54 protein-coding genes (1 of these 54 only partly in view) are annotated in these 56,043 nt (G+C 74.8%); 30 read left to right on the top strand and 24 right to left on the bottom strand.

The window, feature by feature from the left end; all coding sequences use genetic code 11:
* Window positions 1–257: 257 nt before the first annotated feature.
* The 16 genes from AB0O09_RS21565 to AB0O09_RS21640 all read left to right on the top strand — a co-directional run bounded on the left by AB0O09_RS21565 (window position 258) and on the right by AB0O09_RS21640 (window position 13,998).
* The gene (locus AB0O09_RS21565) at window positions 258–1,232 is read left to right on the top strand and encodes a WYL domain-containing protein (RefSeq protein WP_363543528.1); all 975 of its coding nucleotides are present in this window, start codon (window positions 258–260) and stop codon (window positions 1,230–1,232) included.
* A gap of 81 nt (window positions 1,233–1,313) precedes the next feature.
* On the top strand, window positions 1,314–2,270 hold the full coding sequence (locus tag AB0O09_RS21570; RefSeq protein ID WP_363543530.1) for a WYL domain-containing protein: 957 nt from the start codon (window positions 1,314–1,316) through the stop codon (window positions 2,268–2,270).
* Between the two features lie 3 nt (window positions 2,271–2,273).
* Window positions 2,274–2,504 carry a hypothetical protein gene (locus AB0O09_RS21575; RefSeq protein ID WP_344621603.1) on the top strand — a complete coding sequence of 77 codons (231 nt, stop codon included), beginning with the start codon at window positions 2,274–2,276 and terminating at the stop codon, window positions 2,502–2,504.
* Window positions 2,505–2,524: 20 nt separating this feature from the next.
* Entirely contained in the window at window positions 2,525–2,689 is a 165-nt protein-coding gene (locus AB0O09_RS21580; RefSeq protein ID WP_363543532.1) for a hypothetical protein, read from the top strand.
* Between the two features lie 219 nt (window positions 2,690–2,908).
* Complete coding sequence (gene tatA, locus AB0O09_RS21585) at window positions 2,909–3,181, top strand: Sec-independent protein translocase subunit TatA (RefSeq protein ID WP_344621605.1); 273 nt, start codon at window positions 2,909–2,911, stop codon at window positions 3,179–3,181.
* Between the two features lie 66 nt (window positions 3,182–3,247).
* Window positions 3,248–4,189 carry a twin-arginine translocase subunit TatC gene (tatC, locus tag AB0O09_RS21590; RefSeq protein ID WP_363543534.1) on the top strand — a complete coding sequence of 314 codons (942 nt, stop codon included), beginning with the start codon at window positions 3,248–3,250 and terminating at the stop codon, window positions 4,187–4,189.
* A gap of 152 nt (window positions 4,190–4,341) precedes the next feature.
* Window positions 4,342–4,707, top strand: a complete 366-nt coding sequence (locus tag AB0O09_RS21595; RefSeq protein ID WP_363543535.1) for an AraC family ligand binding domain-containing protein — start codon at window positions 4,342–4,344, stop codon at window positions 4,705–4,707.
* Window positions 4,708–4,745: 38 nt separating this feature from the next.
* Complete coding sequence (locus tag AB0O09_RS21600) at window positions 4,746–6,002, top strand: FAD-binding oxidoreductase (protein ID WP_363543537.1); 1,257 nt, start codon at window positions 4,746–4,748, stop codon at window positions 6,000–6,002.
* Complete coding sequence (locus AB0O09_RS21605; RefSeq protein WP_344621609.1) at window positions 5,999–6,319, top strand: (2Fe-2S)-binding protein; 321 nt, start codon at window positions 5,999–6,001, stop codon at window positions 6,317–6,319. Before AB0O09_RS21600 ends, AB0O09_RS21605 begins: the two co-directional genes overlap by 4 nt.
* Window positions 6,300–7,745 carry an NAD(P)/FAD-dependent oxidoreductase gene (locus AB0O09_RS21610; protein WP_363543539.1) on the top strand — a complete coding sequence of 482 codons (1,446 nt, stop codon included), beginning with the start codon at window positions 6,300–6,302 and terminating at the stop codon, window positions 7,743–7,745. Before AB0O09_RS21605 ends, AB0O09_RS21610 begins: the two co-directional genes overlap by 20 nt.
* A gap of 115 nt (window positions 7,746–7,860) precedes the next feature.
* Window positions 7,861–8,769 (top strand): dihydrodipicolinate synthase family protein, encoded by a 909-nt coding sequence (locus AB0O09_RS21615; protein WP_363543541.1) that lies wholly within the window; start codon window positions 7,861–7,863, stop codon window positions 8,767–8,769.
* A gap of 119 nt (window positions 8,770–8,888) precedes the next feature.
* Window positions 8,889–9,890 (top strand): proline racemase family protein, encoded by a 1,002-nt coding sequence (locus tag AB0O09_RS21620; RefSeq protein ID WP_363543543.1) that lies wholly within the window; start codon window positions 8,889–8,891, stop codon window positions 9,888–9,890.
* 74 nt (window positions 9,891–9,964) lie between these two features.
* On the top strand, window positions 9,965–11,305 hold the full coding sequence (locus AB0O09_RS21625; protein WP_363543544.1) for an aldehyde dehydrogenase family protein: 1,341 nt from the start codon (window positions 9,965–9,967) through the stop codon (window positions 11,303–11,305).
* Window positions 11,302–12,342, top strand: a complete 1,041-nt coding sequence (locus AB0O09_RS21630) for a proline racemase family protein (protein WP_363543546.1) — start codon at window positions 11,302–11,304, stop codon at window positions 12,340–12,342. The genes AB0O09_RS21625 and AB0O09_RS21630 overlap by 4 nt, the downstream gene beginning before the upstream one ends.
* On the top strand, window positions 12,339–13,250 hold the full coding sequence (locus AB0O09_RS21635) for an ornithine cyclodeaminase family protein (protein WP_363543547.1): 912 nt from the start codon (window positions 12,339–12,341) through the stop codon (window positions 13,248–13,250). The genes AB0O09_RS21630 and AB0O09_RS21635 overlap by 4 nt, the downstream gene beginning before the upstream one ends.
* A gap of 40 nt (window positions 13,251–13,290) precedes the next feature.
* The gene (locus tag AB0O09_RS21640) at window positions 13,291–13,998 is read left to right on the top strand and encodes a GntR family transcriptional regulator (protein ID WP_363543549.1); all 708 of its coding nucleotides are present in this window, start codon (window positions 13,291–13,293) and stop codon (window positions 13,996–13,998) included.
* Window positions 13,999–14,013: 15 nt separating this feature from the next.
* Here the strand turns inward: AB0O09_RS21640 and AB0O09_RS21645 are convergent, their stop codons facing one another.
* The 5 genes from AB0O09_RS21645 to AB0O09_RS21665 form a co-directional block, all read right to left on the bottom strand.
* Window positions 14,014–14,286 (bottom strand): hypothetical protein, encoded by a 273-nt coding sequence (locus AB0O09_RS21645; RefSeq protein WP_363543551.1) that lies wholly within the window; start codon window positions 14,284–14,286, stop codon window positions 14,014–14,016.
* 102 nt (window positions 14,287–14,388) lie between these two features.
* Window positions 14,389–16,089, bottom strand: coding sequence for an allophanate hydrolase (locus tag AB0O09_RS21650; RefSeq protein ID WP_363543552.1), 1,701 nt, complete (start codon window positions 16,087–16,089; stop codon window positions 14,389–14,391).
* Window positions 16,086–19,658: an urea carboxylase gene (gene uca / locus AB0O09_RS21655; RefSeq protein ID WP_363543554.1), complete on the bottom strand. Its 3,573-nt coding sequence runs from the start codon at window positions 19,656–19,658 to the stop codon at window positions 16,086–16,088. The genes AB0O09_RS21650 and uca overlap by 4 nt, the downstream gene beginning before the upstream one ends.
* Before the next feature lie 9 nt (window positions 19,659–19,667).
* Entirely contained in the window at window positions 19,668–20,273 is a 606-nt protein-coding gene (locus AB0O09_RS21660) for an urea amidolyase associated protein UAAP2 (RefSeq protein WP_363543555.1), read from the bottom strand.
* Complete coding sequence (locus AB0O09_RS21665; protein WP_363543557.1) at window positions 20,270–21,079, bottom strand: urea amidolyase associated protein UAAP1; 810 nt, start codon at window positions 21,077–21,079, stop codon at window positions 20,270–20,272. Before AB0O09_RS21665 ends, AB0O09_RS21660 begins: the two co-directional genes overlap by 4 nt.
* Window positions 21,080–21,199: 120 nt before the next feature.
* Between AB0O09_RS21665 and AB0O09_RS21670 the strand changes: the two genes are divergently transcribed.
* On the top strand, window positions 21,200–21,892 hold the full coding sequence (locus AB0O09_RS21670; protein WP_363543558.1) for a TetR/AcrR family transcriptional regulator: 693 nt from the start codon (window positions 21,200–21,202) through the stop codon (window positions 21,890–21,892).
* A gap of 22 nt (window positions 21,893–21,914) precedes the next feature.
* Here the strand turns inward: AB0O09_RS21670 and AB0O09_RS21675 are convergent, their stop codons facing one another.
* From AB0O09_RS21675 to AB0O09_RS21715, 9 genes are all read right to left on the bottom strand, one after another.
* Entirely contained in the window at window positions 21,915–23,402 is a 1,488-nt protein-coding gene (locus tag AB0O09_RS21675) for an amino acid permease (RefSeq protein ID WP_363543559.1), read from the bottom strand.
* Between the two features lie 233 nt (window positions 23,403–23,635).
* On the bottom strand, window positions 23,636–25,096 hold the full coding sequence (locus AB0O09_RS21680) for an aminopeptidase P family protein (RefSeq protein WP_344621706.1): 1,461 nt from the start codon (window positions 25,094–25,096) through the stop codon (window positions 23,636–23,638).
* 207 nt (window positions 25,097–25,303) lie between these two features.
* Window positions 25,304–25,678, bottom strand: a complete 375-nt coding sequence (locus AB0O09_RS21685; RefSeq protein WP_344621624.1) for a hypothetical protein — start codon at window positions 25,676–25,678, stop codon at window positions 25,304–25,306.
* A gap of 58 nt (window positions 25,679–25,736) precedes the next feature.
* Entirely contained in the window at window positions 25,737–26,171 is a 435-nt protein-coding gene (locus AB0O09_RS21690; RefSeq protein ID WP_344621625.1) for a roadblock/LC7 domain-containing protein, read from the bottom strand.
* Between the two features lie 37 nt (window positions 26,172–26,208).
* Window positions 26,209–27,222, bottom strand: coding sequence for a transcriptional regulator (locus AB0O09_RS21695; protein WP_363543561.1), 1,014 nt, complete (start codon window positions 27,220–27,222; stop codon window positions 26,209–26,211).
* The gene (locus tag AB0O09_RS21700) at window positions 27,222–27,605 is read right to left on the bottom strand and encodes a hypothetical protein (protein ID WP_030268693.1); all 384 of its coding nucleotides are present in this window, start codon (window positions 27,603–27,605) and stop codon (window positions 27,222–27,224) included. The genes AB0O09_RS21695 and AB0O09_RS21700 overlap by 1 nt, the downstream gene beginning before the upstream one ends.
* Window positions 27,606–27,772: 167 nt before the next feature.
* Entirely contained in the window at window positions 27,773–29,107 is a 1,335-nt protein-coding gene (locus AB0O09_RS21705) for an MFS transporter (protein WP_363543563.1), read from the bottom strand.
* On the bottom strand, window positions 29,104–29,778 hold the full coding sequence (locus tag AB0O09_RS21710; RefSeq protein ID WP_363543565.1) for a helix-turn-helix domain-containing protein: 675 nt from the start codon (window positions 29,776–29,778) through the stop codon (window positions 29,104–29,106). Before AB0O09_RS21710 ends, AB0O09_RS21705 begins: the two co-directional genes overlap by 4 nt.
* 64 nt (window positions 29,779–29,842) lie before the next feature.
* Window positions 29,843–31,441, bottom strand: a complete 1,599-nt coding sequence (locus AB0O09_RS21715) for an FAD-dependent monooxygenase (RefSeq protein ID WP_363543567.1) — start codon at window positions 31,439–31,441, stop codon at window positions 29,843–29,845.
* A 134-nt stretch (window positions 31,442–31,575) separates the two neighbouring features.
* Between AB0O09_RS21715 and AB0O09_RS21720 the strand changes: the two genes are divergently transcribed.
* A complete protein-coding gene (locus AB0O09_RS21720; RefSeq protein WP_363543569.1) occupies window positions 31,576–32,202 on the top strand; it encodes a TetR family transcriptional regulator in 627 nt (208 codons plus the stop codon).
* 279 nt (window positions 32,203–32,481) lie between these two features.
* Here the strand turns inward: AB0O09_RS21720 and AB0O09_RS21725 are convergent, their stop codons facing one another.
* The 3 genes from AB0O09_RS21725 to AB0O09_RS21735 form a co-directional block, all read right to left on the bottom strand.
* Complete coding sequence (locus tag AB0O09_RS21725; RefSeq protein ID WP_363543571.1) at window positions 32,482–34,845, bottom strand: immune inhibitor A domain-containing protein; 2,364 nt, start codon at window positions 34,843–34,845, stop codon at window positions 32,482–32,484.
* Window positions 34,846–35,012: 167 nt separating this feature from the next.
* Window positions 35,013–35,342: a metalloregulator ArsR/SmtB family transcription factor gene (locus tag AB0O09_RS21730; RefSeq protein WP_344621633.1), complete on the bottom strand. Its 330-nt coding sequence runs from the start codon at window positions 35,340–35,342 to the stop codon at window positions 35,013–35,015.
* Window positions 35,343–35,386: 44 nt separating this feature from the next.
* Complete coding sequence (locus AB0O09_RS21735) at window positions 35,387–35,761, bottom strand: hypothetical protein (protein ID WP_363543572.1); 375 nt, start codon at window positions 35,759–35,761, stop codon at window positions 35,387–35,389.
* 467 nt (window positions 35,762–36,228) lie between these two features.
* On the opposite strand from AB0O09_RS21735, the gene AB0O09_RS21740 reads away from it, so the two are divergent.
* The gene (locus AB0O09_RS21740) at window positions 36,229–39,072 is read left to right on the top strand and encodes a DEAD/DEAH box helicase (protein ID WP_363543574.1); all 2,844 of its coding nucleotides are present in this window, start codon (window positions 36,229–36,231) and stop codon (window positions 39,070–39,072) included.
* Window positions 39,073–39,145: 73 nt separating this feature from the next.
* On the opposite strand, the gene AB0O09_RS21745 is transcribed toward AB0O09_RS21740, so the two are convergent.
* The 3 genes from AB0O09_RS21745 to AB0O09_RS21755 all read right to left on the bottom strand — a co-directional run bounded on the left by AB0O09_RS21745 (window position 39,146) and on the right by AB0O09_RS21755 (window position 42,136).
* Entirely contained in the window at window positions 39,146–40,057 is a 912-nt protein-coding gene (locus AB0O09_RS21745) for a 5'-3' exonuclease (protein ID WP_363543650.1), read from the bottom strand.
* 58 nt (window positions 40,058–40,115) lie between these two features.
* Complete coding sequence (locus tag AB0O09_RS21750; protein WP_363543576.1) at window positions 40,116–41,234, bottom strand: cation diffusion facilitator family transporter; 1,119 nt, start codon at window positions 41,232–41,234, stop codon at window positions 40,116–40,118.
* A 173-nt stretch (window positions 41,235–41,407) separates the two neighbouring features.
* Entirely contained in the window at window positions 41,408–42,136 is a 729-nt protein-coding gene (locus AB0O09_RS21755; RefSeq protein ID WP_344621637.1) for a gamma-glutamyl-gamma-aminobutyrate hydrolase family protein, read from the bottom strand.
* 138 nt (window positions 42,137–42,274) lie between these two features.
* Here AB0O09_RS21755 and AB0O09_RS21760 point away from each other — a divergent pair, with 138 nt between their 5' ends.
* Complete coding sequence (locus AB0O09_RS21760; protein WP_363543578.1) at window positions 42,275–42,934, top strand: SDR family oxidoreductase; 660 nt, start codon at window positions 42,275–42,277, stop codon at window positions 42,932–42,934.
* Window positions 42,935–43,007: 73 nt separating this feature from the next.
* Window positions 43,008–44,066 (top strand): DUF2510 domain-containing protein, encoded by a 1,059-nt coding sequence (locus tag AB0O09_RS21765; RefSeq protein ID WP_363543580.1) that lies wholly within the window; start codon window positions 43,008–43,010, stop codon window positions 44,064–44,066.
* A gap of 30 nt (window positions 44,067–44,096) precedes the next feature.
* On the opposite strand, the gene AB0O09_RS21770 is transcribed toward AB0O09_RS21765, so the two are convergent.
* The 3 genes from AB0O09_RS21770 to AB0O09_RS21780 are packed head-to-tail and all read right to left on the bottom strand — an operon-like array spanning window position 44,097 to window position 45,888.
* Window positions 44,097–45,293 carry an amino acid deaminase/aldolase gene (locus AB0O09_RS21770; RefSeq protein ID WP_363543652.1) on the bottom strand — a complete coding sequence of 399 codons (1,197 nt, stop codon included), beginning with the start codon at window positions 45,291–45,293 and terminating at the stop codon, window positions 44,097–44,099.
* 47 nt (window positions 45,294–45,340) lie between these two features.
* Window positions 45,341–45,619, bottom strand: coding sequence for a hypothetical protein (locus AB0O09_RS21775; protein ID WP_363543582.1), 279 nt, complete (start codon window positions 45,617–45,619; stop codon window positions 45,341–45,343).
* A 59-nt stretch (window positions 45,620–45,678) separates the two neighbouring features.
* Complete coding sequence (locus tag AB0O09_RS21780) at window positions 45,679–45,888, bottom strand: hypothetical protein (RefSeq protein WP_363543583.1); 210 nt, start codon at window positions 45,886–45,888, stop codon at window positions 45,679–45,681.
* 94 nt (window positions 45,889–45,982) lie between these two features.
* Here AB0O09_RS21780 and AB0O09_RS21785 point away from each other — a divergent pair, with 94 nt between their 5' ends.
* Entirely contained in the window at window positions 45,983–46,726 is a 744-nt protein-coding gene (locus tag AB0O09_RS21785; protein WP_363543585.1) for an SseB family protein, read from the top strand.
* A gap of 198 nt (window positions 46,727–46,924) precedes the next feature.
* On the opposite strand, the gene AB0O09_RS21790 is transcribed toward AB0O09_RS21785, so the two are convergent.
* Complete coding sequence (locus AB0O09_RS21790; RefSeq protein WP_344621642.1) at window positions 46,925–47,296, bottom strand: DUF1844 domain-containing protein; 372 nt, start codon at window positions 47,294–47,296, stop codon at window positions 46,925–46,927.
* A 421-nt stretch (window positions 47,297–47,717) separates the two neighbouring features.
* Here AB0O09_RS21790 and infC point away from each other — a divergent pair, with 421 nt between their 5' ends.
* From infC to AB0O09_RS21830, 8 genes are all read left to right on the top strand, one after another.
* Window positions 47,718–48,443 (top strand): translation initiation factor IF-3, encoded by a 726-nt coding sequence (gene infC / locus AB0O09_RS21795; RefSeq protein ID WP_363543654.1) that lies wholly within the window; start codon window positions 47,718–47,720, stop codon window positions 48,441–48,443.
* A gap of 130 nt (window positions 48,444–48,573) precedes the next feature.
* Window positions 48,574–48,768, top strand: a complete 195-nt coding sequence (rpmI, locus tag AB0O09_RS21800) for a 50S ribosomal protein L35 (protein WP_263102510.1) — start codon at window positions 48,574–48,576, stop codon at window positions 48,766–48,768.
* A 103-nt stretch (window positions 48,769–48,871) separates the two neighbouring features.
* Window positions 48,872–49,255, top strand: a complete 384-nt coding sequence (gene rplT / locus AB0O09_RS21805) for a 50S ribosomal protein L20 (RefSeq protein ID WP_030268651.1) — start codon at window positions 48,872–48,874, stop codon at window positions 49,253–49,255.
* A gap of 95 nt (window positions 49,256–49,350) precedes the next feature.
* Window positions 49,351–50,226, top strand: coding sequence for an RNA methyltransferase (locus tag AB0O09_RS21810; RefSeq protein WP_363543587.1), 876 nt, complete (start codon window positions 49,351–49,353; stop codon window positions 50,224–50,226).
* A 47-nt stretch (window positions 50,227–50,273) separates the two neighbouring features.
* Window positions 50,274–51,377 (top strand): ATP-binding protein, encoded by a 1,104-nt coding sequence (locus AB0O09_RS21815; protein WP_359983234.1) that lies wholly within the window; start codon window positions 50,274–50,276, stop codon window positions 51,375–51,377.
* A 234-nt stretch (window positions 51,378–51,611) separates the two neighbouring features.
* On the top strand, window positions 51,612–52,733 hold the full coding sequence (gene pheS / locus AB0O09_RS21820; RefSeq protein WP_363543589.1) for a phenylalanine--tRNA ligase subunit alpha: 1,122 nt from the start codon (window positions 51,612–51,614) through the stop codon (window positions 52,731–52,733).
* Complete coding sequence (gene pheT / locus AB0O09_RS21825; protein WP_363543591.1) at window positions 52,733–55,246, top strand: phenylalanine--tRNA ligase subunit beta; 2,514 nt, start codon at window positions 52,733–52,735, stop codon at window positions 55,244–55,246. The genes pheS and pheT overlap by 1 nt, the downstream gene beginning before the upstream one ends.
* A 261-nt stretch (window positions 55,247–55,507) precedes the next feature.
* Window positions 55,508–56,043, top strand: the 5' portion of a protein-coding gene (locus tag AB0O09_RS21830) for a chitosanase (RefSeq protein WP_363543593.1). It continues 343 nt past the right edge of the window; the window shows 536 of its 879 coding nt (coding positions 1–536); its start codon is at window positions 55,508–55,510; its stop codon lies off the right edge, out of view.

A 56,043-nucleotide genomic window follows, 5' to 3' on the forward strand; every position in this document is an offset into this window, starting at 1 on the left:
AGATCGAACCACACGGCCCCATCGAGACCGAAGCAGCCCGCCGCCTCGCCGACGACCTCAAGAACCAGTAACCACTCGATTACCCAACACTTTCTGAGACACCCCCGCAGCGCCGGGCCGCACCCCCCTCGGGGAGCGGCCCGGCGCTGTCGTCGTCCGGTCCGGACGGGCTCGGCTTTTGCTCAGCGTGCCCGGACCGGTACGGTCGGGTCCGCCGGATCACGAAGGTGCCGGTCGGACGGACAGGAAGGTCAGCGATGGCGATCGCGAAGGCGGAGCGGTTGATGAACCTCGCCCTCTGTCTGATGAACACCAGACGGCCGCTCTCCAAGAAGGAGCTGCGGGAGTCCGTCGAGGCCTACCGGGAGGCCTGGCAGCAGGGCAGCGAGGACGCGTTCAACCGGATGTTCGAGCGCGACAAGGACGACCTGCGCGAGCTCGGCCTGGTCATCGACGTCGACGAGAACGCGCTCGACGGCGAGATCGGCTACCTCGCCCGCCGGGACCGCAACCGCCTCCCCGAGATCGTCCTCGACGCCGAGGAGGCCGCCGCCCTCACCCTGGTCGCCCGGGTCTGGCAGCAGGCCAAGATGTCCGGTGCGGCCAGCGGCGCCCTGCAGAAGCTCAGGGCGGCCGGCGTGCCCTTCGCCGAGGACACCGAGCACACCGCGCTCGAGCCGCGGATCCCCGCCCGCGAGGCCGCCTTCGAGCCGCTGCTGGTCGCCGCCCGCGACCGGCGCCCGGTCACCTTCGACTACCGCAAGGCCGGCGCCTCCGCCGCCGAGCAGCGCGCCGTCGAACCCTGGGCCCTCGAGTGCTGGCGCGGCCACTGGTACCTGGCCGGCTACGACCGCGACCGGCAGAGCGCCCGGGTCTTCCGGCTCAGCCGGATCACCGGCAAGGTCCGCTCCCGGGCCGGCAGCTTCACCGGCGAGGTCCCCGAGCACGTGGACGTCCGCGCCCACGTCGCCCGGTTCGCGGGCGAGGGCGCCGTCACCGAGGGCGCCACCGCCACCGTCCGGCTCCGCCGCGGCGCCGCCTTCCCGCTCCGCGGCCGGGCGATCGCCACCACCCGCGTCGACGAGCACTGGGACGAGCTGGAGATCCCGTACGGCTACGGCCTCGGCGCCGACCTCGCCGAGTTCGGGCCCGACGTCGTCGTCCTCGGACCGGACGACCTGCGGGCGGACGTCATCGACCGGCTGCGCGCCGTCGCCGGAGTGGGGGAGTAAGGGCATGAGCGAGCGAAGCGAGCGAATCATGAACGGGCGCGCATGTTGCGGAGCGACTGCCGAGCGCAGCGAGGTGGGCGCATGAGCAACGCGATCGACCAGACCCGGCGGATGCTCTCGCTGGTCACCTACCTGCGGGAGCGCCCCGGCGCCGAGGTGGCCGAGGTCGCCCGCGCCTTCGGCATCACCGAGCGCGAGCTGATCGGCGACCTCCACGTGCTGCCGATGTGCGGCACCAGCTTCCGCGGCGGCGACCTGCTCGACATCGACACCGACGGCGACCGGATCTGGTGGCACAACGTCGACGACGTCGCCCAGCCGCTGCGCCTGGCCGCCGACGAGGCCACCGCCCTGCTGGTCGCCGCCCGCGCGGTGGCCGGCCTGCCGGGCCTGCGCCGCCGCGACCGGGAGGCGCTCACCCGCGCCGTCACCAAGATCGAGGACGCGGCCGGCGAGAGCGCCGAGTCCAGCGCCCGGGTCGGCGTGACCTTCGAGGCCGAGGGCCAGGTCTTCGCCGACATCGACCGCGCGCTCACCGAGGGCCGCCGGCTCTGGCTGCGCTACTGGTCGCACGGCCGCGGCGGCATGACCGAGCGCGAGGTCGACCCGATCCGCCTGGTCACCGAGGGCCACACCTACCTCGAGGCCTGGTGCCGCACCTCCGAGGACCGCCGGATCTTCCGGCTGGACCGGGTCGCCGAGATCAAGGTGCTCGACGAGCCCGCCGACCCGCCGCGGATCGAGCCGCGCGACCTGTCCGCGGGCCTGGTCAACCCGGCCGCCGACGACCCCGAGGTGATCGTCGAGGTCGGCCCCGGCGGCCGCTGGGTCGCCGAGTACTACACCCACGACAAGGCCGAGGAACTGCCCGACGGCGGACTGCGGATCACCCTGCGCAGCGCCGACCCGTCCGGGCTGCGCCCGCTCGCCCTGCGGCTCGGCCGGGACGGCCGGATCGTCTCCCCGCCGGCCCTCGCCGAGCAGGCCCGCGAGGCGGCCCTCGCCGCCCTCGCCGGCTACCCGGAGGGGCAGGCCTGACGGGTGGGGTACGGCACCAGATTCCAGGTCTACTGCTCGCAGTGCCGGGAGAAGGTCGAGCTCCCGGCGGAGGACTTCCGGCTGGTGCTCGGCCCGACCCGGGAGCGCACCTTCTACGGCTTCGTCTGCCCGGAGTGCGGGGTGTCCGTCCGCAAGCCGGCCGGGGAGAAGATCGTGCAGGCGATGACGGCGGCCGGGGTCAGCACCATGCGCCTGCTGCCGGTGGAGGGCTGACCGACCGGTAGGGTCGTGCCATGCCGTGGACCCTCACCGCCGCCGTCCTGCTGGCCACCGCCGGCCTGCTCGTCCTGGGCGTGCTCGCCGTCCGGCTCTGGGCTGACGTCCGCTCGCTGGCCCGCGCGGTCGACTCCGCCTCGCGGGCCCTGGCCGCAGCGGCGGCCGACCTGCCGGGCCGCTGACCTCCCGGACGGCCGACCTCCCGGACGGCCGACCTTCCGGGCCTCCGATCTGCGAGGCCGATCACCGGACCGGTGCTCCCGCGGGCCGGGTACCCTCGTGACAGGCCCCGCGGTGCGGCCGGGGCCGCAGTGGGACGGCGGTTGCCGGGCGGCAGCCGGCAACGACTACCATCGCCCGCAACGGGGAGGACGCGCCCCGCTGAGGGAATGGTGGTGCACATGCGCATCTCGCCGACGGCGATCCTGGTGGTCGCGGTCCTCGCGGTGCTGCTCTTCGGGGCGAAACGCCTGCCGGACGCCGCGCGGGCCCTCGGCCGGACGCTGCGCATCCTGCGCAGCGAGGCCAAGGCCCTGCGGACGGACGGCGCCGGTGCGCCGCCGCAGGCGCGACCCGCGGCGGAGCCGGCACCGATGACGATCAAGCGGGCACCCGGGTCGGGCGACGCCCGTCCGGTCGGTGCCGCCGACCACGGCGCGGCCCCCCGGGGCTGAGCCGGTACCCACGGCCATCGGGGCCCGCCGTCCGGCGGGCTCCGTCGTACGAGTTGAGGACCGGGCTTGAGCAAGTCTTCCAAGGCGCCGAAGCCGCCGAAGGACCCCGAGGGCCGGATGGCGCTCGCCGACCACCTGCGCGAGCTCCGCAACCGGGTGGTCAAGTCGGTCCTGGCCATCGTGATCACCACCGTGGTGGCGTTCTACTTCCACCGGGAGCTCACCAACTTCCTGCTCGAGCCGCTTCCCTCGTGCGGTGAGAAAGGTCTGACGGCCACCGGCGAGCGGTGCGGCGTGGTGTCGACCATCGGCCTGCTGACGCCGTTCACCCTCGCGCTGAAGGTCAGCCTCACGGCCGGCGTGGTCGCGGCCACCCCGGTCTGGCTGTACCAGCTCTGGGCGTTCGTCGCGCCGGGCCTGCACAAGCACGAGCGCAAGTACTCGATGAGCTTCCTGGCGGCGGGTGTCCCGCTGTTCCTCGCGGGTGCCGTCCTCGCCTACCTGATCCTGCCCGCCACCGCGGAGATGCTGATCTCCTTCGCACCGACCGAGACCGTGCCGATCATGCCAGCCGAGGACTACCTCGACGTGGTGACCCGGATGGTGCTGGTCTTCGGCGGTGCCTTCGAGCTGCCGCTGCTGCTGGTGATGCTGAACCTGATCGGCGTGCTGAGCGGCAAGCGGCTGCTGGGCTGGTGGCGCGGCATGGTCATGGGCATCACCGTGTTCGCCGCCTTCGCGACCCCCAGCGCCGACCCGCTGAGCATGCTCGCGCTGGCCGCGCCTATCTGGGCGCTCTACTTCCTGGCGGCGGGCATCGCCGTGCTCAACGACCGCCGCCGGGCGCGGCGCAACCCGGACGCCGGGCTGGGCGACGAGGAGGCCTCGCACCTGGACCTCTCGGTCGAGGGCGTGGACGGCCCCGAGTCGATCGAGGCCTCGGCCGCCCCCGAGGCGCCCGCGCCGGTGCCGGCCGCCCGCACCGAGCAGATGGACGACATCACCTGATCCGTGCACTCCACCGGAAGCCCCGGACCGCCGAGCACCCGGCGGACCGGGGCTTCCGGCGTTCCGGCGGGTCCGAATGCGGCCCGGTTGAGGCCGATGGGGTCTGATGGGGGAAGGCGCCCGTGCGGGGCGTCCCGGAGGAGGCGCGCAGCATGCCGAAGGTGACCACGCAGAGCCCGGCCGACGGGGCCGCGCCCGCCCTGGCCCGGCGCGGAGAGCTGGAGGGCTGGACGGTCGACCACGTCGAGTTCCGGGAGCCGGTGGACGGTGCGGCGGCGATGGCCGGCCTGCCCGGCGGTTGCAGCTGCCCGCACTGGGGGTACGTGCTCCGCGGCCGGATGGCCTTCCGGTTCGCCGACCACGAGGAGGTCTTCGAGGCGGGCGACGTCTTCCACCTGCCGCCGGGCCACGTGCCGCGGATCGCGGCCGGTACGGAGATCGTCCAGTTCAGTCCGACCGCGCAGCTCCGGGCCTTCGAACGGGCGGTGGCCGCGGCGGCGGAGGACCGGCCGGGGTGACCCTTCCCAGTCGCTGAACCATGTGACATATTACTGTGGTGCTCACGCAACCCAGCCACGACGTCGTGGTGATCGGCGCCGGCGTCGTCGGCGCCGCCTGTGCCTACTACGCCGCCCGGGCCGGCCTGCGGGTCGCCGTGGTCGACCGCGGTCCGGTGGCCGGCGGCACCACCGGCGCCGGCGAGGGCAACCTGCTCGTCTCCGACAAGGAGCCCGGCCCCGAACTCGACCTCGCCCTGCTCTCCACCGGCCTCTGGCGCGAGCTCGCCGAGGAGCTCGGCCCGGCCGTCGAGTACGAGCCGAAGGGCGGCCTGGTGGTGGCCGCGGTGCCCGCAGGCCTCGACGCCCTGCGGGGCTTCGCCGCCCGGCAGCGGGCCGTCGGGGTGCAGGCCGAGGAGATCCCAGCCGACGAGCTGCCCGCCCTCGAACCGCACCTCGCCCCCGGCCTCGCCGGCGGAGTCCACTACCCGCAGGACGCCCAGGTCCAGCCCGCCCTCGCCGCCGCCCACCTACTGCGTGCCTCCGGCGCCGACCGCCACCTCGGCGAGACCGTCCGGGCACTGCGGACGACCGCCGCCGGCGCCGTCCGTGGCGTGGTCACCGACCGTCGGGAGCTCTCCGCCGCCGCGGTGGTCAACGCCGCCGGCACCTGGGGCGGCGAGGTCGCCGCCCTGGCCGGGGTCGACCTGCCGGTGATGCCGAGGCGCGGCTTCGTGCTCGTCACCGAGCCGCTGCCGCGGATCGTCCGGCACAAGGTGTACGCCGCGGACTACGTGGCCGACGTGGCCAGCGGCTCCGCCGCCCTGCAGACCTCCGCCGTGGTCGAGGGGACCCCCGCCGGGCCGGTGCTGATCGGCGCCAGCCGGGAGCGGGTCGGCTTCGACCGCACCCTGTCGGTCGAGGTGCTGCAGCGGCTCGCCGCGCAGGCCGCCGCGCTGTTCCCGGTGCTCCGCGGGGTCGCCGTCCAGCGCGCCTACCGTGGCTTCCGCCCCTACCTGCCCGACCACCTGCCCGCCGTCGGCGCCGACCCGCGGGTGCCCGGGCTGTACCACGCCTGCGGCCACGAGGGGGCCGGCATCGGGCTCGCCCCCGCCACCGGCCTGCTGATCGCCCAGCAGCTCACCGGGCGGCCCACCGCGCTCGACCCGGCGCCGTTCCGCGCCGACCGCTTCCCGGCCCCCGCACCTGCGGGCGCCGGCGCCGAGCAGGCCGCCGCCGAGCAGGCCGCCACCGGGCCGTTCGTCACCGGGCCGTTCGTCACCGGGCCGTCCGTCACCGACCGAGGAGAGGCATGACCGCGGACCGCACCCCCGCCCGGCTGGCCGACGCCAGGCCGGGGCCGGGCCACACCATCGAGTTCGACGGCCGGCCGGTGCCCGCGCTGCCCGGCCAGAGCATCGCCGCCGCCCTGTGGGCCGACGGCATCCTGGCCTGGCGTCGCACCAGGGTCGGCGGACGGCCGCGCGGCGCCTTCTGCGGCATCGGCGTCTGCTACGACTGCCTCGCCACCGTCGACGGGCAGCCCAACCGGCGCACCTGCCTGATGCCCGCCGAACCCGGCACCGTCGTCACCACCCAGGAGGGCCACGGCCGTGCCGACCTCGCCGTCTGACCCGACCTCGCCGCCCGTCCCCACCGCGGACCCGTACGACCTCGCGGTGATCGGGGCCGGACCCGCCGGGCTGGCCGCCGCCGTCACCGCCGCCGGACTCGGCCTGCGCTGCGCCCTGCTGGACGCCGCCGAACGCCCGGGCGGCCAGTACTACCGGCACCCCGCGCCCGGCCTCGGCGCTGCCCGCCCGGACCGCCTCCACCACCACTGGCCCGCCTTCACCGCCCTGCTGGCCCGCCTGGACGCCCAGGTGCGGGCCGGCCGGATCGACCACCTCACCGGCCACCACGTCTGGACGGCCGAGCCGGGCGAGCCCTGGCGGCTGCACGCCGTCGTCGGCCCGGCCGGCAGCGACAGCGCGGTCGTCGAGGCCCGCCGGGTCCTGCTCGCCACCGGCGCCTACGAACGGCAACTGCCCTTCCCCGGCTGGACGCTGCCCGGGGTGGTCACCGCAGGCGGCGCCCAGGCCATGCTCAAGGCCGGACTGGTGCTGCCCGGTCGCCGGATCGTGGTCGCAGGCAGCGGTCCGCTCCTGCTCGCCGCCGCCGCCTCGCTCGCCGCGGCCGGCGCCCGGGTGCCCGCCGTCGTCGAGGCCGGCGACTACCTCGGCTACGCCCGCACCCCCGCTGCGCTCGGCGCCCTGGCCGCCAACCCGGGCAAGCTCGCCGAGGGCGCCCGGCACGCCGCCCTGCTGCTGCGCCACCGGGTGCGGCTGCGGCCGCGCACCGCCGTCGTCGCGGCGCACGGCGAGGACCGGATCACCGGCGTCACCGTCGCCCGGCTGGACTCCGCCTGGCGGCCCGTCCCCGGCACCGAGCGGCGGATCGCCTGCGACGCCCTCGCCGTCGGCCACGGGCTGCTGCCGCAGATCGAGCTCGCCACCGAACTCGGCGCCCCCACCCGCACCGGCCCGGACGGCGCCGTCGCGCTCGCCGTCGACGAGCGGCTGCGCACCGGCCTGCCCGGGCTCTGGGCGGCGGGGGAGACCTGCGGCGTCGGCGGCGCCGACCTCGCCCTGGTCGAGGGTGAGATCGCCGCCCGGGAGATCGCCGGCCGGCCGGTGCCCGCCGCACTGCGCGCGGCGCGCCGTCGCCGGCGGGCCTTCGCCGAGCTGCTGGCCGCCGCCCACCGCCCCGGCCCGGGATGGACGGACTGGCTCACCCCGGAGACCGACGTCTGCCGCTGCGAAGAGGTCCCGGCCGCCGCGGTCCGGGAGGCCGTCGAGGAGCTCGGCGCCGGCGACGCCAGGACGGTCAAGCTGCTCACCCGGGCTGGCATGGGCTGGTGCCAGGGCCGGATGTGCGGTCCCGCGGTCGCCTGCCTCGCCGGCGGCGGCGAGCCGCGGCCCGACAGCCGCCCGCTGGCCTGCCCCGTTCCGCTCGCGCATCTCGCCGACGCCGTCCCGCGGCCGCCGGACGGCCCCTGAACCGGCCGTCCGAAGCGAGGGCCGGCCGGCCCGCACACCGGTCGGCGGGTCGCCCTTGTGGCGGCTCATGAAGGTCTATAAAATGTCACACCTCACCACTCAGGAGCGAACCCCCATGACCCGAGTCCCGTACGACCCCTCCCGGCCCTGGCGCGGCATCATGGTCGCCACCGCGCTGCCGCTGCGCGCGGACCTCTCGGTCGACCACGACGCCTACGGCGAGCACGTCCGCCGGCTGATCGACGCCGGGTGCCACGGCGTCGTCCCGAACGGCTCGCTCGGCGAGTACCAGACCCTCACCCCGGAGGAGCGGGCCCGCGTGGTGCGCACCGCCGTCGAGGCCGCCGGCGACGGTGCCCGGGTGATGCCCGGCGTCGCCGCGTACGGCTCCGCCGAGTCCCGCCGCTGGGCCGAGCAGGCCGCCGAGGCGGGCGCCGGATCGGTGCTGCTGCTGCCGCCCAACGCCTACCGCGCCGACGAGGCGGCCGTCCGCGCCCACTACGCCGAGGTCGCCAAGGCCGGCCTGCCGGTCGTGGCCTACAACAACCCGATCGACACCAAGGTCGACCTGGTGCCCGAGTTGCTCGCCCGGCTGCACGCGGACGGCTCGATCGTCGCCGTGAAGGAGTTCAGCGGCGACGTCCGCCGCGCCTACCAGATCGCCGAGCTCGCCCCCGGGCTCGACCTGCTGATCGGCGCCGACGACGTGCTGCTGGAGCTCGCCCTGGCCGGCGCGGTCGGCTGGATCGCCGGCTACCCCAACGCGCTGCCGACGGCCTCCGTCGCGCTGTACGAGGCCGCCGCCGCCGGTGACCTCGCCACCGCGCTGCCGCTCTACCGGACCCTGCACCCGCTGCTGCGCTGGGACTCCAAGACCGAGTTCGTGCAGGCCATCAAGCTGTCCATGGACATCGCGGGGCTGCCCGGCGGCCCCTGCCGGCCGCCCCGCGGACCGCTCGCCCCGGAGATCGAGGCGGCCGTCCGCGCCGCCACCGAGAAGGCCCTCGCAGAAGGCCTCTCCTAGGACGCAGGATTGACCGCTCAGGGGCGCGGGGTCACCTCCCGGCGCCCCCGCGCCCCTGAACCGACCTCCCGAGCGCACTCGATCCCACCGACCGACAGACCCGACGAGGGGGAGCGGCCATGCGTAGCCGCCACGTGTTCCACGCCGTCGACTCGCACACCGAGGGCATGCCCACCCGCGTGATCACCGGCGGGTTCGGCACCCTGCCCGGTGCCACCATGGCCGAACGGCGGGTGCACTTCCAGCAGCACCTGGACCACTTCCGCACCCTGCTGATGTACGAGCCCCGCGGGCACGCCGCGATGAGCGGCGCGATCCTGCAGCCGCCGACCCGGCCGGACGCCGACTTCGGCGTGCTCTACATCGAGGTGTCCGGCCTGCTGCCGATGTGCGGACACGGCACCATCGGCGTCGCCACCGTCCTCGTCGAGACCGGCATGGTCGAGGTGCAGGAGCCGGTCACCACCGTCCGGCTGGACACCCCCGCCGGGCTGGTCGTCGCCGAGGTGCGGGTCGAGGACGGCGCGGCGAAGGCCGTCACCATCCGCAACGTGCCGTCCTTCTCGGCCGGGCTCGACCTCAAGGCCGAGGTCCCCGGCTTCGGCACCGTCTCCTACGACCTCGCCTACGGCGGCAACTACTACGCGATCCTGCCGCTGGAGCGGCTCGGCCTGCCCTTCGACCGGGCCCGCAAGCAGGAGATCCTCGACGCCGGACTGGCGGTGATGGCGGCGATCAACGAGAGCGACCGGCCCGTCCACCCCGAGGACGAGTCCATCAACGGCTGCCACCACGTGCAGCTGCTCGCCCCCGGCTCCACCGGGCGGCACTCCCGGCACGCCATGGCGATCCACCCCGGCTGGTTCGACCGCTCCCCGTGCGGCACCGGCACCTCGGCCCGGATGGCCCAGCTCAACGCCCGCGGCGAACTGCCGATCGGCCAGGACTTCGTCAACGAGTCCTTCATCGGCACCACGTTCACCGGACGCATCGTGGAACGCACCACCGTCGCCGGCCGCCCCGCGATCGTGCCGACCGTCACCGGCCGCGCCTGGCTCACCGGCACCGCCCAGTACTTCCTCGACCCCGACGACCCCTTCCCGGCCGGCTTCCTGCTCTGAGACCGGCGAGCGAGACTCGGCGACCGAGACCGGTGAGCACCCGTCCTCCCGCGCACCCACCCGAAGGACCCGACGTGACCGTCACCTCGTACAACCCCGCCGACCCGACCGACCTGGTGCTCGGCGTCGACGCCGCCGGCGCGGCCGGCACCCGGGCCGCCGTCGAGCGGGCCCGCGCCGCCCAGCCCGGCTGGTACGCCGCCGGGGCCGCCGCACGCGCCGCCGCACTCGGCCGCGCCGCCGACGCCGTCGAGGCCGCCGCCGAGGAACTCGCCGCGCTCGCCGTCCGCGAGGTCGGCAAGCCGCTCGCCGAGGCCCGCGGCGAGGCCGCCCGCGCGGTCGCCATCCTCCGCTACTACGCCCAGGCGCCCTACGCGCCGGTCGGCGCCGTCCACGACACGGCCGCCGGGCCCGGCCTGCTGCTCACCCGCCGCCGCCCGCACGGCGTCGCCGGACTCGTCACCCCGTGGAACTTCCCGCTGGCGATCCCGGTCTGGAAGGCCGCCCCGGCGCTGGCCACCGGCAACACCGCCGTCCTCAAGCCCGCCCCCGAGGCCACCGCCTGCGCGCTGCGCCTCGCCGAACTCCTCGCCCTACCCGAGGGCGTGCTCACCGTGGTGCCCGGCGGCGCCGAGGAGGGCGCCGCCCTGATCGACGCCGCCGACGTGGTCTCCTTCACCGGCTCCACCGCCGTCGGACAGCGGGTCGTCGCCGCCACCGCCGCCCGCGGCATCCCCGCGCAGGCCGAACTCGGCGGCCTCAACGCCGCGATCGTGCTGCCCGACGCCGACATCGAGCTGGCCGCCGACCACCTGGCCGCCGCCGTCGCCGGGTACGCCGGCCAGAAGTGCACCGCCACCGGCCAGGTGATCGCCGTCGGCGCCGCGTACGAACCGCTCCGCGAGGCCCTCGCCAAGCGGCTCGCCGCCGCCGACCGCGGCCCGGTCATCGGCGAGGCCGCCCTCGACCGCCTCACCGGCGCCGTCGGCTCCGCCCGCGACGCGGGGGCGACCGTCCTCACCGGCGGCGGCCGCACCCCCGGCCCCGGCTGGGGCTTCGAACCCGCGCTGCTCGCCGACGTGCCCGCCGACCACCCGCTGCGCACCGAGGAGTACTTCGGCCCGATCGCCGTCCTGCTGCCCGCCGCCGACCTCGACGAGGCGATCGCGCTCGCCAACGCCGGACGGCACACCCTCGCCGCCTCCGTGCACACCCGCGACCTCGACACCGCGCTCGCCGCCGCCGACCGGCTCGCCGCCGGGATGATCCGGGTCAACGCCCCCACCACCGGCGTCGACTTCCACCTGCCGTTCGGCGGCACCGGTTCGGCCGGCTACGGCGGACGCGAACAGGGCAGCGCGGCCCTCGAGTTCTACACCGCGAGCCGCACCGTCACGCTCCTCCCCGGCGCATGAGCACCGCACCCGGGCCCGCCGTGGTCGAGGCCGTCGACTACCACACGGAGGGCGAGCCGTTCCGGATCGTCACCGCCGGACTGCCGCCCGTCCCGGGCGAGACCGTCGCCGAGCGCCGCGCCGTCGCCATCGGCGCCGGCGGCACCGCCACCGCACCCCGCCCCGGCCCGCTGGACGACGTGCGGCGCCTGCTCACCCGCGAACCCCGTGGCCACGCCGGGATGTACGGCGGCTTCGTGGTGCCGCCCGACGACGACGGCGCCCACCTCGGCGTGCTCTTCTGGCACAAGGACGGCTACTCCACCGCCTGCGGCCACGGCACCATCGCCCTCGCCGCGTGGGCCGTCGACACCGGCCGGGTCCCCGCGCCCGCCGACGGCACCGCCGAGGTGCGGATCGACGTCCCCTCCGGTCGGGTCGCCGCCACCGTGCACCGCAGCGGCGGGCGCACCACCGGCATCGCCTTCCGCAACGTGCCCGCCTTCGTCACCGCCCGCGGTCTGGACGTCAGCACCCGGTACGGGCCGTGCACGGTCGACGTCGCCCACGCCGGCGCCTGCTACGCCTTCGTCCGCGCCGCCGACCTCGGGCTGAGCGTCACCCCCGCCAGGCTGCCCGGCCTCACCGCCGCCGGACAGGCCGTCCGCGCCGCCCTCGACGGCCACCCCGCCACCCGGCACCCCGCCGACGACCGGCTCTCCGGCGTCTACGGCACCGTCCTGTACGAGACGCTGCCCGACACCGGCGACGGCCCCGCCCAGCGCAACGTCACCGTCTTCGCCGACGGCCAGATCGACCGCTCGCCGTGCGGCTCCGCCACCTCCGCCCGGCTCGCCCTGCTCGCCGCCGACGGCCTGCTGCCGCCCGGCAGGGCGCTGCGGCACGAGTCGCTGATCGGCACCGCCTTCACCGGACGGGTGCTCGGCGAGCGGGACGGCGGCCTGCTCACCGAGGTCACCGGCACCGCCCACCGCACCGGCGAGCACCGCTTCCTGCTCGACCCCGACGACGACCTCGGAGCGGGCTTCCTGCTGTGATCCCCCACCTGCCGCTCACCCTCGGGCCGGCCGCGGCCGTCCGCGCCCTCGCCGACGCGCTCGCGGCCGGCCTCGACCCCGAGACCGCGCCGCCGCGCACCGCCGTCCCGGTGCCGGCCGGCGAACTGCTGCTCATGCCCGCCGCGGCCGGCCGCTACGCCGGCGTGAAGATCGCCGGGGTGGCACCCGCCAACCCCGACCGCGGCCTGCCCCGGATCACCGGCGGCTACCTGCTGCTCGACGGGCCCACCCTGCAACCGCTCGCCCTGCTGGACGGCGCCGCCCTCACCGCGCTGCGCACCCCCGCGGTCACCGCCCTCGCCCTCGACCGGCTCGCCGCCCCGGGCGCCCGGCACCTGGTGCTGTTCGGCACCGGACCGCAGGCGTACGGGCACCTCGACGCGCTCCTCGCCGTCCGGCCGTTGGAACGGGTCACCGTCGTCGGCCGCCGCCCCGGCCCCGCCGAGGAGCTCGCCGCGCACGTCCGGGCCCGCGGCACCGCCGCGGCGGTCGGTGGACCGGAGGCCGTGGCCGGGGCCGACCTGGTCGTCTGCTGCACCACCGCCCGCACCCCGCTCTTCGACGGGCGGCTGGTGGCGCCGCACGCCGCCGTCGCCGCGGTCGGCTCGCACGAACCGGACGCCCGGGAGGTCGACACCGTGCTCGTCCGCAGGTCGGCGCTGTACGCCGAGGCCCGGTCGGCGGCACTGCGGGAGGCCGGGGACCTGGTGGCGGCCTTCGCCGAGGACGGCCCGGCACCGCTTGCTAATCTTTCAGAACTGGTGACGGGCGCGGCAGTTGTCCCCCATGATCGGCCACGGCTGTTCAAGAGCGTCGGCATGGCCTGGGAGGACCTCGCGGTCGCCGCCGCCCAGTACGAGAACACCACCGGGCTCGGCGCAACGTGACATTGTACGATGGGGTCCAGTACACCTCCGGAGGCACACCATGGCGGACCTCAAGCCCCGCGCCCTCATCTCCGTCCAGGAGAGACTGCGCGACCAGGTCGCCCACGCCCTGCGCGCGGCCCTGATCTCCGGCGAGCTGCGCCCCGGCGTCGTCTACTCGGCGCCCGCCCTCGCCGCCGACTTCGGCGTCTCCGCCACCCCCGTGCGCGAGGCCATGCTCGACCTCGCCCGCGAGGGCCTGGTCGAAGCCGTCCGCAACAAGGGATTCCGGGTCACCGAGCTCAGCGAACGCGACCTCGACGAGTTCACCGAGATCCGCGCCCTGATCGAGGTCCCCACCGTCGGACGGGTCGCCCGCACCGCCACCCGCGACCAGCTCGAAGCCCTCCGCCCCGAGGCCGAGGCCATCGTCGCCGCCGCCCGCGAGCACGACCTCATCGCCTACCTGGAGGCCGACCGCCGCTTCCACCTCGGCCTGCTCGGCCTCGCCGGCAACGCCCGGCTCGTCGAGACCGTTGGCGACCTCCGCAAGCGGTCCCGGCTGTACGGCCTCACCCGGCTCGACCAGCGCGGCGAACTCGTCTCCAGCGCCGAGGAGCACCTCGAACTGCTCGACCTGATGATCGCCGGCGACGCCGAGGCCGCCGAGGAGTGCATGTCCCGCCACCTCGGCCACGTCCGCTCGCTCTGGGCGGCCGGACTCGAAGCCCCCGCCGAGGAGGAGCCGCTGCGGCTCCGCGCCCGCTGAGGGATCCCGTCGGGGTCACCAGCCGGGGCGACGGTCCTGCGCTATCGCCGCGGACAGGTCCTCCGGCGAGCCCAGCGGGCACGGCCGGCCGTTCAGGAGGGCCGCGGCTATCGTCACCTGGTCCGACCACTCGATGACCAGCCGGTCCCGTCCGCGGACGTAGCAGTTACGGCCCCAGACCGTCCTGCGGCCCGCGATCTCCGGGAAATCGGCGGGGCCGGCCGACAGTGCGCGCGACCAGCCCGCCCGCTCGATCTCCTGATCCCAGAAACCAGGGCCAGCGATCATGGCTACCTCCTTGCAAGTGCACGACACCTTCACATCCCGGGCCGATTCGGGGCAAGTCAGGTGTGGGGCTTTTGGGGAGCCGGGAGGGGGCGGGCCGGTCCGTCAGGTGCGCCGTACCCGGGGTTGCGCAGTTCCCCGCGCCCCTGTCGGGGCGTCCAGGTACGACCGCCAGCTTCCGGCGCGGGTGATGTCCTCGGCCGAGGTGAGGGCGGTCGGTTCGCAGAGGAAGCCGGGGGTGCGGGTGCCGTCGGCGAGGAGGACGGGGCCGAGGGCCATGGGGTGGGGGAGGGCGGCCAGCAGGGTGCCCAGGCCTGCGGCCGGGAGCTCCCAGAGTTCGCCGGCGACGGCGGCGCCGTCCGCCTCGACCCGGACGAGGCCGGGCTTGGGCGGGACGGTGTCCAGGGCGTACAGGCGGTAGACCGGGGCCGTCGCCACCTCGCCGCAGAACCGACCGCCCAAGGTGGTGAGCTGGCCGTTGAGGGGCTGGCCGGTGAGGTGGGCGCCGAACACCGCCAGCCGGACGGGGGGTTCGGTGAGCAGCCGGGCCAGGGTGCAGAGCCGCGCCTCGGTGTCGGCCCGGCCGACCAGCATCACGCCGAAGGGCAGCCCCCGGACGGTGCCCGCCGGTACCGCGACCGCGCACAGGCCCAGCAGGTTGGCCGAGTTGGTGAACCGGCCCAGCCGGGCGTTGCCGCCGACCGGGTCGGCGGCGACCTCCGCGAAGGTCGGGTGCCAGGTGGTGGTGGGCAGCAGCAGGGCGTCCGCGTCGCCGAGTTCGGCCAGCGCGAGGGCCCGCAGCCGGTCCAGTTCGGCGAGGTCGGCGTAGAGCCGGTGGGCGGGGAGGCCGCGGGCGGCGCCGATGATGCCGGCCACCACCGGGTCGAGGCCGTCGCCGCCCTTCTCCGCCAGGGCGTCCACGAACTCGCCCACCGCCGTGTACCGTTCGGCCACGAATGCGCCCTCGTACAGCATCGCCGCCACCCGGTCGAAGGGGGTGAGGTCGAGGTCGCGCAGGTCGGCCCCGGCCGCGGCGAACCGGTCGGCCGCCGCGGTGAAGGCCTCCGCCCAGCCGTCGGCGAGGGTGCCCAGCCGGGCGGCGGCAGGGACGGCGATCCGCCAGGGGCCGGGGCGGCGGGCGGGCGGCGCGGCCGGTGCGGGGTCGGCGAGCAGCCGCAGCACGGCCTCCGCCTCGTCGACCGTCCGGGCGAACACCGAGACGCAGTCCACGCTCGCGCAGGCCGGCACCACGCCCTCGGTGGGCACCCGGCCCGGGGCGGGCTTGAGGCCGACGATGCCGTTGAGGGCGGCCGGCACCCGCCCCGAGCCCGCGGTGTCGGTGCCGAGCGCCAGGTCCGCGATGCCGAGGGCGACGGCGACGGCCGAGCCGGAGCTCGACCCGCCTGCGATCCGCTCCGGGGCGAGGGCGTTGCGCACCGCGCCGTACGGGCTGCGCGTGCCGACCAGGCCGGTGGCGAACTGGTCGAGGTTGGTGGTGCCGAGGACGACCGTGCCGGCCGCGCGCAGCCGGGCCACCGCCGGGGCGTCCCGCTCGGGCAGGTAGGCGTAGCCGGGACAGCCGGCGGTGGTGGGCAGCCCGGCGACGTCGATGTTGCCCTTGACCGCGCAGACCGTGCCGGCCAGCGGCAGGTGCTCGCCGGCGGCGACCCGGGCGTCGACCAGGGCGGCCTCCGCCTCGGCCTCGGCCTGCGGCCGGAGGTCGATCCAGACCTCGGGCCGGTCGGCGGCGGCGATCCGCGCGTACGCCCGGCGGACCCGCTCCACGGCTCCGACGACCGCGCTCACGCGACCGCCCCCAGCACCACGAGCGGGCTGCCGGCCTCGACCTGGTCGCCGGAACCGACCAGCAGCTCCGCGACCACGCCGTCCCGGTCCGCGGTGACCGCCGACTCCATCTTCATCGCCTCCAGTGCCATCAACTGCTGCCCCTTGCGCACCCGTTCGCCCGGTGTCACGTCGACCTTCCACACGCAGGCGGTGAACTCGGCCTCCACCACGCTGCCGCCCGGCGGTGCGGTGACGGTGCGCGCCGCCACGGGAGCGGTGCCGGCCGCCCGTTCGGCCCGGTCGAACTCGCCCGCCTCCTCCCAAGCCTGCCGCTCGGCCGCGAAGGCCGCCGCCTGGACGGCCCGGAACTCGGCGATCGGCCCGGCGTTCTCGTCGAGGAAGCGCAGGTGGTCCGCCAGCGCGAACTCGCCCTCCTCGATCTTCAACGCGAACCGGCCGGCCGCCATGTCGGCCCGCATCTCCAGCAGTTCCTCCGCGGAGACCGGGTACCAGCGGATCCGGTCGAAGAACCGCAGCAGCCACGGCGCGCCCGGCTCGAACGGGCCGCGCTGCTGCCAGCCCGACCACATCTGCACCGTCCGCCCGACGAACTGGTAGCCGCCCGGCCCCTCCATGCCGTACACGCAGAGGTAGGCGCCGCCGATGCCGACCGAGTTCTCGGCCGTCCAGGTGCGGGCCGGGTTGTACTTGGTGGTGACCAGCCGGTGCCGAGGGTCGAGCGGGGTCGCCACCGGGGCGCCCAGGTAGACGTCGCCGAGGCCGAGCACCAGGTACTCGGCGTCGAAGACCGTGCGGTACACCTCGTCCACGGACGCCAGGCCGTTGATCCGCCGGATGAACTCGATGTTCCACGGGCACCAGGGCGCGTCGTCGCGGACGCCCGCCATGTACCGCTCGATCGCCTCCCGGGTCGCCGGGTCGTCCCAGGACAGCGGCAGGTGGACGGTGCGGCTCGGCACCACCAGCCGGTCGGTGGCGGGCAGCGCCCCCTCGATCTCCCGGACCAGCGCCAGCAGTTCGGGCAGCGGCAGGACGCCCGGGTCGACGTGCACCTGCAGCGAGCGGATGCCCGGGGTCAGGTCGACGACGCCCTCCGGCCGCCGCGCCGCGAGCCGCTCGGCCAGTGCGTGGACGCGCATCCGCAGCGCCAGGTCCAGCTGCATGGGCCCGTACTCGACCAGCAGGTTGTCGTCGCCGCTGCGCCGGTAGGTGACGCTCGGCCGGTCGGGGCCGGCGGGGGTGCGGTGCAGGATCCCGCCGTCCACGACCGCCGGTCGGGAGGCGCGCGGTGCGGCGGCCGGGGTGCGGCGCAGCACGGCGGCGTCCCCGGCGGTGACGGGCACGAAGCGGACGGTGTCGCCGGGGCGGAGCTGGCCGAGCTTCCAGCGCTGGCCGGAGACGACGGTCGCCGGGCAGACGAAGCCGCCGAGGGAGGGGCCGTCCGGGCCGAGCAGCACCGGCATGTCACCGGTGTAGTCGACGGCGCCGACCGCGTACGGGGTGTCGTGGATGTTCGAGGGGTGCAGGCCGGCCTCGCCGCCGTCCGGGCGGGCCCAGGCGGGCTTGGGGCCGATCAGGCGGACGCCGGTGCGGGCGCTGTTGAAGTGCACCGACCAGTCGGCGGCGTAGAAGTCGGCGACGTCCTGCTCGGTGAAGAACTCCGGTGCGGCGTGCGGGCCTTCGACCGCGGGCAGCTCCCAGGCGGAGGTGAACTCCGGGCGGTCGGCGACCGGGCCCGCGCCCTCGCCGAGGGTGGCGGTGCCGCCGTGCAGCACGTCACCGGTGCGCAGCGCCCGGCCGCCGTGGCCGCCGAAGCCGCCGAGGGTGAAGGTGGCGGCGCTGCCGAGGAAGTCCGGGGCCTCCAGGCCGCCGGCGACCAGCAGGTAGCTGCGCAGACCCGGGCCCGGCGGGGCGGGGACGTCGAGCAGGCCGCCGGCCGGGACGAGCACCGGCTCCCACTGCGGCACCGGCAGGCCGTCCACGGTGACGGACGCGGGTGCGCCGGTGACGCAGACCCAGGTGGGTGCGGTGAAGCGCAGCGCCGGGCCGAGCAGGGTGCACTCCAGGCCGGGGGCGCCCTCGGGGTTGCCGAGGGCCCGGTTGCCGAGCCGGAAGGAGAGGTCGTCCATCGGACCGCACGGCGGCACCCCGACGTGCCAGTAGCCCGTCCGGCCCGGCCAGTCCTGGACGGTGGTCTGGGTGCCCGCCCGGACGACCTCGATCCGCGGGGTCGGGTCGGCGACGTGCGCCAGGGTGCCGGTGTGGTGGACGGCCGAGGCGACGGCCGGCACGGCGGGGACGGCGCGCAGCAGACCGAGGTTGGTCTCGATGCCGTGGATCCGGGTGCCGTCCAGCGCGTCGGTGAGCCGGGCCAGCGCGTCCGCCCGGTCGGCGCCGTGCACGATCACCTTGGCGAGCATCGGGTCGTAGGCGGTGGTGACCTCCGTCCCGGTCTCCACCCAGGTGTCGACGCGGACGCCGGGCGGGAAGGCGACCTCGGTGAGCAGACCGGCACTGGGCCGGTGGTCGCGGCTCGGGTCCTCGGCGTAGATCCGGGCCTCGACGGCGTGGCCGTCCGGGACGCCGACCTCGCGGACCACCGAGCGGTCGCCCTGGGCGAGCCGGAGCATCCACTCGACCAGGTCGACCCCGTACACCGCCTCGGTGACCGGGTGCTCCACCTGGAGCCGGGTGTTGACCTCCAGGAAGTACGCCTCCTCGCGGGCGGCGTCGTAGACGTACTCCACGGTGCCGGCCGAGCGGTAGCCGACGGAGGCGCACAACTGGCGGGCGGAGTCGGCGAGCTGCCGGCGGACGCGGTCGGGCAGGCCCGGCGCGGGTGCCTCCTCCAGCACCTTCTGGTTGCGGCGCTGCAGCGAGCAGTCCCGGTCGCCGAGGGTGACCACCCGGCCGGCGCCGTCGCCGAAGACCTGCACCTCGACGTGGCGGGCGTGCTCGACCAGGCGCTCCAGGAAGACGCCGGCGGTGGCGAAGCTGGCGGCGGCGACCCGCTGCACCCGCTCCCAGGCGTCGGCGAGCTGGGCGGCGTCCCGGCAGGCCCGCATGCCGATGCCGCCTCCACCGCCGGTGGCCTTGAGCATCACCGGGTAGCCGACGCCCTCGGCGGCGGCGAGTGCGGCGGGCAGGTCCGGCAGCAGCCCGGTGCCGGGCAGCAGCGGCACCCCGGCGGCCTCGGCGGCCGCCCGGGCGGTGTGCTTGGCGCCGAAGACCTCCAGCTGGCCGGGGGTCGGGCCGACGAAGGCGAGCCCCGCGGCCTCCACCCGCCGGGCGAAGGCGGCGTCCTCGGAGAGGAACCCGTAGCCGGGGTGGACCGCACCGGCGCCGCTGTCGTGGGCGGCCTGCAGCACCAGGTCGGTGCGCAGGTAGCTGTCCTTGGCGGCGGCCGGGCCGAGCCGCACCGCGTGGTCGGCGAGCCGGACGTGCGGCGCGGAGCGGTCCGGGTCGGAGTACACGGCGACGGTGGCGATGCCGATCCGGCGCGCGGTGCGGACGATCCGGGCGGCGATCTCGCCGCGGTTGGCGATCAGCAGGGTGTCGTAGGCCATGGTTCCCGCTCAGTCCTCGGTGATCGTCATGCGGACGGGCGTCGGGTCGAAGCCGTTGCACGGGTTGTTGATCTGGGGGCAGTTGGAGACCAGCACCAGGACGTCCGTCTCGGCCCGCAGCACGACCCGCAGGCCCGGGGCGGAGAGGCCGTCGACGATGCCGAGGGTGCCGTCCGCCTCGACCGGCACGTTCATGTACCAGTTGATGTTGGAGACCAGGTCGCGCTTGCCGAGGCCGTGCCGGGCGCCCTCGGCGAGGAAGTTCTCCACGCAGGCGTGCTGCGACCAGGTGTGGTGGCCGTAGCGCAGGGTGTTGGACTCCTTGGAGCAGGCCCCGGCGATGGTGTCGTGCCGGCCGCAGTCGTCCTCGGCCACGGTCATCAGCGGCGTGTGCTCGGTGGACAGCAGCACGCTGCCCTTGCCGAGGAAGACCGAGCCCTGCGCCTGCAGGGTGTCGGCGGCGCTGTAGCGGACGGCGGTGTCGTGCGCGTCGTAGATCAGGCAGTCGACGGCCTGGTTGCCGCCGAGGTCGGTGATCGTGAGCCGCTGACCGCGGCGGACGACGGCGGACCAGGCACCGCGGGCGGGCACCTCGGCATCGAGCAGGACGGTCATCGGGCCCCCAGGGCGGCGGTGTTGAGGTGGGCGCGGTGGCGTTCGGGGGTGGCGTCCCAGTGCGGGTCGCCGGGGCCGGTCACCTCGCCGGGCACGGCGGTGACCTGCAGCGGGGTGCAGTGCCAGGTCGGGCGCGGGTCCAGCGGGTGGGCGGTGTTGGCGAGCAGCAGGGTGGTGTGCTGCTCCAGGCGCAGGACGACCCGGGCGCCGGGGCCGGCCGGGCCGGTGTGGCGCAGGGTGCCGTCCGCCTCGACGGCGACGCCCTGGAAGAAGGAGACCGGGGCGGGCAGGTCGCGCAGTGTCAGGCCGTGCTTGGCGGCGGCCAGGGTGAGCAGCTCGCGGCCCGCGGGGGAGGGGCCGTGCGCGGCGCCGTCGCCGTAGCGGGCGGTGTTGCGGGCGGCGGTGGAGGTGCCGGCCAGTGCGTCGTGCCGGCCGGAGGTGTCCTCGACCAGGGTGGCGAGCACCCGGCCCTGGTCGGAGAGCAGCTGGCTGCCCTCGGTGAGGTAGGCGTTCCACTGCACCTTGACGGTGTCGGCCGCGTTCAGCCGCTCCCACGGCCGCCCGGTGACGTACAGCAGGAGGTGCGCGCAGGCGTCGCCGTCCCGGTCGGTGAGGGTGACCACCGTGCCGGCCGGGAGGACGAGGTGGGTGTAGCCGCCGGCGGCGACGGTCTCGGACCACAGGGTGCCCGGCGGGGGCGGCAGCAGCGGCATGCAGTCGACGACCGTGCCCGCCTGGGACCTGGCGTGGGCGCGGGCGGCCGTGGTGGTGGCGGTGCCGGCCTCGGCCTCGTGGATTTCTGTCATGCGACAGAAATTAGGGAGGCCCGGATTCACCGCCATTGCCCGTGCGTAACACGGGAGTTACCGTCCCCTCACCGGGGCCGCCGACCGCGGTGAGGGGCACCGGTGTGCGAGGATCGCCGGGTGTCCGCCACCAGCCGTCCGACCGCCCGCGCCGTCACCACCCCCGGTACGGGCCGCGTCGGCCGGCCGCGCGCCCTGGGCCCCTCGGCGAGCGGCCTCGCCCCGCGCGAACAGGTGCTCGCCGCAGCCGCCGAACTCTTCACCCGCAACGGCTACGCCGCCACCACCACCCGCGCCGTCGCCGAACGCGCCGGGATGCGGCAGGCCTCGATGTACCACTACTTCGCGGGCAAGGAGGACGTCCTCGCCACCCTGCTGGAGAGCACCGTCGAACCCTCGCTGGCCTTCGCCACCGCGCTGCTCGCCGACCCGGACGCCGACCCCGCGCCCCGGCTGTGGGCGCTGGCCGCCCGCGACTGCGAACTGCTCTTCGGCGGCCTCTACAACCTCGGCGCGCTCTACCAGCTGCCCGAGGTCCGCGGCGAGCGGTTCGCCGGCTTCCGCGGCGCCCGCGAGGCACTGAAGGCGGCGTACGGGCGGCTGCTCGCCCTGCTCGACCCCGGCGCGGACGCGGCGCTGCGCACCGACCTGCTGTTCGGCCTGGTGGAGGGCGGGGTGGCGGTGGCCCGGGAGCGCGGCGGCCGCTCGGCGGAGCCGGTGGCCCGGGCCGTCGCGGACGCCGCGCTGCGCTTCGCCGGCTGCGACCCCGAGCGCGCGGAAGCCGCCCGCCGGGAGGGCGAGCGGCTCCTGTGAGCGCGGGTTTGCGGCGCCGCCGTCAGCGGCGGCGCAGCCGGTAGGCGGCACCCGCCGCGACCGCGCCGACGAGCACCAGCACCGCGAACCACCGCAGGTACCAGTGGCCGCCGTCCGGGTCGTACACCGAGGCGCGCGGCCAGGCCAGGTTGACCGTCATCGCCACCCCGTACAGCAGGGCGAGCACGTTCACCGGCAGCCCCCAGCGGCCGAGCGTGAACAGCGGCTGGCCGGTCTCGTCCGCGTCCGGCCCGCCCTCGCCGAGCGGCAGCCGGCGCACCCGGCGGACCAGCATCGCGCCGACCACCAGCGCGTACGCGGCGTAGACCAGCACGATGCAGGTCGCCGAGAGCGCCAGGAAGGCGGCCGGCGAGGCCAGGTTCAGCAGTAGGAAGGCCACCGCCGGGACGCCCACGGCGAGCGCCGCCCACCGGGGCATGCCGCTGGCGGGTGCGACCTCGGCCAGCCGGCGGGCGCCGGGCAGGGCGCCGTCCCGGGCCATCGAGAAGACCATCCGGGTGCCGGCGGTCTGCATCGCGAGGGTGCCGACGCAGACCGCGACCGCCACGTCGGCCAGCAGCACCCGGCCCAGCCCGTCGCCGAGACTGCTGGTCAGCACGTACGAGAGCCCCTCGGTGGCGAGCCGGCCGTCGGTCAGGCTGGGGGCGGCCAGCACGCCGCCGAGCAGCAGCAGGCCGCCGCTGACCCCGGCGGCGGCGAGCGCGGTGAGGATGGTCCGCGGCGCGGTGCGGCGCGGGGCGACCGTCTCCTCGGAGAGCTCGCCGGCGCTGTCGAAGCCGATCATCACGTACGCCGCGGTGAACGCCCCGACCAGCAGCGTCCAGGCGCCGCCGCCGGTCGGCGCGGTGTGCAGCACCGCGCCCACCGGCTGCTCGGTGTGGGTGAACAGCAGCACCAGGATCAGTGCGATGCCGGCGAGTTCGGCCGTCACCCCGACGCCGTTGACCAGCGACAGCACCCGGTTGTCCACCGCGTTCACCAGGGTGGTCAGGGCGATCAGCGCGGTGCCCAGCAGCACCGCGTTGGCCGCGCCGCTCGCGGTGGTCGGCGAGGGGTCGCCGCCGACCAGCTGGAACCCCGGCCACAGCGCCGGCAGCACCACCTGCAGGGCGAGCGCCGCGGCGGTCACCACGACCACCTGGCCGAGCACCATCAGCCAGCCGGTGAACCAGCCGTACAGCGGGTTCGCCAGTCGGGTCGCCCACTGGTAGATCGCTCCGGAGATCGGGTGGCGGGCCGCGAGTTCGGCGAAGCAGGCGGCCACCGCCAGTTGGCCGACGAGCACCGCCGGCCACGTCCAGACGAAGGCCGGGCCGGCCGCGCCGTATCCGAAGGCGAAGAGCTGGAAGACCGTCGTCAGCACCGAGATGAACGAGAAGCCGGCCGCGAAGGAGCCGAACCGGCCGATGGTGCGGTGGAGTTGCTGTGGGTAGGGGAGCGCGCCGGCGGACGGCGGACCGGCGGGAGCGAGCGACGTGCTGGTGGTCATGGGGCACCGGCCTTCCGCAGGCGTTTTCTGTCGGGTGACAGAAATTAGGGCCGGTCGGATTCCCGTGCGTTGCCCGCCTGTTGCCGCGAGGTTGCCGTGTGCTCACCGGAGTCGGGACGGTGTCCGTGACGCCGTCGGGCGGGCCCCGGCGGCGGTGCCGCCGCGGTGCGAGGGCCGGATCGGGCGGGGCGCCGAGGACCGGCGCCCCGCCCGGGGCCGGAACTGCCGGCCCGTCAGCCCGCCAGGGTGCCCATCCACTCCTCGATGCCCGCGACCGTGCGCGGCAGCGCCGCCGACATCAGCCGGGCGCCGTCCGCGGTGACCACCAGGTCGTCCTCGATCCGGATGCCGATGCCGCGCAGCTCCGGCGGCAGGGTCTCGTCGTCCGGCTGCAGGTAGAGGCCCGGCTCGACGGTGAGCACGTGGCCCTCCTCCAGCCGGCCGTCCAGATAGGTCTCGGCGCGCGCCCGGCCGCAGTCGTGCACGTCCAGCCCCAGCATGTGGCCGCTGCTGCACAGCGTGTACCGGCGGTGCAGCCCGCTCTCGGCCCGCAGCGACTCCTCGGCGGACACCTTCAGCACGCCCCACTCCGCCAGCCCCTCGGCGATCACCGTCATCGCCGCCCGGTGGAAGTCGCGGAAGCTCGCGCCCGGTCGGACGGCCGCGATGCCGGCCTCCTGCGCAGCCAGCACCAGCTCGTAGACGTCCCGCTGGGCGCTGGTGAACCGGCCGCTCAGCGGCAGGGTGCGGGTGATGTCCGCGGTGTAGAGGCTGTCGGTCTCCACACCGGCGTCGAGCAGCAGCAGCCGCGACGGATCGAGCGGCCCGTCGTTGCGGATCCAGTGCAGCACGCAGGCGTGCGCGCCCGAGGCGACGATCGTCTCGTACCCGGTGCCGTTGCCCTCCAGCCGGGCCCGCCGCTCGAAGGTGCCCTCCAGCCAGCGCTCGCCGCGGTGGTGCCGCAGGGCCTCGGGCAGTGCGCGGACGACGTCCTCGAAGCCGGCCGTGGTGTGGTCCACCGCGAGCTGGAGCTGGCCGACCTCCCAGGCGTCCTTCACCAGGCGCAGCTCGGACAGCACGGCGGCGAGCCGGTCGTCCCCGGCCGTGCGGGCCGCGGCCGGACGGCCGGTCAGCGCGTCCACCGCCGGGTCCACCCCGGCCAGCACCCGGGCCCCGGGGCCGACGGACTTCGCGAGCGCGTCCAGGTGAACGGTGCGGATACCGGTCAGCTGCTCGGCCTCGTCGAGGTCCGGCCGCCGCCCGACCCAGAACTCGCCGTAGCGGCGGTCCCGGTAGAACTCGGAGCCGCCGCCGCGCGGCGAACGCGGTCGGACGTGCAGCACCGCCTCGCCGTCCGGCTCGATCACCAGCACGTGGCCCACCTGCTCCTCGCCGGTGAGCCCGGTGAGCCAGGCGTACGCGCTGTGCGGCCGGAAGCGGAAGTCGCAGTCGTTGCTGCGGACCTTCAGCTGTCCGGCGGGCACCACCAGGCGCTCGCCGGGGAAGGCCGCGGCCAGGGCGGCGCGGCGGGCCGGCGTCACCCCGTGGGCGGCGACCCGCTCCGAGGCGGGCAGCGGGCTGGGCGCCCAGGCGGTGCCCATGAAGGCGTCCAGGGCGGGGGAGACGGGAAGGTCGTGGCTGCCGGTGTTCGGCGGGGCGGGGACGGCGGGCGTGCTCGCGGCGTCGGTGGTCACGGCGTCGGCTTTCACGGCGTCGGTGGTCACGGTGGGCTGGCTCTCCTTCGGGGCGCGGGGTGGGGGCGGCCTCAAGGCGTGTGAAATTTCACATTGCCATGTTATGTGTGACACCTCAATATCGACCAGGGGTCGGCCCCGCCACTTTCGCCGGACGCACCGGCGGGCCGGGGGATCACCCCCGGCCCGCTGCCCGTTGTGCTGCTGTCAGACCTCCAGCTCGGCCTCGATGCGCTTGAGCTGATGGCGGGCCATCGCCAGGTTGGAACGCTGCTTGTCGATGGCGAGGTAGAGGAACAGACCCTTCCCGGAGCGGCTGGTGAGCGGCCGGATCAGGTGGTACTGCGTCGACAGGGTGATCAGGATGTCCTCGATCGCCTCCTTGAGGTTCAGCATCTCGATCGCCCGGACCTTGGCCCGGACCACGTCGGTGTTGCCGGCCGCGGCGACGTTCAGGTCGAGCTCCGGGCCGCCGCCGATGGTGCCGAGGGCCATACCGCTGTTGTAGTCGACGAGGGCAACGCCGATGGCGCCCTCGATCGAGCTCATCGCGTCCTTGAGTGCGTGCTCCGTGCTGGCCATGGTGGTTCCTTCCAGAAGGTGGATCGACGGTGTGTCGGTGATGCTCGGTCAAACGTGGTCAGGGGCGGTCCTGGCGCTCCAGGGCCGCATCGGCGATCGCGGCGATGCGGCCGCCGGCCCGGCGGGCCTCGAAGTGCAGTCGGCCGACATTGGCGTCCGGCCCGGCGAACAGCGTCAGCACGACGTAGCCGCCGGCCGCGTACGTCGCCGTGTAGCCGTGTTCGCCCCGGGTGAGCAGCTCGCGGAAACCGCCCTGGCCGCTCGCCTCGATCAACCTGGAACCGACGCCGAGGGCGGCCGCGGTCAGCGCCGCCAGGCCCTCCGGTTCCAGGCCGTTGGTGTCGTGCGCGACCACCAGCCCGTCGGTGGTGGCGACCAGCCCGCCGGTCAGGTGCGGCACGGTGGCGCGCAGCCCGCGCAGTTCGTTGAGCACCTCCGGCTCTGGCAGGGCCGGTGTCCGCTTCGCCGTGAACTGGCGCAGGGCGCGCTTCATGACGCGGCCCGGAACGGCGTACGGGCGGGTGGGACGCTCACAGTCGGGCCTCCAGGGCGGCTCGGATCCGGAGCAGCAGGGCGATCTCCGGATCTGGCGGGAAGTCGTGCAGCGCCGGCGACGGCAGCAGTACCTCCGGGTGGGCCGGGGGCGGCCCGGCCTGCGGTGGCACTCCGCCCGGCCGTACCGGTGCGGGCGACGGGACGGGTGGGGCCACCGGGCCGGTGGCCGGGCCGGCTGCGACGGCCGGGCCGACCGCGGCGACCGGCGCGGGCCCGTCCCTCACCGCCGGGGTCTCGACGAGCCCGACGGCCGCCAGGTGCCGGATGTCGAGCAGGGTGGTGTAGGCGGACCGGCCGAGCAGCCGGGCGATCTGGGCGGGTGTGCGGTACCCGTCGGCCGCGGCGAGCACCGCCCGCCGCCGGCCGCTGCAGGCGGCGGCCCTGCGGTCGGGGGTCGCCGGTTCGGTGCGGGCGCGGACGGGGGAGACGTCCAGGCCCGCGGCCGGGTGGGTGCGCTCCAGCAGCGCCCGCCGCCGGCCGACCGCGAGGCGCAGCTCGCCGGCGTCGAGCGGCCGGACCAGGGTCAGCCCGGGCCGCACCCCGGGCAGGAAGCCGATCGGGCCGTCGTTCTGCGGCAGCGCGAAGAACGCCGCGTCCAGGACGGCGGTGAGGTGGCAGAGCTCCAGCTCGCCGCGGCCGATCGCACCGGCGGCGACCAGGTGCTCGGCCGCGTTGCCGGTGCCGCGGGTCGCGGCCATCGCGTCCGCCCAGGTGCGGGCGGAGAGCCGGCCGGCCGAGGTGAGCAGGGTGCCGACGTCCGGGGTGGCCGGGCTCTCGGCGTGCACCACCTCGCCGTCGACCAGGTGGACGGTGCCGGCGGAGCCGTGCAGGGCGCCGGTGGCCCGGTCGGCGGCGAGGTCGGTGAGGGCGGCCTCGAAGACGGTGGCCGGGGCGAAGCCCGAGCGGTGCCTGCGGGGCAGCCTGGTCGTGGGGCGGTGGACGACCGGCAGGGGGGCCGGTGGCAGCATCGGCTGCAGGGTCGGCTGCATCAGGCGAGCACCAGTCCGTCGGCGATGGTGGCGAGCCGCAACCGGGCCATGGCGAGGTTGGCGGTGGCCCGGTCGAGGCGCAGGTAGAGGAAGACGCTGCTGTCGAACGCCGTCTCCACGAAGCGGATCAGGTGGTACGTGCCCGCCGAGGTGACGATGACGTCCTCGGCCGGGGCGGTTCTCGCGGCGGGGTCGGCGAAGGACGAGGTCTGGGTGATGGCCCTGGCCACCTCCGTGGCGTCGGCCGCCCCGGCGTCGTGGTCACCGCCGGGGCCGGCGCCGGCGGCGCCGAGGGCGAGGCCGCTGGTCCAGTCGACCAGGCTGGCACCGAGAGCCCCGGTGATGGTCATCGCCTCGATCAGGCAGTCGTCGATCCCCGGCAATGGTGTGCACCCCTCCTCAGCGCCCCCGTGACGCGTCCGTGGCCACGCCCTTACTGGCTGTAGCCCCAACGGGGCGTAACGCTACCGCGCCGTGGACGGTGCGGGGGAGGGTTCCAGCACTTTCCTCGGGCATATGCCCGACTCCCGGGATTTTCCCTGACGAGGGGTCAGGGTCCCTTCTCCTCCTGCGCGTCGGGCAGGTCGCGGAGGCCGGGGATCGGCGACGGCAGCAGCCAGAGGAACGAGGTGAGCGCGCCGATGGCGGCGACCCAGAGCGCCAGCCGCAGGCCTAGCGTGCTGCCGAGCACCCCTCCCAGAAGGGAACCTAGCGGACGGATGCCGTAGTTGACCGCCTGATAGGCGCCGGAGACCCGGGATCGGAGCCGATCCGGTATTACTGCCGCGAAGAGCGAGCCGACTGTGATATCGAGGAGCATCACGCCGATGCCCGAGCCGAAGACCGCGGCCAGCAGCAGCGCGACCACCGACAGGGTGCCGCCGTGCGCCGCGGGGACGAGCAGCAGCGGCGCCGGGTAGGCGATCAGCCCGAGCACCACGGCCCGGCCGATGCCGATCCGGCGGCTGATCCGGGCGGTCACCGTGGCGCCGATCAGCCCGCCGAGCGCGCCCGCGCTGAGGACGGCGCCGAGCAGGCCCGCGGACAGGCCGAGTTCGGTCGTCGCGTACAGCACGAACAGTGCGGCGATCATGAAGGTGAAGAGGTTCACCGTCGCCGTCCCCAGCAGCGCGGCCCGCATGATCGGGGTGGTGGTGATGAACTTCAGCCCGGCCGAGATGCGTCCGCGGGCCTTCGGCTCGGCGGGCGGCTCGGCCGGCCGGATGCTGCCGAGGGCGACCGCGGAGGCGAGGAAGGACAGTGCGTCGGCGACCAGTGCCAGCGGCGCCGCGAGCAGTTGCACCAGGCCCCCGCCGAGACCGGGCCCGGCCGCCGAGGACATCGCCCGACTGCCGTTGACCAGTGAATTGCCCTCGACGTAGCGCCCGTCCGGGACGACCGCCACGAACAGCGGCGCGTTGCAGACGTCGAACAGCACGGCGAAGGTGCCCATCGCGAAGGCCACCACGAACAGCTGGGTGAGCGTCAGGACGCCCAGCAGGAAGGCGAGCGGCACGGTGAGCAGCAGCACCGCCCGGGCGATGTCGGCGACGATCATCACCCGGCGGCGGTCGGAGCGGCCGTCCGCCCAGGTGCCGGCGTGCAGGGCGAAGAGCAGGCTGGGCAGCCAGCCGGCGGCGGTGAGCAGGCCCATCCGGCCGGCGTCGGCGTGCAGCGTACTGACGGCGACCAGCGGAAGCACGATGGTGGTGATCTGGTCGCCGACGGCCGAGACGGTCTGACCCGTCCAGTACCGGCGGAACTCGGTGATCCGGAGGAGGGCGGGTATCAGCCGCCGTCCGCGGCGGTCGGAGTGGCCGGGCCGGTCGGGGCCGGCGGGCGGCGCGGAGGGGTGCGTGCCGGTGGGCTCGGTCGTGGCGGTCACCGTGCCTCCTCCTCGGTGGGGCCCTGCGGGTGGTCGGAACGGTGCGGGCGGTCGGGTGCGGCGGGTTGGCCGCCGGGGGCCGGCAGGTCGACCGGGAGCGCCATCCGGACGACCAGCACCGGGCGGCTGCCGGCCGGACGGTCGGCCCCGGCGCCGAGGCGGTCCAGGTAGGGGCGGGTCAGCTCGTCCATCCGGGCGCCGAGTTCGGTGAGCTCCTCGGCGGTGAGGTGCAGCAGGGTGTCGCCGATTCCGGCGGCGCTGCGCCAGGCCGGCTCCTCCTCCGGCTGGGCCTCCAGCCAGCGGACGGCGAGGGCGGCGTACCGCTCGACCACCGTGCGCTGGAGGGCACCGGCCGCCCGGGCGGCGGCCGGGTCCGCGGCGGCGGTGTCCCAGCTCGTGAACAGGGCGGTGGCCCGCCACGGCTTCTCCCGGCCGCGCCCGCCGCCCGCCTCCTCCACCAGCCCGTACTTGGCGAGCTGACGGAGGTGGAAGGAGCAACTGGCGACGGACTCGCCGATCAGCTCGGCGGCGCGGGTGGCGGTGAGCGGGCCCTCGCGGCGGAGCAGTCCGACCAGCGCCATCCGGGTGGGGTGGGCGTACGCCTTCAGCGCCCGCGGGTCGCTGAGCTGCACGGTGGGTGGCACGTCCGGTGCCGGGTGCTCCTCGGTCATGCTTCTAAAGTTATCTTTAGAAAGAAGTCTTTACAAGCGGGCCGGGCTCCTGGCGGGCGGTGCCTCACAGGCCTCCCAGGTAGTCGAGGACGGCCTGCTCCTCGCCCTGGCGTGCGGTGAGTGCCACGTGGTTGTCCGGCCGGACCAGTACCAGTGCCGCGCCCTCGATGCCGTAGGCCCGCCGGGCGTGCCCGTCGGTGTCCCGCAGCCCGGCCGGGTCGTCCGCGTCCACCGTCACCGTGCGGACGTGTCCGGGCAGGTCGGCGGAGGGCTGGTGGCCGAAGGCGAGCAGGGTGAACCGGTCGCCCACGAACGTCTCCAGGAGCCGTATCGGGCGGCCCTCGGCGTCGGTGCAGGGGGCGTCCGGTGCGCGGTCGCCGGCCTGCAGGGACGTGCCGAGCCCGTCCTTCGCGAGCGGGCTCCAGCGGTACCCCAGCGAGAGGCCGGTGAGGTCGTCGACCCGGACGGCCTCCAGGCCGACGCCCGGCGTGCGGGCGCCCTCCGCCACCGCTGCCATCCCGGCGGTGGAGGTCCGCAAGGTCCAGGCGGCGATCGGCTGCCGCTCCTCCTCGTAGGTGTCGAGCAGGGTCGGCCGGGCGAGGCCGGTCAGGACGTGGCCCAGCTTCCAGCCGAGGTTCCACGCGTCCTGGATGCCGGTGTTCATCCCGAGCCCGCCCGCCGTCGGGTGGACGTGCGCGGCGTCGCCGGCGAGCAGCACCCGGCCGACCCGGTACTGCTCCGCCACCCGCACGTTGACCCGCCAGCTGGAGAGCCAGCCGGCCCCGCGGACCTCGATGGACTCGTCACCGGTGTACTCGGCGACGATGCGGCGGAACCCCTCCAGCGAGGGGGCGAGCGCCGTGCCGTCGGGGCCGGTCTCGGGGGTGGCCTGCACCTGCCACCGGCCGTCCTCGTCGCCGAACGGGCAGAGCAGCAGCGCGCCCTGCGGGCCGAACCACTGGTGCCACGCCGTGGGCTCCAGGCCGCCGATCTCCAGGTCGCCCACCACCATGGCCGGCTCCGGCTCGCTGTCGCCGGTGAAGGGGATGGCCAGCCGCTTGCGGACGGTGCTGCGCCCGCCGTCGCAGCCGACCAGGTACCGGGCCTCGATCTCCCGTCCGTCGGCGAGCCTGGCGGTGACCCGCTCGCCGTCCTGGGCGAACCCGGCGAGCCCGGTGCCGAACTCGACCGATCCGCCGAGATCCTCCAGCCGGCCCCGCAGCAGTGCCTCCACCCTGTCCTGCGGCAGGAAGAGCGAGCTGGGGTAGGGGGCGGCCGGGGTGGCCGGCGTCTCCGCCGCCGGGTCGGACTCGGCGACGAAGGCGCCCTCGAAGTAGCGGCGGAACGGCAGGTTGGTCCGGCCGGAGGCGAGCAGGGCTTCGGCCAGGCCGAGGTCGGCGAGCACCTCCAGGCTGCGGGCGTTGAGCGCCTTGCCGCGGGAGCCGGAGTGCGGCTCGGGCGCCAGCTCGACCACCCGGACGGCCACGCCCTGGCGGGCCAGCAGGCAGGCCAGCGTCAGGCCGGTCGGCCCGGCGCCCGAGATCAGGACGGACGTCGTCTCGCGGGCGGTGGCGGGCGTGATCCCGGACGCGGCGCCGGGTGCGGCGGTGGGCGTGGCGCCGGACATCGCGTCGGACATCGCGTCGGACATGGAGTCGGACATGGTGGAACTCCTCCCCTGGGGCCCGGACTCGGCTTCTGGAAGGCCCGGACGACGTCCATGGAACAGCAACCCGGTAAGAAGTGCAACCCGGTAACAAAAGAGCCCGAGTCAGTTCCCGGGTTAGAATCGCCGCCATGAACGAGCCGCCCGGTCTGCGGACCCTCAAGAAGGAGCGCACCCGGCAGGCGATCGCCGACACGGCGATCGGCCTGTTCCTCGCGCACGGCTTCGACGGGGTCTCGGTGCTCGAGATCGCCGCCGCCGCCGAGGTCTCCAAGCCCACCCTGTTCCGCTACTTCCCGACCAAGGAGGAGCTCGTCCTGCACCGGATGGCCGACCACCTCGGCGAGTCCGGCCGGGTGGTCGCCGCCCGCGGCCCGCAGGAGACCCCGCTGGACGCCCTCCAGCGCCACCAGCTCGACCGGCTCGCCGCCCGGGACGCGGTCACCGGCCTCTGCGCGGATCCCGAGGTCCTCGCCTTCCACCGGCTGGTCTACGGGACGCCCAGCCTCTCCTCCCACCTGCTGGACTGGATCGCCCGTGACACCGAGCTGCTCGCCGAGGCCCTCGGCGGCGAGGGCGAGCTGACGGCCCGGCTGCTCGCCGCCCAGTTCGTCTCGGTCCGGCAGGACCTCACCCGTATCAACTGGCGGCGGCTCTCCGACGGCGTGCCGGAGGCGGACGCCCATCGGCGGGCCGTCGAGGACACCGGCACCGCCTTCGCGCTGCTGCGCACCGGCGCGGCCGGCTTCGGCTACTGAGCCGGGGCCGCACGGGCCTCCCGCCCCGGCCCCCGGCCCCGGTTACCGACCCACCGCCCAGCCCCCCGCCCAGCCCCCGGGCCCTGGCCTCCCGAGCTCCCGAGCTCCCGCTGACCCGTCGGCCCCGGCCGGCCGGAACGCCACCGGCCCCCGGCGGAGATCCGCCGGGGGCCGGTGAGCCGGTCGTGCTGTCGCACCGTCAGGCCGGGGTGCAGTCGTGCCGTGGTGCTCCGGTGCCGTGCTGCCGGAGGGCCGGGGTGCGGCCGTCCGGGGCGGTGGTCAGGAGGCCGGGCCGACGCGGACGGTGGTGATCCGGCCGCCCTGGCTCTCCCGGACGACCTCGATCCGGGTGTTGGTGTCCGGGACGGCGACCGCGAGCTGGGGCAGCGCCGGGTCGGTGTAGACCCCGCGGTGGTCGTCGAAGGCCGGGACGGCCGGCTCGGCGCCGATCCGGACGGCCTCGCCCGCCTTGTGCAGGGTGAAGGCGGTGGTGCCCTTCAGCGAGAAGACCGCGTCGTAGGTCTGGGCCCGCCCGTTCACGAGGGTGCCGTCCTTGAAGCGGATCGCGCCCGGGTGCGCGTCCACCGGCAGGATCAGCCCGGCGCCGGGGTGGTCCTTGGTGTTGTTGTCGGAGTAGGCGGTGTCCCAGAGCCAGACCAGCACGCCCTCCTGGTAGGGGTAGGTGTCGATCACCCCGGCCTTGCCGGCCACCCCGGTCCACCCGAAGTTGTACGGCCCGGTCCGCAGGTAGGCGCCGTAGCCCGCGTACCGCCGGTTCTCGACCAGGTAGGCCCGCGGGTGCTCGCGCACCGCCGCGCGGCCCTGCACGACGGAGAAGCCGGTGGCCGTCCAGCCGGGGTCTCCGCCGTGCTCGGCGCCGTCCGCGAGGAGTTCGGTCCCGTCCGCGGTGATCCGGACGGCGTCGACCAGTGCGCCCTTGCCGTGCGTGTTGGAGTCCGAGGTGGTGTGGAAGCGCAGTTCCGCGCTGCTGCCGACGAGTCCGTCCAGCGGGACGTGCAGCTTCCGCCAGCCGCCGGAGGCACCGCTGAGGCCGGGGGTGCCGGCCGGGGTGGCGGGGACGGGTGCGCCGTCGACGGTGCCGGGCAGCGGCCGCCAGGTCTTCCCGCCGTCGGTGGAGGTCTCGACGGTGAGGAAGTCGTAGTCCTGCTCCAGGTCGTACCAGGCCGCTGCGTCCAGGGCGGCGGGGCCCGTCCGGCCGGTGAGGTCGACGGTGCGGGTGAGCGTGCTGTCGAGGTTGTCCCCGGTGTCGCTCCACCACTGGGCGCCCCCCTCGTACGGGTCGGCGAGGTCGGTGGTGGTGCGGCCCGGCGGCAGGTGCACCAGGACGGCCTGGGCCTGGTCGGTGTTGTAGCCGCTCACCCCGAGGGCGTGGCTGGAGCGGGTGGCGGCCTGCGCCTCGTCGTAGTTCAGCCAGCCGAGCTGGAGGCGGCTCCAGGCGTCGAGGTCGCCCGGGTACTCGCCGGTGGTGTTCTTCCGTCCGGTGCCCAGGTAGGAGCCGGAGGACATCAGCGACCAGAAGTTGACGGAGTTGTCGCCGCCGGTCAGCGGATAGAGGTCGGGCAGGCCGAGGTTGTGGCCGTACTCGTGGGAGAAGAGGCCCACGCCGCTGTTCTCGCCGGCCTGCAGGTAGTCGTAGACGTAGAGGCCGCTGTCGCCGACCGGGACGCCGCCGATACGGTCGCCGGCCGGGCCGGTGCTGCCGGTCGGGTCGGGGAAGGCCCAACTGCGGTGCGCCCACAGCGCGTCGGTGCCCTGGGCGCCGCCGCCCCAGGTCTCGTCGACGCCGGCGTGCACCACGATCACGTTGTCGAGGTAGCCGTCCGGCTGGTCGAAGTCGCCGTCCTTGTCGTGGTCGTAGCGGTCGTGGACGTCGTACCGGGCGAGTTCGGCCTTCACGTCGGCCGGGGTGCGGCCCTTGGCGATCTCGCCGTCGTACCAGGCCTTCACGGCGTCCCGGACGAACTCCTGGGTCTGCGTCCAGGCGCCGCTGCCCTGCGGGCCCTTGTTGCTGCCGTACCGGGCCTCGTTCCAGGGGACGGTCACCCAGTCGCTGACGGTGCCGTCGATGTCGTACCGGCCGGAGGACTGGGTGCGGTAGTAGTTGCGGACGGAGTTGGCGCCGGGCGTCGCGTCGAAGAACATCCGGCGGTAGTAGTCCCGGTCGAAGTCGGCCTTCCAGAAGGTGTGGGTGTCGCTCGCGTCGGGCCGGGGGATGGCGTTGTGGCGCGGGCCGGGGGTGCCGCCGTAGCGGGGCTGGCCGTTCCACTGGCTGGTGGAGTCCACCTGGTCGCCGAACTGGGCGAGGATCACGAAGACCTTGTCGCGGCGCTCCACGCCGAGCTGGACGTAGTCGTCGCCGATCCGGACCTTCGAGGGTGCGCGGTGGTCGGGGGTGCGGGCGACGGTGCCGCGGTTGAGCCGTTCCAGCGCCTCGGTGCGCAGGGCCTGGCGCCGGCGCTCCTGCGGGACGGGGTCGGGCTGCGGGCCCTCGGTCCCGGGGGCGGCTTCGGCGGCGAGCCGCGGACCTGCGGGTAACGGCGCGGCCGCGGCGCCGGGTATGCCGACGGCGAGGGCGCCGAGGGCGAGCACGGCCGCGAGGGCCGTGGAGGGTGTGCGCTTCAACGGGGACCGGTCCTTCCGGGCGGGGGTGGTCGGATGAGCGCGGGTAATATTTCACATGTCATCGGTCACATGGAAGACGTGTGAACGTGCGTCATCGATCCCCCGCCCGGCGGACGGTGGTCGTCGAGGTGCATGGGAGAGGAGGGGTGTGCGCGGCCGTCGGGCCGTCAGTCGGAGGCTCTGAGCTCCGCGAGCAGCACGCCCTGGTCCTGGATGAGCTCCGTCAGGATGCGGCGGGCCGCGCGGAGCAGGTCGGCGACATCGGCGCCGGCCAGTGCGTAGACGACGGTGGAACCCTCCCGGGTGGCCGTCACCAGCCCGGCCCGGCGCAGCTGGCCGAGCTGTTGGGAGAGGCTGGACGGCTCGATGTCGATGTCCGCGAGCAGTTCACGGACGGGCGTGGGGCCGGCCTGCAGCAGCTCCAGCACCCGGATGCGGACGGGATGGCCGAGCATCCGGAAGAACTCCGCCTTGGCCTGGTACAGCGGTACGGGCACGCGGCCCCCTCTCCGGCTCCGGGTCGATGCGGCCGCGGGTGGGCTCAGACCTCAAGGTTGGCCTCGATCCGCCGCAGCTGGTGGCGGGCCATGGCGAGGTTGGAGCGGCTGCGGGCGAGCGCCAGGTAGAGGAAGAGGCCGCGGCCGCCGGAGGTGGTGAGCGGCCTGATCAGGTGGTACTGGCTGCTGAGCGTGATCAGGATGTCCTCGATCTCGTTGTCGTGCAGGTTGAGCATCTCCATCGTCCGCATCTTGGCCCGGACGAGGTCGGTGTTGCCGGCGGCGGCCACGTTGAGGTCGAGCTCGGCGGAGTCGCCGAGCGTCCCGAGGGCCATGCCGCTGCCGTAGTCGACCAGGGCGACGCCGATCGCGCCCTCGATCGTCATGGCCTCCTTGAGCGCGGTCTCCGGGTTCGCCATCGTCTTCCTCCTGCTGTCGCGGTCCCCGCACCGTTCGGGCGGGTTCGGCAACGACTGTAGGGAGACGGTCGGGAATCTTCGCTGGATGACCGGAATCGATCGCGGATGAGTGATCAGCGGTCATGTGGCGTCGATTCGGCGACGACTTGAAGACATTTGCAACTAAGGATGTGATTGAACTGCCAGTCCGAGGCCCACCTTCGAACACATCTGCGACCCGTCGCAGCGGCCCGACCGCACCCCGTGACCACCCGCCCGCGGCGGTCCGCGAGGGACCCGGAAAAGGGTGCTATCGATGTCGGCCACGCCGGGTAACCTCTGGGCGAGATGCTCGATCACACCCACCACACCAGCTGCGCCCCGGCCGGACGGACAGTCCGGACGGCCCCGCAGCCGCAGGCGTCGCCGTCTGCGCACCCGTCCGGCCCGCACGGGCAGCACTCCCACGGGAAGAGAAGGTGACGCCGATGAACGCCCCCCTGCCCGAGGAGCAGCTCAGTCCCGCCGAGGCCTACGCGGCCTCCCGCCGCCGCGCCGCCGAACAGGCCACCGCGCTGTACGGTTTCCAGCAGCTCTACGACTTCCCGCTCGACCCCTTCCAGATCGAGGCCTGCCGGGCCCTGGAGGCCGGCGAGGGCGTCCTGGTCGCCGCGCCGACCGGATCCGGCAAGACCATCGTCGGCGAGTTCGCCGTCCACCTGGCCCTGGCGAGCGGCCGCAAGTGCTTCTACACCACGCCGATCAAGGCGCTCTCCAACCAGAAGTTCGGCGACCTGGTCAAGCGCTACGGCGCCGACAAGGTCGGCCTGCTCACCGGCGACAACAGCGTCAACGGGGACGCGCCGGTGGTCGTCATGACCACCGAGGTGCTCCGCAACATGCTCTACGCGGGCTCCAGCTCCCTCAACGGCCTCGGCTACGTGGTGATGGACGAGGTGCACTACCTGGCCGACCGCTTCCGCGGCGCCGTCTGGGAGGAGGTCATCATCCACCTCCCCGAGTCCGTGGTGCTGGCCTCGCTCTCCGCCACCGTCTCCAACGCCGAGGAGTTCGGAGACTGGCTGGACACCGTGCGCGGCGGCACCAGGGTGATCGTCTCCGAGCACCGCCCCGTGCCGCTGTGGCAGCACGTCATGGCGGGCAACCGGATGTACGACCTGTTCGCCAACCCGGACCGCGACGGCCGCCCCAAGGACGCCCCGCGCAACCCCGCCAAGGCGGTCAACCCCGAGCTCGTCCGGCTCGCCCGTTCCGAGCTGGACCGCGGCGGCCGGGACCGCTTCGCCAAGGGCCGCGGCCGCTCCATGCCCGCCGGCCGGCCCGGCCGGGTCTGGACCCCGGGCCGGATCGACGTCATCGAACGCCTCGACGCCGAGGGCCTGCTGCCCGCCATCACCTTCATCTTCAGCCGGGCCGGCTGCGAGGCCGCCGTCCAGCAGTGCCTCTCCTCGGGCCTGAGACTCAACCGCGACGGCGAGCGCCGTCAGGTCCGCGAGATCGTCGAGCAGCGCTGCCAGGACATCCCCGACGAGGACCTGCACGTCCTCGGCTACTTCGAGTGGCTGGACGGCCTGGAGCGCGGCATCGCCGCCCACCACGCCGGCATGCTGCCGCGCTTCAAGGAGGTCGTCGAGGAGCTCTTCGTGAAGGGCCTGGTCAAGGCCGTCTTCGCGACCGAGACCCTCGCCCTCGGCATCAACATGCCCGCCCGCTCGGTGGTCATGGAGAAGCTCGTCAAGTGGAACGGCGAGACCCACGCCGACATCACCCCCGGCGAGTACACCCAGCTCACCGGCCGGGCCGGCCGCCGCGGCATCGACGTCGAGGGCCACGCCGTGGTGCTCTGGCAGCGCGGCCTCGACCCGGAGGCGCTGGCCGGCCTCGCCGGCACCCGCACCTACCCGCTCAAGTCCTCCTTCCGCCCCTCGTACAACATGGCGGTCAACCTGGTCGGGCAGTTCGGCCGGCACCGCTCCCGCGAGCTGCTGGAGACCTCCTTCGCCCAGTTCCAGGCGGACCGCTCGGTGGTCGGCATCGCCCGCCAGGTCCAGCGCAACGAGGAGGGCCTGGAGGGCTACCGCGAGTCGATGACCTGTCACCTCGGCGACTTCGACGAGTACATGGCGCTGCGCCGGCAGCTGAAGGACCGTGAGAACGAGCTGGCCCGCGAGGGCACCAGCCAGCGCCGGGCCGCCGCCGTCGAGGCCCTCGAACAGCTCAAGCCCGGCGACGTCATCCACGTGCCCACCGGCAAGTTCGCCGGCCTCGCCCTCGTCCTCGACCCCGGCCTGCCGCCGGTCGCCCGGGGCGGGCGCGGCGGCCCCCGGCACCCCGACTACCAGGACGGGCCCCGCCCGGTGGTGCTCACCGCCGAGCGCCAGGTCAAGCGCCTCGCCATGATCGACTTCCCGTACCCGGTCGCCGCCGTCGAGCGCGTGCGGATCCCGAAGTCCTTCAACCCGCGCAGCCCGCAGTCCCGCCGGGACCTCGCCTCCGCGCTGCGCACCAAGGCCGGCCACCTCGAACCCGAGCGGTACCGCCGCGGCCGCGCCGCCGCCGCGGACGACCCGGAGATCACCCGGCTCCGCGCCGAGCTGCGCCGGCACCCCTGCCACGGCTGCGACGAGCGCGAGGACCACGCCCGCTGGGCCGAGCGCTACCACCGGCTGCACCGCGACACCGAGCTGCTGGAACGCCGGATGCGCTCGCGCACCCACACCATCGCGCGCACCTTCGACCGGGTCTGCGGCCTGCTCGCCGACCTCGGCTACCTCCAGGGCGACACCGTCACCGACGACGGCAAGCGGCTCGGCCGGCTCTACGGCGAACTCGACCTGCTCGCCTCGGAGTGCATCCGCGAGGGCGTGTGGAAGGGCCTGTCCGCCGCCGAGCTCGCGGCCTGCGCCTCGGCACTGGTGTACGAGGCCCGGCAGTCCGACGACGCCGTCGCCCCGCGCGTCCCGGAGGGCGCCGCCAAGGAGGCGCTCGGCAAGATGATCCGGATCTGGGGCCACCTCGACGCCCTGGAGGAGCAGCACCGGATCTCCACCGCGGAGGGCGTCGGTCAGCGCGAGCCCGACCTCGGCTTCGCCTGGGTCGCCTGGCGCTGGGCGCTCGGCCACAACCTGGACGCCGTCCTGCGCGACGCCGAGCTGCCGGCCGGCGACTTCGTCCGCTGGACGAAGCAGCTGATCGACGTCCTCGGCCAGATCCAGGACGCCGCCGGCGAGGACACCGACCTGCGGAGCACCGCCCGCAAGGCGGTCGACTCCCTCCGCCGAGGCATCATCGCCTACTCCTCGGTCGGCTAGCGGTCCACCGGCGGTGCCGCCGGGTGTGCGGGGCGATCCCCGCGCGCCCTGCGGCACCGCCCCCGCAGCCGCATCAGGACGCGGCGTCCGCCAGCACCGCGACGACGCGTTCGAGCGAGCCGCCGAGGCCCCAGCGTTCGGCGAGCGCCTCCAGGGCCATCGGGTCGAGGGGCTCGGCGGGCAGGGCCGGGTCGAAGGCGGGCAGCGGCACGTCGGTGGCGACCCGGACGACCGTGGGCGCGACGTCCAGGTAGGCGGCGCCCTCCAGGAGGTTCCTCCGCCGGGCGGGGGTGAGCTTGGAGGTCGGGTCGGCGGCCGCGGCGCGCACCCCGGCCAGGTCGCCGTAGCTCTGGATCAGCTGGGCGGCGGTCTTCTCGCCGATCCCCTTGACCCCGGGCAGGCCGTCGCTGGCGTCGCCGCGCAGCGCGGCCATGTCCGCGTACGAGGCCCCGTCGACGCCGTACTTCTCCAGCAGGTGGGCGTCGTCGACGCGTTCGGCCGAGCCGACGCCCTTGACCGGGTAGAGCACGGTGACGCCGCGGGCGTCGTCGACCAGCTGGAAGAGGTCGCGGTCGCCGGTGACGATCTCCACCGGCCCCGCGGCGCGGGTGGCGAGGGTGCCGATGACGTCGTCGGCCTCGTAGCCGGGGGCGCCGACCCGGGCGATGCCGAGGGCGTCGAGCACCTGCTCGATCACCGGCACCTGCGGGGAGAGCGTGTCGGGGATCTCCTCCTCGCCCTCGACCGAGGGCTCGGCCGCCAGCCGGTGCGTCTTGTAGGTGGGGACGAGGTCGACCCGCCACTGCGGGCGCCAGTCGGCGTCCATGCAGGCGACCAGCTGGTCCGGCCGGTGGTCCTGGACGAGACGGGCGATGAAGTCGAGCAGCCCGCGGACGGCGTTCACCGGCTCGCCCTCGGGGGACTTCAGGGACTCCGGGACACCGAAGTAGGCACGGAAGTAGAGGCTCGCCGTGTCGAGCAGCATCAGGCGCGGTGCGGTCACCCTCCGCATCATGCCGTACCCGTCCGACGGCCGGGGGCCGTCAGTGCCGGTGCGGACCGCTGCGGTGCACGGGGCCGTGCGCGTCCGCGCAGTGCTCCTGCCCGTCGGCCGCGGCCTGCCCGTCGGCCTCCGCCGAACGGCCGATCTGCAGCAGCTCCTGCGCTCCCTCCTCGCCGACGTGGTCGACCTGGAGGGTGGCGTGGGCGATCCCGTACTCGTCGCGGACCCGGCGCTGCAGCTCGCGGCGGACGGCGTGGCAGTCCCCGCCGGGGGCGACCAGGACGTGCGCGGACAGCGCCGGCTCGCCGGAGGTGATCTCCCAGATGTGCAGGTCGTGGATCTCCTCGACCAGCGGCACCGCGACCAGCCGGTCCGCCACCGTGTCCGGGTCGACGCCGGCCGGGGCGGCCTCCAGGAAGATCCGGGCGGAGTCGCGGACGAGCCCGGTGCCGGCCCGCAGCATCAGCCCCACCACCACCAGCGAGGCGATCGCGTCCGCCCGGACGAATCCGGTGAGCATCACCACGAGACCGGCGATCGCGGTCGCGATGAAGGCGTAGAGGTCGGTGAGCACGTGCTGGAAGGCGCCCTCGACGTTGAGCGAGCTGCGGTTGGCCCGGGACATGCACCAGGTGGCCGCGAGGTTGACCACGATCCCGACCAGCGCGGTGTACAGCACCAGCGAGCCGTGCACCTCCGGCGGGTCGATCAGCCGGGTGACCGCCTCGTAGCCGAGCCAGGCGGAGAGCACCAGCAGGGTGACGCCGTTCGCCTGGGCGGAGAGGATCTCGGCCCGCTTCAGGCCGTAGGTGTAGCCGCCGCGGGCGGGCCGGGCGGCCAGGCGCATGGCGACCAGGGCGAGCGCGATCGAGGCCGCGTCGGTCAGCATGTGCGCGGCGTCCGAGATCAGCGCCAGCGAGGAGGCCGCCAGGCCGACCACGACCTCGCCCGCCATGAAGACGGTGATCAGCACCAGGGCGGAGACCAGCCAGCGGCGGTCGGCGTCGGCGGACACCCCGTGGCCGTGCGCGTGGCCCTTCCCGCCGTGCCCGTGCCCGTCGTGGGCACCGTGCCCGTCCGGCGTGCGGTCGTGGTCGCCGTGTTCGTGCAGGGCCGTCCCGTGGGCGCCGCGGTCGTGCTCGTGGTGCTCGCCGGCCATCGGAGTCCTCTCGTGCACGTGCTGCCCGTGCGGGCGGCGGAAGGCGCCCGCACCCGAAGTGAACCCCAGAACGGACGAAGATCCAAAGCCTGCACTGGTGACCGTTGTCGTTGCCGCGCAGGACCGTTCGGGCGACGGCGCCGCGATCCCCCACGCGGCCGGGCCGGCGCGGGTCAGGCGGTGACGGCGGCCTGGGCGCGCACCGCGGCCGCGGTCCGCACCAGGGCGGTCATCAGCCGCAGGTCGTCGCCCTGCTCGGGGTGCCACTGGACGCCGAGGGTGAACCCGGCGCCCTCGATCGCCTCGACCGTGCCGTCCTCGGCCCAGGCGGACACCGACAGCCCCTGGCCGAGGCGGTCGACCGCCTGGTGGTGGTAGGTGGGGACGTCCACCGAGGGGTCCGGCAGCAGCTCGCCGAGCAGGGTGCCGGGCACCGGCCGCACCGCGTGGCGCCCGTAGGTGCCGGGTGCGCCGATGTGGCCGTGGTGGCCGACCACGTCCGGCAGGTGCTGCAGCAGGGTGCCGCCGCGGACCACGTTGAGCAGCTGCATGCCGCGGCAGATCCCGAGCACGGGCAGCTCGGCGGCGAGCGCGGCGCGCAGCAGCGCGGACTCCCAGACGTCCCGCTCGGGCTCGCCGCCGTCGGTCTCGGGGTGGCGGGCGGCGCCGTAGCGGGCGGGGTCGATGTCGGCGCCACCGGCGATCACCAGCGCGTCGATCCGGGCGACGGCGTCGGCGGCGTGTTCGGCCGCGTCCGGCGGCAGCAGCACGGCGAGCCCGCCGGCTGCCTGCACCACGGACGGGTAGCGCTCGGCCAGCAGGACGGTGCGGATGCTGTCCCAGCGGCCCCAGGCCGCGTCGAGGACGGAGGTGCTGATGCCGATCACGGGCCGAGGAGTCATGGCGGGCATTCTGCCTCCTCACGGGCCGCCGTGGCGCGATCGGGCAGTGCGGCACGCGCCACACCGCCGCCGTCGGCGGTACGACGTACGGTAATCGTGTCGTGTCGGAACGTGCTCGGCGAGTGGCGGAGGTGCCCGATGACGGGAGCGGAACCGGGGGCGCCCCGGCGGTTGGCCGGCCGGGTCGCGGTGGTGACCGGGGTGAGCGGCTTCGCGGGGGAGGCCGGGGCCGCGGTGGCCCGGCGGCTCGCCGCGGAGGGCGCCCGGGTGGTGTGCGCGGACCCGGACGAGAAGGCGGGGCAGGCGGTGGCCCGCTCGGTGGGCGGCCCGTTCGTGCACACCGACCCGCTGGACGAGTACATGGCGGAGGCGCTCTTCGACGAGGCGTACGAGACCCTCGGCGGGGTGGACGCGGTGGTGAACGGCCCGTGCGGGGCGCCGCCCGCCGACGGCCCGGCACTGGAGGTGCCGCCGGACACCTGGCGGGTCGTCCAGGACACCCGGCTGACCGCCGTCTTCTTCTGCTGCCGGGCCGCCCTGCCCTACCTGCGGCGGCACGGGCACGGCTCGGTGGTCAACCTGGCCGGTCCGGCGGCCGAGGGCGGGCTGGCCGCCGCGGTCGCCGCGGCCGGGGTCGGCGCGCTCACCCGGGAACTCGCGGACGCCTTCGGACCGGAGGGCATCCGCTTCAACGCGCTCGGCGGCGGCGACGCGGAACGGCTCGCCGCCGCGGCGGCCTGGCTCGCGAGCGACGACTCCGCCGGGGTCAACGGCAGCCTGGTCCGATTCTCACCGTAATCTCATCGCGAACAGGGCGTTTCGGCCCTCCTGCTGATATGGCGCTTATCCGCCCGCCCTTAGATTCGACGGCGTGAGCGAGCAGATTCCCGCCGGGTGGTACCCGGACCCGAAGGACACCACCAGCGACCCCCGGCCCGAGCGCTACTGGGACGGCAAGGGCTGGACGGCGACCACCCGTCCCGCACCCGGTGCCGAGACGCCCGCACCCGGTGCCGAGGCTCCCGCAACGGCCCCCGGGGCGGCCGCGGACGGCGACGGGCCCACCGTGATCGAGGGCCGCGTCCTGGACGACGGGCCGACGGTCCGCTACCCGGAGATGCCGACGGCCGTCCCCGCCCCGCCGAAGCCCCGCCGGCGCCCCTCGCGCCCGGTGGTCGTGGCGGCGGCCGTGGCCGCGGTGGCCGGCCTCGCGGTCGGCTCCGGCATCACCTACCTGGCCATGGACGACGACGGCGACCGGGCGTCGGCGGCCCGCCCCTTCGACGGCCGCCACCGCCTCGGCGGCAACGGCTCGGACGGCTTCGGCTTCCCCGGCCTCCCCGGTCAGAACGGCGGCCAGGGCGGGGGGAACGGGAACGGCCAGGGTGGTGACGGCCAGGGCGGCGGGAACGGCCTCGGCCGCGGCGGCCGGAACGCCACGACCGCCGTCGACGTGGTGAACGGCATCAGCCTCCCGGTGCCCTCCGGCTGGCAGGGCGCCACCACACCCGACGGGCACGCCGCGCTCTCCATCGGCTCGTACACCTGCCCCGACGGCGAGGGCACCTGCTCGCTCGGCGGCGCCTCCACCGGCACCGTCGAGGGCGGCGACGCCAAGCAGGCCGCCCTCACCGACATCGCCGTCGCGGCCAAGGAGGCCTACGGCGACGTGAAGTCCCACCAGGAGCTCAAGTCGGAGGCGGTCACCGTCGCCGGGCGCAGCGGCTACCTCGTCCGTTGGAAGGTCGACGCCCCGCAGGGCAACGACGGCTACGTGGAGACGGTGGTCTTCCCCGGCGTGAAGTCGGGCAGCCTGGTCGCCGTCCACCTCGGCTTCGACATCGCCGACAAGGCGCCCGACCTCGCCCAGATGGACACCATCGTCAAGGGCATCGCCGCCGCGAAGGCGACCGGCCCCGGCGGCACCTGACGGATCCCCGACCACCCGGCGGGGCGCGCCTCAGAGGAAGGCGCGCCCCTCGCCGCGGTAGGTCGGCACCGTCTCCACCACCCGGTCGCCCTCCACCAGGTGGAGTTCCGCGAAGCGCTCGCAGAGCTCGCCGGCCTTGGCGTGCCGGAACCACACCCGGTCGCCGATCAGCAGGTCGTCGGCGGCCGTACCGAGCAGCGGCGTCTGCACCTCGCCCGCGCCCTCCTGCGGGTCGTAGCGCAGGCCCTCCGGCAGGTACGGCACGGGGGAGCGGTCACCGCCGGCCGGACCGGAGGCCGGGTAGCCGCCGCCGAGCACCGTCACCACGCCCACCCCGGGCCGGCGGACCACCGGCTGGGCGAACAGCGCCGCGGGCCGCCCCCGGAACGACGCGTAGTTGTCGAACAGCCGGGGTTGGTACAGGCCCGACCCCGCCGCGACCTCGGTGACGGCCGATTCGGCCACCGTCGACTCCACGCTGCCGGTGCCGCCGCCGTTCACGAACTCCAGCTCCGCGACCTGCCGCAGCCGCTGCACCACCGCGGCCCGCCGCTCGGCCAGCTCCGCCCGGGCCCGGGTCTGCATCATCCGCACCAGCTGCGAGCGCAGCGGTCGGCCGGCGACCCGGTCGCCGACGCCGGCGATGTGGCCCTCGTAGGCCATCAGGCCGACCACCTCGAAGCCCGGCCGGTTCTGCACCAGTTCGGCGAAGGCGCCCAGGGCCTCGGGAGTGCGCAGCGGCGAGCGCCGGGCGCCGAAGCGGACCCGTCCGCCGAACAGCTCCAGCGAGGTGTCCAGCTCCAGGCAGACCCGGACGGTCTCCGGGCCCCCGCGGGAGGAGTCGATCAGGTCCAGCTGCGAGGGGTCGTCCACCAGGACGGTGATCGCCCCGGCGAGCTCGGGATCGTCGGTGAGCTCGCCGAAGCCGGTCCGGTCGGCCGACGGGTAGGCGAGCAGGACGTCGGTGAAGCCCTGGCGGGCCAGCCAGATCGACTCGGCCAGGGTGAAGCTCATGATCCCGGCGAAGCCCTCGGCGGCCAGCACCCGCTCCAGCAGGGCGCGGCAGCGCACCGACTTGCTCGCCACCCGGACCGGCTTGCCCCCGGCCCGGCGCACCAGGTCGGCCGCGTTGGCGTCGAACGCGGCCAGGTCGACGATCGCGAACGGCGCGTCGAGGTGCGCGGTGGCCCGGTCGTACCGGGAGCGGTCCGAGACGGCGCCGGACACGGCGGGGGCGAGGTCGGTGGCCATGGCGGCAGCGTCCCACACGGTGGCTACCGCTGGGTAGAGGCGGCGACCGGGGAAGCGGCCGCTCCGGACGCGGCCGGGGACGCGGTGGGGGAGACCGTCGCGGACGGCGTGGCGGAGGTCAGGCTGTCGGCGGCCGCGGCGGCCACCGACTCCACCAGGGCGATGCCCTCCTCCTTGGTGTCCGAGCCGTCGGTCAGCACCGCCACCAGCAGCTCGCGCCCGTCGTGCACCACCCGGCCGATGCTGTTGACCACCCAGGCCCCTTCCGCCGTCCGCGGCAGCCAGCCGTTCTTGAGGTGCACCGCGCGGTCGTCGTCCGCGCGGTGTCCAGCACGGCGACCGCCAGGTGGCCGCCGCCGTCCTACAGCGCGGCGGCGAGCTCCGCGTCCGGGTCGACCGTGGGGGCCGCCGACGCCGCGGCCGCCGCCACCGGCACCGTGCCCCCGTCCGAGCGCTCCCGGTGCAGCCACACCCCGGTCGCGGCGAGGGCGAGGAGGACCAGGAGGGCGCCGCGGCGCTGCCGGCGGCGGCGCCTGCGGGCCGCGGTGCGGATCCGTCGGGCTGAGGTCATGCCGGCGATCCCGGGCGGGGCTCCTCGGGTTCGGGTGAGGCCGGAGTGAGCACCGTCTGAGAAGCCGGAGATGTGGGTGGCATACCCTCGACGGGTGGAGCGCAAGAACATTCCGAACCCCGGTTTCGCCGACGACGACGGCACCGCCGACCCCCGACTCGTCCGGGCCCTCGACGCCTGGGCGCAGGACCCGTCGCAGGAGCCCGAGCTCCTCGACGCCCTCACCCCGAGCCGGCTGATGGTGCCGATCGTGGCCCTGCTCGGCGAGGTCGAGACCGACGCGAACGGGCTCAAGCACGAGAAGACCAGCGACATGGCCGTCCCCGTGATCGAGGCCGCCGACGGGCGGCGTGCCCTGCCGGCCTTCACCTCGCTGGAGACCATGGCCCGCTGGCGCGCCGACGCCCGGCCGGCGCCGGTCGCCGCACCGCAGGCCGCGATGGTCGCCTTCTCGGAGCGCGCCGACACCCTGCTGGTCGACCCGGCGGGGCCGGTCACCTACCTGCTGCACGGGGCACGGCTGCGGGCCGTCGCGGAGAACCGGCGGTACGTCCGGCCGGCCGCCGACCCGGACGTGCGCGGGGCGCTGCGGGACCTGCTCGCGGCGGAGCCGGCGGTGGCCCGCGGCTACCTGCGGCCGGACGGCGACGCGGACGCGGTGCTCGCGCTGGTGCCCGCGGCGGGGGCGGGCGAGGAGGAGCTGCGGGCAGCCGTCGACCGGCTGGTCGCGGGTCTCGCCGGGGACGCCACCCTCCGGGTCCGCCTGGACCGCGGCCTCCAGCTTGCCGTGCTCCGCACCGACCTCCCCGAGGAGCCGTTCTACTCCGCGGCGGAGTGAGGCGGATCCACGGCGCGAACCCACAGGGGCGCGGGGACCCGCGCGGGACGGAAGTGACGGCGTTGCGCCTTCCGCCTCGCGCGGGTCCCCCGGCCTTCGGCCGGGAGGTGCCCCCACCCGCCCCTCAGCGGTCACCCGGCCCCTCAGCGATCACCCGCCCGAAGCGGGCGAGCCCTGGTCCCGGGTTCGCCCCGTGCGTCAGGAGTAGACCGGGCCGGTGAACTTCTCGCCGGGGCCGGCGCCCGGGGCGTCCGGGACGACGGAGGCCTCGCGGAAGGCGAGCTGGAGGGAGCGCAGCCCGTCCCGGAGCGGTGCGGCGTGGAAGTTGGAGATCTCGGGGGCGCCGGCGGTGACCAGCCCGGCGAGGGCGGTGATCAGCTTGCGGGCCTCGTCGAGGTCCTTGTCGGCCTCGCCGCCCTCGGCGAGCCCGCACTTGACGGCGGCCGCGCTCATGAGGTGGACGGCGACGGTGGTGATCACCTCGACCGCCGGGACCTCGGCGATGTCGCGGGTGAGGTCGTCGAAGCCGACGGCCTGCTCGTCGTCGTGCTCGTGGGGCTGGCTGCTCAAGGTGGCTCACTCCGTCTGGCCGGTGGACGTACACAGGGAGCGTACAAGGCGGCGTGACCGGGGCCGGAATAACGGTGGCCGCCCGAACGCTGCTATGATTCGAGACTGACCGGCCAGGAGTCCGTACGGACACCCGGCCAGCAAGTGGAGGCTCCACCCAGGAGGCCCGAGAGGGCAACCGCGACAGTCTCCCACCTGATCGGCCCCCGGGTCGACGGGTCCGGTCCGCGACGTGCACCGCGAGGTGCGCGATCGTCAGCGGCGTCCCGCCAAGGGCGCCCCGGTTGTGTGGAGCCCCGCCTGTACCGTGCGGGGCTTTTTTCGTGCGTTCGGTGCCTGTTCCCGGGCAGCGGAGCATGAATGAAGCCCCGCCCAGTGGTCGAAACCACGACGTGCGACCGCCGCCCGACGGCCGCACTGAATTAGGTGCAACCGAGGAGGCCCCATCAGCACCGAGCCCCGCATCAACGACCGGATTCGCGTCCCCGAGGTGCGACTCGTCGGTCCCAGCGGCGAGCAGGTCGGCATCGTGCCGCTTGCCAAGGCGCTGGAGCTTGCCCAGGAGTACGACCTCGACCTGGTCGAGGTCGCGGCGACCGCACGGCCGCCCGTCTGCAAGCTCATGGACTACGGCAAGTTCAAGTACGAGTCGGCGATGAAGGCCCGTGAGGCGCGCAAGAACCAGGCGCACACGGTCATCAAGGAGATGAAGCTCCGGCCGAAGATCGACCCGCACGACTACGACACCAAGAAGGGTCACGTCGTCCGGTTCCTCAAGCAGGGCGACAAGGTCAAGATCACGATCATGTTCCGCGGTCGTGAGCAGTCCCGCCCCGAGCTGGGCTTCCGACTGCTGCAGCGTCTCGCGGAGGACGTCCAGGACCTGGGCTTCGTGGAGTCCTCGGCCAAGCAGGACGGCCGTAACATGATCATGGTTCTCGGCCCGCACAAGAAGAAGACCGAGGCGATGGCCGAGGCGCGCGCCCTCGCGGACGCCCGCAAGGCCGAGCGTCAGGGCCGCACCCCGGGTGCTGCCGCTGAGGCCCAGGCCGACGAGGCCGCGGAAGCCGTCGAGGCCGACGAGGCCGTCGAGGCCGCGCCCGCCGCCGAGGTCGAGCAGCCGGCCGACACCGAGCAGGAGAGCTGAGCCGAAAGGCCCAGGCCCCGCACGGACGGCCACAACGGCCGGGGCTCCCGTCCCGGCCAGGAGAACAATCCACTCCCGGCCCGCACAGCACTGTGCGGGCCGGGGCGGACCGACGAGGAGATACGGCGACATGCCGAAGCAGAAGACGCACAGCGGCGCCAGCAAGCGCTTCAAGATCACTGGCTCCGGGAAGGTGCTGCGCGAGCGTGCCGGCCGTCGCCACCTCCTGGAGCACAAGCCCTCGACGCTGACCCGCAAGCTGGCCGGCAACGCCGAGATGGCCCCCGCCGACGCCAAGAAGATCAAGAAGCTTCTCGGCAAGTGATCGCCCGCCCGCGGCGCCCCCGCGGGACCGGCTGATCCTTCCCGACCCAATCGATTGACGGACCGCCAGGAGCCATCCGCGGTCCAACCCAAGGAGTAATCAAGTGGCACGCGTCAAGCGGGCAGTCAACGCCCACAAGAAGCGCCGGGTCATCCTCGAGCGGGCCAGCGGTTACCGCGGCCAGCGCTCCCGCCTTTACCGCAAGGCCAAGGAGCAGGTCACCCACTCGCTCGTCTACAACTTCAACGACCGCAAGAAGCGCAAGGGCGACTTCCGTCAGCTCTGGATCCAGCGCATCAACGCTGCGGCCCGTGCCAACGGCATGACCTACAACCGCTTCGTGCAGGGCCTGAAGGCCGCGGGCGTCGAGATCGACCGCAAGATGCTCGCCGACCTGGCCGTCAACGACGCCGCCGCGTTCGCCGTGCTGGTCGAGGTCGCGCAGAAGGCGCTGCCGGAGGACGTCAACGCCCCCAAGGCCGCCTGATCCGGGCCGAGCCCCGGTAGGTGAGCTCTTCGGGCCCGCAGGCCGTACCGCCTGCGGGCCCGATGCGCATTCCAGGCCCCTCAGAGAACGAGAGCATGCAGAGCACCGACACCCCCCTGCTGACCTCCCTGCGCTCCCCGCGCGTCGTCGCGGCGCGACGGCTGGCCCGGCGGAACCAGCGCGGCAAGGACCGCCGCTTCCTGGCGGAGGGCCCGCAGGCCGTCCGCGAGGCCGTGGCGTACGGGCGGCTGCCGGGCTCGGCCGAGCACGCGGTGGTCGAGATCTACCTCACCCCGCAGGCGCTGGAGCGGCACGCCGACATCGCGGACGCCGCCCGCGCGGCCGGGCTGCCGCTGCTCACCGCCACCGAGGAGGTGATCGCGGAGATCTGCGACACCGTCACCCCGCAGGGCGTCGTGGCGCTGTGCCGCTTCATCGACACCCCCTTCGAGGAGGTGCTGGCCTCGCGGCCCCGGCTGGTCGCGGTGCTCGCGAACGTCCGCGACCCCGGCAACGCCGGCACCGTGCTGAGGACGGCCGACGCCGCCGGCGCGGACGCCGTGGTGCTCACCGACGCCTCGGTGGACCCGTACAACCCGAAGGCCGTCCGGGCCTCGGTCGGCAGCCTCTTCCACCTGCCCTTCGCCACCGGCGTGCCGATCGAGGAGGCCGTCGCCGAGCTGCGGGCGGCCGGGGTGCGGGTGCTGGCGGCGGACGGCGCGGGCGAGCGCGACCTCGACCAGGAGCTCGACGAGGGCACCCTCGGCGCCCCGGTCGCCTGGGTCTTCGGCAACGAGGCCTGGGGCCTGCCGGAGGAGACCCGCGCACTCGCCGACGAGGTGGTGCGCGTGCCCATCCACGGACACGCCGAGAGCCTCAACCTGGCCACGGCCGCCGCCGTGTGCCTCTACGCCTCGGCCCGCGCGCAGCGGTCGCCCGGAGGGTGTCGCACACGGCCGCAGGAGCGCTAGGGTCGGCCTCGGCGGGGAGCACGGTGGTGGGTCAGGGGAGGACACCCATGGTCGGCAGCGGGGCGGAGCTGGACCCGGACGACCTGCCCGACGGCCTGGTCGTCGCGGACGCCGACGGCCGGGTGGTCTGCTTCAACCGGGCCGCGGCCCGGCTCACCGGGCGCCGCCGCGACGCCGTGCTCGGCACCCCGCTGGAGGACGCCTTGCCGCTGGAGGACCTCGACGGCCGCCGCTGGTGGAAGCTCACCGACCCGTACGGCGGCCTCGCGGTGCGCACCGGCCAGCCCGAGCGGAACCTGCTGCTGCCCGGCGGCTGCGAGGTGCTGGTCTCCGCCCGGTACGTCCGGGAGCGGCCCGGCGGCCCGGTGCAGCGGGTGGTGGTGGCGCTGCGCGGCACCGAGGCCCGGCGGCGCACCGAGCGCAGCCACGCCGAGCTGATCGCCACCGTCGCGCACGAGCTGCGCTCCCCGCTGACCAGCGTCAAGGGGTTCACGGCGACACTGCTGGCCAAGTGGGAGCGGTTCAACGACGGGCAGAAGCGGGTGATGCTGGAGACCGTCGACGCCGACGCCGACCGGGTCACCCGGCTGATCGCCGAGCTGCTCGACATCTCCCGGATCGACGCCGGTCGACTGGAGATCCGCAAGCAGGTGGTCGACCTGGCGGCGGCCGTCCGCCGGCACGTGGACGGCAAGGTGGCGGCCGGCATCCCGGCCGAGCGCTTCGACATCCGGATCGCCGACGGCCTGCGCCAGCAGTGGGGCGACCCGGACAAGATCGACCAGGTGCTGGCCAACCTGCTGGAAAATGCCGTGCGGCACGGCGAGGGGACTGTCACCATCGAGGTGGCCCCCGCCGTCGAGATCGTCGAGGCGGCCGGCCGGCAGCATCCGGGCACCCCGCCGAGGACGGTGGAAGGGACAGCGGTCACCGTGAGCGACGAAGGCAGCGGCATCCCCGAGGAGTCGATGCCGCGCGTCTTCACCCGGTTCTGGCGCGGCTCCAAGCGCGGCGGCACCGGTCTCGGCCTCTACATCGTCAAGGGCATCGTGGAGGCGCACGGCGGCGTCATCCGGATCAGCCGGGCCCCCTCGGGCGGCGCCCGGTTCCGATTTACCCTGCCCGCGGGCGTGCCGGACTTCATGCTGTAGGTCCGCGCCCGGCGGGCTCCTCGCGCACACGGCCACGGACGGCGAACCGGCCGTCGGCGTGCTGCGACTACACTCGACCTTTGGCGTTGTGGGACGCCCTGCGCGGCCGTGCCGCGGACACCCCTCCCGGTCACCTCCCGGCACCGGCCAGGGGCTGCCCGTGTTCCGGCCACGCCGGGCGTAGCGCAAGGGCGAGCCATCCACTTCACGAGCAGGAGCACGGGAAAGATAGAGATGTCGGCACCCAACAAGTCGTACGACCCGGTCGAGGTCGAGGCCCTCAAGCCCGAGGTGGTGGAGCAGGCCCGGGACGAGGCGATCGCCGCGTTCGCCGCCGCCGCCGACCTCGACGCGCTGAAGCAGGCCAAGGTCGCCCACACCGGCGACCGTTCGCCGCTCGCGCTCGCCAACCGTGAGATCGGCGCGCTGCCGCCGCACGCCAAGGCGGCGGCCGGCAAGCTGATCGGCCAGGCCCGCGGAGCCGTCAACCAGGCCCTGGCGCGCCGCCAGGCCGAGCTGGAGGCGGAGCGGGACGCCCGCGTGCTGGTCGAGGAGGCGGTGGACGTCACCCTGCCGTACGACCGCGCACCGCGCGGCGCCCGGCACCCGCTGACCACCATGGCCGAGCGCATCGAGGACACCTTCGTGGCCATGGGCTACGAGGTCGCCTCCGGCCCCGAGGTCGAGGCGGAGTGGCTGAACTTCGACGCCCTCAACCTGCACCCGGACCACCCGGCCCGCTCCATGCAGGACACCTTCTTCGTGCAGGCCCCGGACGGCTCCGCCGACTCCGGCGTGGTGCTGCGCACCCAGACCTCCCCGGTGCAGATCCGCACCATGCTCGACCGCCAGCCGCCGCTCTACGCGGTGAGCCCCGGCCGGGTGTACCGCACCGACGAGCTGGACGCCACGCACACCCCGGTCTTCCGCCAGGTCGAGGGCCTCGCGGTGGACGAGGGCATCACCTTCGCCGACCTCAAGGGCACCATCGAGGTGCTGGTCGAGAAGCTGATCGGCGGCCACCTCGAACTGCGCTGGCGCCCCTCGTACTTCCCGTTCACCGAGCCGAGCGCCGAGGTGGACCTGCAGTGCTTCGTCTGCCGCGGTGAGAGCGTCGGCAACCCGGACCGCCCCTGCCGCACCTGCTCCTCCGAGGGCTGGATCGAGCTCGGCGGCTGCGGCGTCGTCAACCCCCGGGTGCTGGTCGCCGCCGGTGTCGACCCCAACCGCTACAGCGGGTTCGCCTTCGGCCTGGGCCTGGAGCGAATCCTGATGAACCGCCACAACGTCGCCGACATGCGCGACATGGTCGAGGGTGACGTCCGCTTCACCCTCCCGTTCGGGATGGAGATCTGATGCGCGTCCCGCTTTCCTGGCTGCGCGAGTACGTCGACCTGCCGGCGGGCGAGACCGGCCGCGACGTGGCGGCCCGGCTCGTCCGGGCGGGCCTGGAGGTCGAGACCGTCGAGCAGCTCGGCGGCGACCTCAAGGGCCCGCTGGTGGTCGGCGAGGTGCTCTCCATCGAGGAGCTGTCCGGCTTCAAGAAGCCGATCCGGCACTGCTTCGTCAACGTGGGCGACGCGAACGGCACCGGCGAGCCGCAGGAGATCGTCTGCGGCGCGACCAACTTCCAGGTCGGCGACAAGGTCGTCGTGGTGCTCCCGGGCGCCGTGCTGCCCGGTCCCTTCCCGATCGCCGCCCGGCAGACCTACGGCCACACCTCGGCCGGCATGATCTGCTCCGCCCGCGAGCTCGGCATGGGCGACGACCACAACGGCATCCTCGTGCTGGAGTCGCACCTGGAGCCCGGCACCGACGCGATCGAGCTGCTGCAGCTGGTCGACGAGGTGCTCGACATCGCGGTCACCCCGGACCGCGGCTACTGCCTGTCCATGCGCGGCGTCGCCCGTGAGGCCGCCGCCGCGTACGGGCTGCCGCTGGCCGACCCGGCGCTGCTCGACGTGCCCCCGGCCAACGCCTTCGGCTACCCGGTCAAGGTCGCCGACCCGGCCGGCTGCGACCGTTTCGTCGCCCGCACCGTCACCAGTGTCGAGCCGGCCGCGAAGTCGCCGATCTGGCTGCAGCGCCGCCTGCAGAAGTCGGGCATCCGCCCGATCTCGCTGACCGTCGACATCACCAACTACGTGATGCTCGAGGTCGGCCAGCCGCTGCACGCCTACGACCGGAACCGCGTCCGCGGCGCGATCCTGGTCCGCCGCGCGGAGGAGGGCGAGACCCTCACCACGCTGGACGGCGTCAAGCGCAAGCTGTCCGCCGAGGACCTGCTGATCTGCGACGACTCCGGCCCGATCGGCCTGGCCGGCGTCATGGGCGGCGCCACCACCGAGATCCTCGACCCCGTCCTCGACCCGGAGACCGGCGAGGTCGTCGGCTCCACCGAGGTCGTCATCGAGGCCGCCCACTTCGACCCGATCAGCGTCGCCCGCACCGCCAAGCGCCACAAGCTGCCCTCCGAGGCGTCCAAGCGCTTCGAGCGCGGCGTCGACCCGGAGGCCGCCCGCGCCGCCGCGCAGCGCGCCGTCGACCTGCTGGTGCTGATCGCCGGCGGCACCGCCGAGGCCGGTGTCACCGACATCGCCGCCCCGCACCCGCTGCGCACCATCGCCATCGCCGCGGACCTCCCGGACCGGGTGGCGGGCACCGAGTACGGCCGCGAGACGGTCACCCGCCGCCTGCAGGAGATCGGCTGCACCGTGGTCGGCGCCGACGTCCTGGAGGTCACCCCGCCGAGCTGGCGCCCCGACCTCACCGACCCGTACGACCTCGCGGAGGAGGTCATCCGGCTGGAGGGCTACGACAACGTGCCCGCCCGGATGCCCAACGTGCCGCCGGGCCGCGGTCTGACCGAGGCGCAGCGCTTCCACCGGCGGATGGGCGTCGCGCTGGCCGGCGCCGGCTACGTCGAGATCAACGCCTACCCCTTCCTGGGCGAGGCCGCGTTCGACGGGCTGGGCCTGGAGAAGGACGACGAGCGCCGCCGCACCGTCAAGCTGGTCAACCCGCTCAACGACGAGGAGCCGGCGCTGCGCACCACGCTGCTGCCGGGCCTGCTCGGCGCGCTGCGCCGCAACGTCGGCCGCGGCAACACCGACCTGGCGCTGTTCGAGACCGGCACGGTCTTCCTGCCCAAGGCGGAGCTCAAGGTCGCGCCGCGGCTCTCGGTGGAGCGCCGGCCGACCGAGCAGGAGCTCGCCGAGCTCGACGCCGCACTGCCGGACCAGCCGCGCCGGGTCGCCGTCGCGCTGGCCGGCGAGCGCCAGCCGTCCGGCTGGTGGGGCAAGGGCGTGCCGTCCGGCTGGGCGGACGCGGTCGAGGCGGCCCGCACCGTCGCGCGCGCGGCCAACCTGGAGCTGACCGTCCGACAGGGCCGGCGCGACCCCTGGCACCCCGGCCGCTGCGCCGAGCTGCTGGTGGACGGCCGGGTGGTCGGCCACGCGGGCGAGCTGCACCCGCGCGTCGTCAAGGCGCTGCACCTGCCGGAGCGCACCAGCGCGATGGAGATCGACCTGGACGTGCTGCTCGCCGACGGCGTGCGGAAGGTCAGCGGTCCGCCGGTGTCGGCGTACCCGGTGGCCACCCAGGACGTCGCGCTGATCGTGGGCAGCGAGGTGCCGGCCGCCGAGGTCGAGGCCGCGCTGCGCGAGGGGGCCGGCCCCCTGCTGGAGTCGATCCGGCTGTTCGACGTCTTCACCGGCGAGCAGGCCGGCGAGGGCAAGAAGTCGCTGGCGTACACGCTGCGCTTCCGCGCGGACGACCGCACGCTGACCGCGGACGAGGCCTCGGCCGCCCGTGAGTCGGCCGTCGCGGCGGCGGCCGGGCGCACCGGTGCGGTGCTGCGCGGCGCCTGACGCCACCCGGCCCGAGGGGCCCCGTTCCGGACTCCGCGTCCGGGGCGGGGCCCGTCGGCGTTTTTGTCCCTGGTCGCCAGCCGCCCTGCGGGCACGGCGAGTTGGCGAACGTTAGGTGGGCCTTAAGGCTGCGTGCAGGTTGGTCCGACCCTCTTGCGGGTTGAATGCCATGGCCGCTTCAATCCTTGTTAGGAAAGTTTCCTAACCGGAGCGTCCCGGGCATCCCCATGCCTGCGCGCGAGTCGACCGACGGAGCACCAGATGACTGCACAGTCCCGCACCGCCCGCACCGACGTCCGCACCCACCGGGCCCGCAGCCGGGCCGGCCGCACCGCACTCGCGGTGCTGCTCGCCGCCGTCCCGCTGACCGTCGCCACCGTGACGATCGGCGCCGACGGCGCCGGCGCGTCCGTGGTCAGCGCCGCGTCGGTCGGCCTGGACGACGCCCACAAGAAGGACATCGCCATGCAGATCGTCTCCAGCGCGGAGAACTCCTCGCTGGACTGGAAGGCCCAGTACAAGTACATCGAGGACATCGGCGACGGCCGCGGCTACACGGCCGGCATCATCGGCTTCTGCTCCGGCACCGGCGACATGCTGGACCTGGTCGAGCACTACACCGACCTCAAGCCCGGCAACGTCCTGGCCAAGTACCTGCCCGCGCTGCGCAAGGTGAACGGCACCGACTCGCACAGCGGCCTCGGCACCGCCTTCACCAAGGACTGGGCCGCCGCCGCCAAGGACACCGTCTTCCAGAAGGCCCAGAACGACGAGCGGGACCGCGTCTACTTCAACCC

The organism is Kitasatospora sp. NPDC093679, from assembly GCF_040683455.1.
In the GTDB taxonomy this organism is placed as follows: Bacteria; Actinomycetota; Actinomycetes; order Streptomycetales; family Streptomycetaceae; genus Kitasatospora; species Kitasatospora arboriphila.

What these genes read in the sequence shown, in the direction of transcription:
- AB0O09_RS21565 (WP_363543528.1), top strand. Translation starts at nt 258, where the DNA reads ATGGCGATCGCGAAGGCGGAGCGGTTGATGAACCTCGCCCTCTGTCTG.
- AB0O09_RS21570 (WP_363543530.1), top strand. Translation starts at nt 1,314, where the DNA reads ATGAGCAACGCGATCGACCAGACCCGGCGGATGCTCTCGCTGGTCACC.
- AB0O09_RS21580 (WP_363543532.1), top strand. Translation starts at nt 2,525, where the DNA reads ATGCCGTGGACCCTCACCGCCGCCGTCCTGCTGGCCACCGCCGGCCTG.
- tatA (WP_344621605.1), top strand. Translation starts at nt 2,909, where the DNA reads ATGCGCATCTCGCCGACGGCGATCCTGGTGGTCGCGGTCCTCGCGGTG.
- AB0O09_RS21595 (WP_363543535.1), top strand. Translation starts at nt 4,342, where the DNA reads ATGCCGAAGGTGACCACGCAGAGCCCGGCCGACGGGGCCGCGCCCGCC.
- AB0O09_RS21605 (WP_344621609.1), top strand. Translation starts at nt 5,999, where the DNA reads ATGACCGCGGACCGCACCCCCGCCCGGCTGGCCGACGCCAGGCCGGGG.
- AB0O09_RS21615 (WP_363543541.1), top strand. Translation starts at nt 7,861, where the DNA reads ATGACCCGAGTCCCGTACGACCCCTCCCGGCCCTGGCGCGGCATCATG.
- AB0O09_RS21620 (WP_363543543.1), top strand. Translation starts at nt 8,889, where the DNA reads ATGCGTAGCCGCCACGTGTTCCACGCCGTCGACTCGCACACCGAGGGC.
- AB0O09_RS21630 (WP_363543546.1), top strand. Translation starts at nt 11,302, where the DNA reads ATGAGCACCGCACCCGGGCCCGCCGTGGTCGAGGCCGTCGACTACCAC.
- AB0O09_RS21640 (WP_363543549.1), top strand. Translation starts at nt 13,291, where the DNA reads ATGGCGGACCTCAAGCCCCGCGCCCTCATCTCCGTCCAGGAGAGACTG.
- AB0O09_RS21645 (WP_363543551.1), bottom strand. Translation starts at nt 14,286, where the DNA reads ATGATCGCTGGCCCTGGTTTCTGGGATCAGGAGATCGAGCGGGCGGGC.
- uca (WP_363543554.1), bottom strand. Translation starts at nt 19,658, where the DNA reads ATGGCCTACGACACCCTGCTGATCGCCAACCGCGGCGAGATCGCCGCC.
- AB0O09_RS21660 (WP_363543555.1), bottom strand. Translation starts at nt 20,273, where the DNA reads ATGACCGTCCTGCTCGATGCCGAGGTGCCCGCCCGCGGTGCCTGGTCC.
- AB0O09_RS21665 (WP_363543557.1), bottom strand. Translation starts at nt 21,079, where the DNA reads ATGACAGAAATCCACGAGGCCGAGGCCGGCACCGCCACCACCACGGCC.
- AB0O09_RS21675 (WP_363543559.1), bottom strand. Translation starts at nt 23,402, where the DNA reads ATGACCACCAGCACGTCGCTCGCTCCCGCCGGTCCGCCGTCCGCCGGC.
- AB0O09_RS21685 (WP_344621624.1), bottom strand. Translation starts at nt 25,678, where the DNA reads ATGGCCAGCACGGAGCACGCACTCAAGGACGCGATGAGCTCGATCGAG.
- AB0O09_RS21690 (WP_344621625.1), bottom strand. Translation starts at nt 26,171, where the DNA reads ATGAAGCGCGCCCTGCGCCAGTTCACGGCGAAGCGGACACCGGCCCTG.
- AB0O09_RS21695 (WP_363543561.1), bottom strand. Translation starts at nt 27,222, where the DNA reads ATGCAGCCGACCCTGCAGCCGATGCTGCCACCGGCCCCCCTGCCGGTC.
- AB0O09_RS21710 (WP_363543565.1), bottom strand. Translation starts at nt 29,778, where the DNA reads ATGACCGAGGAGCACCCGGCACCGGACGTGCCACCCACCGTGCAGCTC.
- AB0O09_RS21715 (WP_363543567.1), bottom strand. Translation starts at nt 31,441, where the DNA reads ATGTCCGACTCCATGTCCGACGCGATGTCCGACGCGATGTCCGGCGCC.
- AB0O09_RS21720 (WP_363543569.1), top strand. Translation starts at nt 31,576, where the DNA reads ATGAACGAGCCGCCCGGTCTGCGGACCCTCAAGAAGGAGCGCACCCGG.
- AB0O09_RS21735 (WP_363543572.1), bottom strand. Translation starts at nt 35,761, where the DNA reads ATGGCGAACCCGGAGACCGCGCTCAAGGAGGCCATGACGATCGAGGGC.
- AB0O09_RS21740 (WP_363543574.1), top strand. Translation starts at nt 36,229, where the DNA reads ATGAACGCCCCCCTGCCCGAGGAGCAGCTCAGTCCCGCCGAGGCCTAC.
- AB0O09_RS21745 (WP_363543650.1), bottom strand. Translation starts at nt 40,057, where the DNA reads ATGCTGCTCGACACGGCGAGCCTCTACTTCCGTGCCTACTTCGGTGTC.
- AB0O09_RS21750 (WP_363543576.1), bottom strand. Translation starts at nt 41,234, where the DNA reads ATGGCCGGCGAGCACCACGAGCACGACCGCGGCGCCCACGGGACGGCC.
- AB0O09_RS21755 (WP_344621637.1), bottom strand. Translation starts at nt 42,136, where the DNA reads ATGACTCCTCGGCCCGTGATCGGCATCAGCACCTCCGTCCTCGACGCG.
- AB0O09_RS21760 (WP_363543578.1), top strand. Translation starts at nt 42,275, where the DNA reads ATGACGGGAGCGGAACCGGGGGCGCCCCGGCGGTTGGCCGGCCGGGTC.
- AB0O09_RS21780 (WP_363543583.1), bottom strand. Translation starts at nt 45,888, where the DNA reads ATGACCTCAGCCCGACGGATCCGCACCGCGGCCCGCAGGCGCCGCCGC.
- rpmI (WP_263102510.1), top strand. Translation starts at nt 48,574, where the DNA reads ATGCCGAAGCAGAAGACGCACAGCGGCGCCAGCAAGCGCTTCAAGATC.
- AB0O09_RS21810 (WP_363543587.1), top strand. Translation starts at nt 49,351, where the DNA reads ATGCAGAGCACCGACACCCCCCTGCTGACCTCCCTGCGCTCCCCGCGC.
- AB0O09_RS21815 (WP_359983234.1), top strand. Translation starts at nt 50,274, where the DNA reads ATGGTCGGCAGCGGGGCGGAGCTGGACCCGGACGACCTGCCCGACGGC.
- pheS (WP_363543589.1), top strand. Translation starts at nt 51,612, where the DNA reads ATGTCGGCACCCAACAAGTCGTACGACCCGGTCGAGGTCGAGGCCCTC.
- pheT (WP_363543591.1), top strand. Translation starts at nt 52,733, where the DNA reads ATGCGCGTCCCGCTTTCCTGGCTGCGCGAGTACGTCGACCTGCCGGCG.